Here is a 52900-nt window from a genome sequence, read left to right as displayed (position 1 = left end):
ACCACGACAGCGGCGAGTCCCAGGCACCACGACAGCGGCGAGTCCCAGGCACCACGACAGCGGCGAGTCCCAGGCACCACGACAGCGGCGAGTCCCAGGCACCACGACAGCGGCGAGTCCCGGGTGCCGCGACGGCCGCGGTCCGGCCCTCCCGCCGGAGGACCGGACCGTCCCCGCCCGGCCGGAACCGCTGTGGGCCGGGCGGGGAGTCGTGCTGCGGCCCGGTGGCCCCGGTCGCGCCCGGCGCGAGCCGGCGGGCCCCGGTGGGATCAGTGGGACCCGTCGGCGGAGGAGGACCCGTCGCCCGCGCCCGCCTGGTCGCCCGCGCCCTCGCCCGTGCCGCTCTGGTGGCCGCCCGCCGTGGCCGACGGGTCGGCGCCGCCGCCGATCTGGTCGCCGCCCGCCTGGTCACCGGCGCCCGAGCCGTCCCCGGCGCCCGCCTGCTCCCCGGCTCCAGCCTGGTCACCGGCACCGGCGCCGGCCTGGTCACCAGCTCCTGCCTGGTCGCCCGCGCCGGCCTGGTCGCCCGCGCCCGCCTGGTCCCCGGCTCCGGCACCCGCCTGGCCGCCCGCGCCGTTCCCGCCGTTCCCGAGGGTGGCGCCGGTGGCCTGCAGGGCCGCGGTGACCGGCTGGAAGAAGGTCTCGCCGCCGCTGGTGCAGTCCCCGCTGCCGCCGGAGGTGAGGCCGACCGCGCCGCCGTCCTGGGTGAACAGGGAGCCGCCGCTGTCGCCCGCCTCGGCGCAGACGTCGGTCTGGATGAGGCCGGTGACCGTGTCGACGCCGTTGGGGTCCGTCTCGCTCTGGAAGTTGACGGTGGCGTCGAGGCCGGTCACCTGGCCGTTGTGCAGCCCGGTGGTGGAGCCCATCCGGAACACGGCCTGGCCGACCGTCGCGTCCACCGCCTGGTTGATCTGCACGGTCTGGCCGTTGCCCGCGTTGACCTCGCTGGGCGCCTGGGTGTTCGGGTCGTCGTACTTGACGAGTGAGAAGTCGCCCTCGCCGGGGAAGGTGGCCTGGTCCACGGTGGCGATGGGCTGCCCGTTCTGGGAGTCCGACCACTGCTTGGCCGCCACCCCGCAGTGACCGGCCGTCAGGAAGGCGGGGCTGCCGTCGGAGGCGGTGACGTTGAAGCCGAGGGAGCAGCGCACGTTGCCGCCCTGCACCTGGGAGAAGATGGCGTCGCCGCCCGAGACGAAGGTCTTGAGGGAACCGGCGGACCTCTTCAGGGTGGCCATGCCGGAGCCGAGACCGCGCACGGTCGACTGGACCCGGTCCCACTTGGCGCCGGTGACAGTGGAGTCGGCGGTGACCACGACCTTGTTGGTGCGCGGGTCGACGGCCCAGGCGGTGCCCGGGACGGTGGCCTTGCTCTTCAGGGTCCGCGCGGCGGCCTGGAGTTCGGCGGTGCTGTTGTCGACCTGGCGCACGGCCGCGCCGGCCTTCTCCGCCTGGACGATCACGTTCTTGTCGCCGCTGACCACGTTGACGACGAGCTGCCGCTTGGCGCTGTCGTAGTAGGACCCGGCGACGGCGTCGCCGAGCGCCTTCTGCAGTTGGGCGGCGAGATCCGAGGCGTCCGCGGCCTTCAGGGTCCTGGCGGTGCCGGCGGCGCCCGACGCCTTGTCCTGGGACGCGTTGGCGTTGGGCAGCAGGAGGGCCGCCGCGCCGAGCGCAGCGACACCGCCCACCGCTATCGCGGCCTTGCGCTTGGGCATTCGCTTGTGACTCAAACTTCTCGACCTCCTGGGAGCGGGGGAATCTGCCGCGGTCGGGCAGTCGTTCGGGGCGCCTGGATGGCTACAGGTACGGGCGGGTCAGGCGGTGCGTTCAATTCCGGTTGCCGACTCCCGTGCCACCGAGGCGAATCGGCCGCGTCGCGCGTGTCCCGGCGCCGGGCCGGGAAGAATCGCCGACATGACGCTGACCACCGCCGAGGCCGACAAGATCCTCGCCACCTGTTTCGCCCCCTGGGTCCTCGAACTGGGCCTGGTGGTCGAGTCGCTGGCCGAGGACCGCGCGGTGCTGCGGCTGCCCTGGTCGGAGCGGCTGGCCCGGGAGGGCGGCGGGCTGTCGGGCCAGGCGCTGATGGCGGCGGCCGACACGGCCACGGTGATCGCGGTCTCGGCCGCCCGGGGCGGCTTCGTGCCGATGACGACCGTGCAGCAGTCGACGTCCTTCCAGCGCGCGGTGACCGGTTCCGACGTCCGGATCGAGGCGGTGCTCACCAAGCTGGGGCGGCGGACGGCGTTCGCCGACATCACCCTGCGCGACACGGAGTCGGGCGCACTGGCGGCCCGGGCGAGCACGGTCTACGCGCTCCTGGGCTGACGGTCCGCGCCTTCCCGGGCCGGCGCTCCGCGCGCCCCTGAACGGGCACGCTCGGCTACCGCTCGGTAACAGCCAGTTCCGCACACGTACCGGAATCCCTGCTTCAGGGAATCTGCACATCGACTGCCCAAGCGCGTCACCGCCGCCGTCGTATCTGCACATCCGCGCGCCCCCCGGCACTCCTTTGGCGCGGAGTGCCGGATTCGCCGGCCGGTGGGCAAGGGCGCGGCCGCGCCGATGCCGTGCGGCATGTGAAGGAGTGGCCGACACGGCGTGCGCAAACCTGCACCGTTGGACTCTTCGGTACTCCAAGTGCGCAGGTGAGAGGCATGTTTGATTGGAAGCCAGAAGCGCGGGCGTGCTTTGATCCATCGCACCGCGGGCATTCCCCCGGGCCTTCCGGAAACGGGGGCCCGGAGCCCGCGGTGGCGGCCGTCCGTCTGTCCCCAGAGGGGGCCGCTTCCCCCCTTATGAATATCCATACGAAGGGAAGTTCCACCATGAACTCCACCCCCCAGGTTGAGACCGTCGAGATCTCGGACGCCGAGCTGGACAACGTCTCCGGCGGTCTGTCCCTGAACGCCCTCAACACCGTGACCGGTGCCGTGAACGGCGTTGCCCCCGTCGCCGGCCTGGTGGACACCGCCGTCGGCACCGTCGAGGGTGTCACCGGCCTGAACACCGCCCCGATCACCGGCCTGGTCGCCGGTCTCTGATCGCACCCCGGTGTCACCGAGGTCCCGGAGCCGCCCCCCGGCTCCGGGACTCTCGGGTGCCCGCGTTCCTGTCGTGACGATGTCTCTCCTCGGGTGAGGGAAGTTCCGTGCAGTTCCGCCAACAGGCCCTCGCCAAGCTCCAGTCGCCGGAGGAGCTGGACCTCCCGGTGCGACTGGCCCGCCCCCAGGGCTGGCTCGCGCTCGGCGTCACCGTCGTCGTCATGGCGGCGGCCTCCGTGTGGGCGGTGACCGGATCGGTCGCCTCCACCGTCGCCGCACAGGCCGTCCTGACCCATGGGCAGGGCAGTTACCTGCTGCAGAGCCCCGTCGCCGGCCAGGTCACGGCCGTGCTCGCCGAGCAGGGCGAACGGCTGCCGGCCGGCGCGCCCGTGCTCAAGGTCCGCACCGGCCAGGGCGACACGGTGGTGCGCACCGTCGCCGCGGGCCGGATCACCGCGCTCGCCGCCACCATCGGGCAGATCGTCCAGACCGGCGCCAACGTGGCCTCCGTGGAGAAGATCGCCCACGCCTCGGACCCGCTGTACGCGACCGTGTACGTCCCCGCCGAGAACGCGGCCGCCATCCCCGCGCACGCCCCGGTCGACCTGACCGTGTCCTCCGTGCCCGCACAGCGGTACGGCGTGCTGCGCGGGCACGTAAAGTCGGTGGACCGCGCCGCGCAGTCCCCGCAGTCCATCGCCGCGTTCCTCGGCGACAGCCAGCTCGGCGAGCAGTTCACCCGCAAGGGCCGCCCGGTGGCGGTGCTGGTCTCGCTGGACAAGTCGGCGTCGGCGAAGAGCGGTTACCGCTGGTCGTCCGCCGAGGGGCCGCCGTACCGGCTCGACTCCATGACCCTCGCCTCCGGTTCGATCAAGCTGGCCGACCAGCGTCCCGTCGATTGGCTGCTCCCGTGACCACCGCCCAGGAATCCCGCGGCCGCAGACGCGCCGCCCCGGCCCGCAGGCCGGTGCCCAAGTCCCGCGGCGGCACGGTCCGTACGCCCACCGTGCTCCAGATGGAGGCCGTCGAGTGCGGCGCCGCCTCCCTCGCCATGGTGCTCGGCCACTACGGCCGGCACGTCCCGCTGGAGGAGCTGCGCATCGCCTGCGGCGTCTCCCGCGACGGCTCGCGCGCCAGCAACCTGCTGAAGGCCGCCCGCGGTTACGGGCTGACCGCCAAGGGCATGCAGATGGACCTGGCCGCGCTCGCCGAGGTGAAGGCGCCGGCCGTCCTCTTCTGGGAGTTCAACCACTACGTCGTCTACGACGGCATGGGCCGCCGCTTCGGCCGCCGCGGGGTGTACATCAACGACCCCGCCAAGGGCCGCCGGTTCGTGCCGATGGAGGAGTTCGACGGCAGCTTCACCGGTGTCGTGCTGGTGATGGAGCCGGGCGCGGACTTCACCCGGGGCGGCCGCCGGCCGGGCGTGCTCGGCGCGATGCCGGCCCGGCTGCGCGGCACCGCGGGCACCCTGCCGGCCGCCGTGCTGGCCAGCCTGCTGCTGGTGGCGGTCGGGGCGGCGGTGCCCGCGCTCAGCCGTACCTACATCGACATGTTCCTCATCGGCGGGCAGACCTCGCTGCTCGGCGTGCTGTTCGCCTCGATGGCCACCTGTGTCGCGCTCACCCTGGTGCTGACCTGGCTCCAGCAGGCGAACCTGCTGCACGGCCGGATCATCTCCTCCACCCTCTCCAGCGCCCGCTTCCTGCGCCATCTGCTGCGGCTGCCGGTCACCTTCTTCTCCCAGCGCTCCCCGGCCGACCTGGTGCAGCGCCTGCAGTCCAACGACCAGGTGGCCGAGACCCTGGCCCGCGACCTCGCGGCGGCGGGCGTGGACGCCATCGTGGTCGTGCTGTACGCCGTGCTGCTGTACACGTACGACCCGCAGCTGACGTTCGTCGGCATCGGCGTGGCCCTGCTGAACGTCGTCGCGATGCGGCTGGTGGTACGGCTGCGGGCGACCCGGACGGCGAAGCTGCGCGCGGACACCGCCCGGCTCACCAACACCTCGTACTCGGGGCTGCAGCTCATCGAGACGATGAAGGCGACCGGCGGCGAGGACGGCTACTTCCGCAAGTGGGCCGGCCAGCACGCCGCCACGCTGGAGGAGCAGCAGCGGCTCGGCGTGCCGAGCGCCTGGCTGGGCGTGGTCGCGCCGACGCTCGCCACGCTCAACAGCGCGCTGATCCTCTGGATCGGCGGGATGCGGGCCGTCGAGGGGCACATCTCGGTCGGTCTGCTGGTCGCCTTCCAGGCGCTGGTCACCCGGTTCACCGCGCCGCTGACCCGGCTCAACGGCGTCGCGGGCCGCATCCAGGACTTCGCCGCGGACGTGGCCCGGCTGAAGGACGTGGAGAACTTCCAGGCCGACCCGCTCTACGCGCGGCCCGGCTCGGGCGACTCCACCCGCCGGCTGCACGGGCACATCGAACTGGAGAACGTCACCTTCGGCTACAGCCCGCTGGACCAGCCGCTGCTGACCGGGTTCGACCTGACGGTGGGCCCCGGCCGGCAGGTGGCCCTGGTCGGCGGCTCGGGCAGCGGCAAGTCGACGGTGTCCCGGCTGATCTCGGGCCTGTACACGCCGTGGGACGGGGTGATCCGCATCGACGGCCGCCGGCTGGAGGACATCCCGCGCGGCGCGCTCGCCGCCTCGGTGTCCTTCGTCGACCAGGACGTGTTCCTGTTCGAGGGCTCGATCCGCGACAACGTGGCCCTGTGGGACCCGTCGATCCCCGACGAGGCGGTGATCGAGGCGCTCAGGGACGCCGCCCTGTACGACGTGGTGACGCGCCGGCCGGGCGGGATCCACAGCATGGTCGAGCAGGACGGCCGGAACTTCTCCGGCGGCCAGCGGCAGCGCCTGGAGATCGCCCGGGCGCTGGTGCGCCGGCCGAGCATCCTGGTGCTGGACGAGGTGACCAGCGCGCTGGACGCGGAGACCGAGCTGGTCGTGATGGACAACCTGCGCCGGCGCGGCTGCGCCTGCGTGGTGATCGCCCACCGGCTGAGCACGGTCCGCGACAGCGACGAGATCGTCGTGCTGGAGCACGGCACCGTCGTGGAACGCGGGCGGCACGAGGAGCTGGTGGCGCGCGGTGGCGCGTACGCCGCGCTGGTCAGGGAGCGGTGAGATGACGTCCGTGCACGAAGGCGACCTCGTCCTCGGCGCGCTCGGTTCGCTGGGCACGCGGGTCGACTGCGCCGGTTTCAGCCGCGTGGACCTCGAAGGGCCGCAGGTGCTGTGGCTGGTCGCGGCCGGCGGGCTCGACCTGTTCGCGGTGGACGCCGAGCAGCAGGGGCACTGGCACCATCTGGGCCGCCTGGAGGCGGGCGCGCTGCTGCTCGGCCCGGTCGCCGGGCCCCAGCACACGCTCGTGGCCCGCCCGGTGCGGGACTGCGTGCTGCACCGCGTCAACCTGCGCGAGCTGTACCAGCCCGCCCACACCCAGACCTGGTCGTACGACGAGTACGGCAACCCGCAGTACGTGCCGCCCACGACCAGCCCGCTGGAGTACGCCCTCGCCCTCGGCGTGGGCCGCGGTCTGTCCGTCCTCTTCCAGGCGCCGATGGCCGAGGAACGCGCCGCCGCGCCCGCCGACGACGACGTGTTCTGGATGCAGGTGCCGCCGGGCAGCGTGCAGTACGGCTCGCTGTACGGCGCCGAGGCCGCGGCCGATCTGCTGATGGACCCGGCGCTGTGGCAGAGCATGGTCGACCAGCAGTACCGGCTGCTGACCGCGCTCGACCGGTGGATCGAGCAGCTTGAGCGCACCCACGAGACGCGTACGGCGGCCGGCATCAAGGCCGGTGAGGCGGTCCGCGCCCAGGCCGACCAGACGCTGCTGGCCTCCATCGGCAGGCGCTCGGCCCGTCCGGCGACGGCCGCCGACGCCGACGCGAGCTACGCGGCCTGCAAGCTGGTCGCCGAGGCGGCCGGCATCGAGCTGGCCGCCCCCGCGCAGAGCGGCACCGAGAGCGAACGCCTCGACCCGGTCGAGCGGGTGGCGCTCGCCTCCCGGGTGCGGACCCGGGCGGTCCGGCTGGACGGGCGCTGGTGGCGGGAGAACGTGGGCCCGCTGGTGGGGCACCGGGCGCTGTCCGGGGCGCCGGTGGCGCTGCTGTGGCGGCGCGGCGGCTATGTGGCGGTGCATCCGGGCACCGGGCGCGAGACGCCGGTGGAGAAGGCGAACGCCGAGGAGTTCGAGCCGCGCGCGGTGATGTTCTACCGGCCGCTGCCCGAGCGGCGGCTCGGTCCGCTCGGGCTGCTGCGGTTCAGTCTGCGCGGCACGCGCGGCGACCTGGGCAATCTGGCGCTGGCCGGGCTGGTGACGGTGGTCATCGGCGCGCTGGTGCCGATCGCCACCGGCAAGGTGCTCGGCGAGTACGTGCCGAAGGCCCAGACGGGCCTGATCGTGCAGGTGTGCCTCGCGGTGATGGTGAGCGGGGTGGTGTCGGCCGCCTTCACACTGCTGGAGAACCTGACCATCCTGCGCATGGAGGGCCGCATCGAGTCGGCGCTGCAGCCGGCCGTGTGGGACCGGCTGCTGCGGCTGCCCACCCGGTTCTTCACCCAGCGCTCCACGGGTGAGCTGGCCAGTGCCGCCATGGGGATCAGCGCGATCCGCCGGCTGCTGGCCGGGACCGGCCCGGTGGTCGCGCAGTCGGTGACGGTCGGCGCGATGAACCTGGGGCTGCTGTTCTGGTACAGCCCGGCGATGGCCATGGCGGCGATCGGCATGCTCGTCGTCATCGCGGCGGTGTTCCTGGGGCTCGGCCTGTGGCAGGTCCGCTGGCAGCGGCGCCTGGTGGTGCTCGGCAACAAGCTGAACAACCAGGCCTTCCAGACCCTGCGCGGTCTGCCCAAGCTGCGGGTGGCGGCGGCGGAGAACTACGCGTACGCCGCGTGGGCGCGCCAGTTCGCGCACAGCCGGGAGCTCCAGCAGAAGGTGGGCCGGATCAAGAACCTCACCTCGGTGCTGGGCGCGGTCTACCTGCCGGTGTGCACGCTGCTCATGTTCATGCTGCTGGCCGGGCCGGCCAGGGGCGCGATGTCGGCGGCGGCGTTCCTCACCTTCAACACCTCGGTGACGATGGTGCTGACCTCGGTCACCCAGCTCACCGGCTCCTTCGTCTCGGCGGTGGCGGCGCTGCCGCTGTTCGAGGAGATCAGGCCGGTGCTGGACGCCACGCCCGAGGTGCGCACCGCGAGCACCCGGCCCGGCCCGCTGTCGGGCGCCGTCGAGGCCCGCCGGCTGTCGTTCCGGTACGCCGACGACGGGCCGCTCGTCCTCGACGACGTGTCCTTCGCCGTCCGTCCGGGCGAGTTCGTGGCGGTCGTCGGCCCGAGCGGCTGCGGCAAGTCCACGCTGCTGCGGCTGCTCATCGGCTTCGACCGGCCGGTCTCGGGCAGCGTGCTGTACGACGGGCAGGACCTGGCGGCCCTGGACCAGTCGGCGGTGCGCCGCCAATGCGGTGTGGTGCTCCAGCACGCGCAGCCGTTCACCGGTTCCATCCTGGACGTCATCTGCGGCACCGAGCCGTACACGCCGGAGGAGGCGATGGCCGCGGCCGAGCTGGCGGGCCTCGCGGAGGACATCAAGCGGATGCCGATGGGCCTGCACACGATCGTGGCCGGCAACGGCGCGATCTCCGGAGGCCAGCGGCAGCGGCTGATGATCGCCCAGGCGCTGATCCGGCGTCCGCGCATCCTGTTCTTCGACGAGGCGACCAGCGCCCTGGACAACGACACCCAGCGCACGGTCATCGACAGCACCCGCAAGCTGAACGCCACCCGGATCGTCATCGCGCATCGCCTCTCGACGGTGCTGGACGCGGACCGGGTGATCGTGATGGAGGACGGCCGGGTGATCCAGCAGGGGCCGCCCGCCGAGCTGCTCGCCGACACCGGGGGCCGGCTGCACGAACTGGTGCGCAGGCAAATGGCGTAGGCGAGGACCGGGCCGGGCCGGGCGGTCAGTCCAGGCCCGGCACCGGTGCGCCCGAGGGCGCTCCCGCCGCGACGTAGGCGTCGTAGAACTCCCGCCAGGCCGCGCCCGCTCCGGCGTGCGGTCCGTCGGGGTGCTCGCCGCGCGCCCTGGCGTCCAGGGCGGCCAGGCACACCTCCCAGCCCGCGGCGTTGCGGGCGGCGGCCTTGTCGTCGGCCAGCACGTCGGTGAGCGTCAGCCGGGTGCGCCGGACGTCCTCCGCCTCCAGGCCGAAGCGGAGTTCGTCGCCGCCCCACTCGAAGGAGAGGTGGCGGGGCGGGTCGGCGGCGAGCACCGTGCCGGTCGACTCCGGCATGTTCGGGTCGCCGCTGAACGTGATGGCGCCGCCGGGGCGCAGGTCCATCTCGGCGCGCGAGGGGAACCAGCCGGCCAGCTCGCCCGGGTCGGTCACCAGCCTCCAGACCCGGTCCTGGGGCAGGTCGTAGATCCGGGTGAAGCGGACGGCCGGGCGGCCGTCGTCCAGGGTCAGGAAGGTGCCGGTGAGGTCGGCGGGCATGGTGATCGGTCCTCCGCGGTGCGGGCCCCCCTCGGCGTGCCGAGGCTACCCGCCCACTCCCCCGCGCGTCCGCACGCCGGGCCCGTGGACGACGCCTCCGCCTTCCCGGACCCGTGCCGGGGCGCTTGAGACCGCGCCGACGGGTAACCCGTAGTGGATCAAGACCAGGCGACGGAAGGAGACGCCATGCCGGGCGGGAACGACCAGGGGAAGCGGCCCGATACGGCCCTGGGGGAAGTGCTGCACGAGGCCGAGGAGGCCGAGACGCACGGCGAGGACGAGCGGAACCGGGGCGAGGCGGCGGACGCCATCACCCCGAACACCGGAGCGCAGGAGCAGTCCGAGGGGGACTGAGCGCCCTCCCGCTATTCCGGCGGAGCACCCACCGGGTGCTCCGCCGGCGCGCGGGCGACCGCGTGCAGGTTCGCGGCCATGGCGCGGCCGGTCCGGTGCGACCACTCGCGGCCGCGTTCCTCGTCCAGGTAGTCGGGACCCGGCCCCGGGCCGAGGTGCCAGTACGTCCAGGCCTGGCCCGGGATCGTGTGGCCGATGTCGGCGAGGGCGCCGGAGATCTCGCTGATCACATGATGCGCCCCGTCCTCGTTGCCGGTGACGACCGCACCGGCGACCCGGTTGTAGGCGACCGGGCGGCCGTCGCCGTCGGTCTCGGACAGCATCGCGTCCATCCGCTCCAGCACCCGCTGGGCGACGGAGGACGGGCGCCCCAGCCAGGTCGGTGACGCGATCACCAGGATCTCGGCGTCCAGCAGCTTGCCGTGGACCTGGGGCCAGGCGTCGCCGTCGGTGACGGGCTCGCTGGTGACGCCGGGCTCGATCGGCAGGTCCACCGCCCGTACGAGGTCGACGCCCACGCCCTCCTTCTCCAGTCGCCCGGTGACCACCCCGGCGAGCGCCTCCGTGTCGGAGGCGTCGGGTGACCGCTTGAGAGTGCAGTTGATCACTAGTGCTTTCATCGCGGCCGGGTACCCGGCTGCCATGAACCACCACCTGCGAGGACCCGAGCTGCCCGCGCCGCGCGGGCCCCTGTCCGCAGCCGTCACCGCCTTCCTGCGCGACGCGGGCCCGCTGCCCGACGCCGCCGGCGCCGAGGCGGCCGATCCCTACGGCGACGATCTCCAGCTCGCCCTCTACCTGTGCTACGAGCTGCACTACCGCGGTTTCGCGGGCGTCCGCCCGGAGCTGGAGTGGGATCCCGGGCTGCTCGCGCTGCGGGGCGCGCTGGAGAACCGCTTCCTGTCCGCCCTGCGCGCCGACACGCCGGTGCACGACAGCCTCGACGAGGCCCTGGCCGCCCTCCTGGTGGAGCCGGCCGAGGGGACGGGCGTCTCGCACTTCCTGTGCGACGAGGGCGAGCTGTGGCATGTGCGGGAGTACGCCGCGCAGCGTTCCCTGTACCACCTGAAGGAGGCCGACCCGCACGCCTGGGTGCTGCCCCGCCTGTGGGGCCGCGCCAAGGCGGCGATGGCGGCGGTGGAGTTCGACGAGTTCGGCGGCGGCCGGACCGAGCGCGTGCACGCACGGCTCTTCGCCGATCTGATGACGGACCTGGGCCTGGACACCGCGTACGGCCGCCACCTGGACGCGGCCTGCGCCGAGATGCTCACCGTCGTCAACCTGATGTCGCTGTTCGGGCTGCACCGCCGGCTGCGCGGGGCGCTGGTGGGCCACTTCGCGGACGTGGAGATCACCTCCTCCCCCGGTTCCCGCCGGCTGGCCGAGGCGATGCGCCGCACCGGGGCCGGGCCGGCCGCCGAGTTCTTCTACGACGAGCACGTCGAGGCGGACGCGGTGCACGAGCAGGTCGTCCGCCACGACGTGATCGGCGGGCTGCTGGCGGAGGAACCCGAACTGGCGGCCGACATCGCCTTCGGGATCGACGCCACCGAGTTCGTGGAGGAGCGGCTGGCGCGGCGGCTGCTCGGCGAGTGGCGTGCGGGGCGGTCGTCGCTCCGCGTTCCCCTTGCCCGGGAAATGGCCCATACATCCTGATGAAGGGGGTACCCGGGCCGGCGTGACAGCATGGGTACTTCCGGGCGTGTACGCCCCTCAGGACGACACCGCCTTGCTGGCCGAGGCACTGGACGAAGAGGCGCCGGCACCGGGCGCGCGGGTTCTGGACGTGGGCACCGGAAGCGGGGCGCTGGCCCTGGCGGCCGCCCGGCACGGCGCCGACGTGACCGCGGTGGACGTCTCACGGCGGGCGGTGTGGACGGCGCGGCTGAACGCGTGGCTGACCGGCCAGCCGGTGCGGATCCGGCGCGGCAACCTCTTCGGCCCCGTCGCGGACGGATCGTACGACCTCATCCTGGCCAACCCGCCGTACGTGCCGGCGCCCGGCTCCGGGGGCGAGCCGCACGGCAGGTCGCGGGCCTGGGACGCGGGCCACGACGGGCGGCTGCTGCTGGACCGTATCTGCCGGGACGCACCCGGGCTGCTGCGGCCCGGCGGGGTGCTGCTGCTGGTCCACTCGGCGCTCAGCGGCCCGGAGCGGACCCTGGAACTGCTGCGCGCGGCGGATCTCAAGGCCGCCGTCGTCCGGCGCCGCTGGATCGAGTTCGGTCCGGTGCTGCGCTCCCGGGAGGACTGGCTGCGCCGGAGCGGTCTGCTCACGGCCGCCGACGACAAGGAGGAGCTGGTGGTGATCCGTGCCGAACGACCCTGCTGAACAGCCCCGCCGGATCCGGATGCAGCGGCGCGGGCCGCTCCTGATGGAGGGCCCGGTGGAGATCGAGCTGGACGACGGCACCACGGTCTCCTCCGACCGCTTCCGGGTGGCCCTGTGCACCTGCCGGCGCAGTCGCCGCTACCCCTGGTGCGACACGAGTCACCGGCGCAAGGCCTGACGTCCGGTCTTCAGTTGAAACCGGTTGTTTTTCGATACCGGTCGTTTTTCGCCGCTCCCCGGAGAGGCCCCCCACGGGCCTGTTCCGGGGAGCGGCTGTGTGCCCGGGAAATCCGGCGGGGGCCCCACTCCGCCCGTCGGTCCCGGTGCGAGATCGCACGTCCACGCTCCAGGGGCCGCACTCCCCAGTTGCGAGCCTGATCCGGCGGCGCGCGGACCTTGCGATCCCGGTCCTAGAACGCGAAGACGCTGCTGCTCATGGCGTCCCTCACGCAGGAGTTGCCGAAGGTGCGCTCGTACGAGACGCGCTTGCCCTGCCAGACACCCTGGACCGTGACCACGACCGGGTCGTAGAGCTTGGTGCACCGCACGTCGTCGCGGGCCTTCAGGGCCGACAGGTCGCCGCCGGCGGCGCGCAGTTCGGCACAGGCGTCGATCGCCGCCGGGTGGGTGCCGGACGCCGTCGGGGCGCAGTTCAGGGTGACGGCGCGCTCGGGGGTGGCCGCGGCCGCGGTCTCGCCGTGGCCGGTGGTCAGCACCAGCGCCGAGGGGGCGTAGAGCGACGACGGGGCGGCGCCCGGTGCAGCGAGGGCGGCCCCGGTCAGGGGTGCGCAGACGGCGGCCGTGAGGCCGAGGATCGCTGCCCAGCGCGCGGTGTTCCGCATTGTGTGCATCCTTCCGCTCGAATAGACGGGTGCCCTCCGGCCCGGTCGGCGCCGGAGCGGCGAGCGCCACTCTGCCGAGTCCCGCGCCGAAACACACATCCAACCCACGGCTTTCAGTAACATTGCGTGTTGAAGCAGTGGCGTGAAGTCACGGAAACTGAACGCGTCGACCCCATAACTGAGCGGTTCTTGATCGTAGGGGTCGATCGAATGGCCGAAAAACATCCACTTGTTAATCGGCCTGAAACATAACGCCCCAACCCCACGGCGAGCCCTTCACGACCCCTTCACGACTTCTCGCGTTCATGGAGCGTCCAGGGAGCCGGCGTGGTCCCGTCGCTGCGGACGCGTCCCGGTGGGGCCCCGCCGGCCTACCCGCGAGTATCGTCGGCACGCGCTGACGTGCGGCGTGGTGCGAGTGGTGGGAGGGACGGATGGCCAAGCACTGGGCAGACTTCCAGTACGAGATCTACCTGAACGGGATGACGGGTGCCGTGCCCCGGCTGCCCACCGATCTGACCCGGCTCGAGGAGCTCGCCGAACACCGGCTCGGACCGGGCCCGGTGGGCTACGTGGCGGGCAGCGCGGGTGACGGCGGCACCGCCCGCGCCAACCGGGCGGCCCTGGCCCGGCGCCGGATCGTGCCGCGCATGCTGCGCGACGTCCAGGAGCGGGACCTGACGACCGAGGTGCTGGGCCGCACCCTGCCGGCGCCGCTGGCCCTCGCCCCGGTGGGCGTGCTGTCGATCATGCACCCGGACGCCGAGACGGCCGCCGCCCGGGCCGCCGCAGCGCAGGGCGTGCCGTTCGTCCTGTCCTCGGCGTCCAGCACGCCGCTCGAGCGGGTGGCGGAGGCCATGGGGGACGCGGAGCGCTGGTTCCAGCTCTACTGGGGCAAGGACCGCGAGGTGACGCGCAGTTTCCTGGCCCGCGCCCGGGCCACCGGGTTCTCGGTGCTCGTCGTCACCCTGGACACCCCGCTGCTGGCCTGGCGCCCGCGCGACCTGGACCAGGCGTACCTGCCGTTCCTGCACGGGGTGGGCACCGCCAACTACTTCACCGACCCGGCCTTCCAGGCGGGCCTCGCCAAGCCCGTCCACGAGGATCCGAACGCCGCGGTGCTGCACTTCCTCGGCCTGTTCGGGGACGCCGGCCACACCTGGCCCGACCTCGCCTTCCTGCGCGAGCACTGGGACGGGCCGATCGTTCTCAAGGGCGTCCTGCACCCGCACGACGCCCGGCTCGCCGCGGACGCCGGGATGGACGGGGTGGTGGTCTCCAACCACGGCGGCCGGCAGGTGGCGGGTTCGATCGCGGCCGCCGACGCGCTGCCGGCGATCGCGGAGGCGGTGGGCGACCGGCTGAGCGTGCTGTTCGACAGCGGGGTGCGCACCGGCGACGACGTCTTCAAGGCGCTCGCCCTGGGCGCGCGGGCGGTGCTGCTCGGCCGGCCGTACGTGTACGGCCTCGGTCTCGACGGGCAGGCGGGCGTCGAGCACGTCGTCCGCTGCGTCCTGGCCGAACTGGATCTCACGCTCGCGCTGTCCGGCCACGCCACGCCCGCGACGGTCTCGCGGGACGACCTCGTCGAGGCGGCGCTCTGACCGGCCGGTGCCGCCGCCGACGGCGGCGGCACCGGCCGTAGTCGCTACGTCCCCGTCCCCGGCAGCACGGCCGGCCGGGCCGGGGCGCGCCCGGCGGACGGCGCCGCCCCGGACCCCGGGGAGCCGCCGCCGGCGACCGACAGGGAGCCCGGGCTCGCGGACGGGGCGTCGGTGCGCCAGCGCTGGGCGGCGGAGCCGTCGCGGACCTTGACGACGACGTCGGCGCCCGCCCCGTCGCCGGCCGGAGCGAGCGCGAGGGTCGGGTCCCAGCGGGGCGGCAACTCGCCCCGCACGGTGAGGTCGTAGCGCACGTCGTCGCCCCTCCGCTCCCCCGCCCCCGCGCACCGGCCGAGGATGACCACGCCCGCGTCGGCGTGCGAGTCCAGGCACAGACGGGGGTCGGCGGCGCTGCGCAGCAGCCCGTCGGCCTCGTACGTCCACTGCTGTGCCGGCGCGGCCGAGCAGGCGGCGAGCACCACGCTCGCGCCCGCCCGCGCCTCGCCCCGCACGTCCAGGCACAGACCGGTCGCGGCGTTGCGCAGCCGGGCGGGCCGGCCGGCCGTGGGGAGGCCCGCGGTGCCGGGCGAGCCGTCGGCCCCGGTCGGGGGCCGGACGCCGGCGCCCGGGGCCGCTTCGGAGGCGACCGGGTCGGTGTGGTCGCCGCCGTCGGGCCAGGCGCTGAGGGCGACGACGGTGGCGAGCAGCGCGGCGGAGGCGACCGCGACCCCCACGAGCAGCGTCCTGGCCGGCCATCCCGACGCGGGCGTCGGGACCGCGCCGAACGGCCCGGACGCCCTGCCGCGTCTGCGGCGTCCGCCGGACGTCCGTGGCGGCGCCCCTTCCAGCGGTCCGCGCCGCCCGCCGCCGCGCCCTCGTCCGGCGGGGCCCTGCGAGGCGCCCCGGGCGGGTCCGGACCGGCCGGGGCGCGACTCCAGATACCGCCGGGCGCCCCAGCCGAGCACCGCCTCGGCCAGCAGTACGCCGAGTCCGCCCTCGATGCGGCCCAGTTGCTCGGCGGCGTGCCGGCAGTAGCGGCAGCCGGTGAGGTGCTGCCGGACGTCCGGCAGCAGGGCGCCGCCGCGGCGGATCGGCGCGTCCAGAAGGCGGTTGTAGTGACGGCAGTCGGAACTCGGCGCGAGTTCCCGGTGGGCCCGCACGCAGCCTTCCCGGAATTTCTCCCGCGCCTGTTCGAGTGCCGCCGCCGCGCTGCCGGGATCCAGGCCGAGCAGGGCCGCGGGTATGTCCAAAGGCTCGGCCTCGACCTCGACGTGCCACAGCAACGCCTGTTCGAGTCGCGGAAGGCTCTGGAAAGAACGTTCGGAGAGGGCGCGGTTTTCCGGTATCAGGGTCTTCGCGTTGCGCATACCGCGGCCCCCGGCGGGTTTTCGCAGGGCCGGCAGTACGGCGGCTATCCGGTCCTCGGCGGACCAGTTCAGGACCGTGTCCCGGACGGCCACCAGCAGGCGGGGCCGGACGGCCTCGGCGGGCTCGCCGAGCGCGAGCCGGGCGAGCGTCCGGTGGAAGGCGGCGCCGGTGACCATGTGGGCGACCGGTCCCTGTGCGGCCAGGCAGACGACGGCGTAGTCGTGTGCGGCATGCCAGTGGCGGGCCATCAGCAGCGCGGTGGACCGGGCGGCCTCCGCGTCGGAACCGGCTCGCAGCGGGACGGCCAGGAACTCGTCGGACTCCCCGGGGTCGCCGCCCGGCGGCGGATAGGGAGGGTGAGGGGGGTGGGGGGTTGGCACTGAGCGGAATCCTTTGATGGGTGTGGTGCGTCGATTGCCGATCGCCGGATACGCGCGGGGAGCGGGAATTCACCGGTTCCGGACCGGCCCGTCCCAACTGCCTTGAGATTGCTGGCGATTACCCCCCGCACCGTGTTTCAACCCTTGCACAACCTCCACACACGGAACAAGGCATTCGCACGACATCGGCGGCCTTCGGGACGAAGCCGGACGGGCGCCGCGGAAACGGTTCTCCGCCGCCCCTTTCCCATTTCCTCGTGCCCCGTGTGAACACCGCGCACGCACCGGCCGGCCACGCACGCTCCCGGGGCGCGCGACCGGGTGGTGGACTGGCCCCGGCCCCTCGGAAGGCCGCGCGGCGGGACGGTCCCGGCTCGGCGAAGCCGAGAGCCGGAGGAAGCCCTCCCCCGCGCAACCGGCCGCCGGCCCCGTCCCACTGCCCACGGCCGGCGGCCCGTTCCGTGCGGGCGCCCCCGGCCGGCGGCCCCGGCGGCTTCCCCCGCCGGCCGGGACCGTCTCAGATCTGCCAGGAACGCAGCCGGTCGGCGGCGCCGTACACGTCCGTCTTGCCGGACATCAGGTCGCGGGCGAGGTCGACGAGGGCGCCGTAGGGCGCGTCGATGCCGGCGCCGCTGACGAACATGTAGGCCACCGCGGTCGCGCAGGCGAAGCGGGCGTTGGCCGACGGCAGCGGCTTGAGCACGGTGAGGGTGTGCAGCAGGGCGGCGGCCCGCCAGGCGGGGTCGGAGGCCACGCCGAGCCGGGGCGGGTCGACGCGGTGCCGGGCGACGGCGGCGACCAGCGCGGAGAAGTCGTCGACCGTGGGCTGGTCCGGCAGGACCTCCTCGTGCCGCTGCAGCAGCCAGGGGACGTCTATGTGGATGACGGGTGGCATCGCTCAGGCGGCCTCGCCGCTGGCCCGGCGTTCGTCGTCGGGGAACGCGGCCGCGAACTCCTCGGCGTGGGCGGTGAAGAAGCTCCGGAACGCCTCCGCGCCCTCCTGCAGCGCCCGGTGGCGGGCGATGTCGGCGGCGGCGGCCTCGCGCACCAGCGCCTTCATCGACGTACCGCGCTCCTTGGCGATCTGGCGCAGGTCCTCCAGTTCGCGGTCAGTGAACTCCACGTTGAGAGCTGGCATGCGCCAACGGTACCGCTCGGGTACTCACCCGTAAATATCGGCAGGTCACAGCTACTTCGTCCCGGTACCTGCCGAACTCCGGGGCCATGGCCGTTCTCCGCCGGTGACACGAGGCCCACGCACACGGTCCACACCCCCAAGCAGTCCGGTGGCCCCCACTCTCGCGCCGCCGCCCCCGGCAGGGCAACACGGCGCGCCCGCCGCCCGGCGCGCGGGAACGGGTCGGCGCACGCACGGCCCAGCCGCCGACACCATCGGACGCGCCGCCCGGGATCCCGCACATATCAGATCGAAACGTGTCTTATTTCATTTATGCACACACCTTCGCGGCGTACCCTGCTCCAAGCCCCGTTCGCTGCGGCCGGCGCGGGACTGCTGGCTGCCTGCACCGACTCCCGCCCCCGCCCCCGTTCCGGCCCAGCGGCCGCGGGGACCGTCCAGGGGGACTTCGTTCCGCCCGGGCCGAAGGGATATGTCGAGCCGTCGGGTCCCGAGGTGCGTGCCGCCGAGCGCAGACGCGGCTCCGGCCCGGTGCGCATGCTCAGGTTCACGGCCGCCGAGCACACCCTTGACCTCGGCGGCCGGCAGGTGCGCACCTGGGCGTACCACGAGCAACTGCCCGGCCCGCTGGTGCGCGTCACCGCAGGCGACGTCCTCAGCCTCACCCTCGCCAACCGGCTGCCGGACACCACCACCCTGCACTCGCACGGCGTGCGCATGCGCTGTGACATGGACGGCGTCCCGGGCCTGACCCAGAACGCCATCGCGCCCGGGACCGACTTCACCTACCGCTTCACGGTCTCGCACCCGGGCACGTTCCTGCTCCACTCCCACGTCGGCATGCAGCCCGACCGCGGCCTGTACGCGCCCTTCATCGTCGACGACCCCCGGGAACCCCTCGCCTACGACAAGGAGTGGGTCATCGTCCTGGACGACTGGCTCGACGGCGTCCAGGGCTCCACGCCCGACCAGGTGCTCCGTCAGCTCATGCCCAAGGGCATGAAGATGGAGGGCATGGCCATGGGCCCCGAGCCGGCCGCGACCCGTTCCGGCGGGACGGCGGCCCCGCACGCCGCGCACTCCCGGGCGTCCGGCGGGCCCAGCCGGGTGCTGCACCACGCGTACAGCGAGATGCTGCACGGGGACGCCGGCAGCGTCGACTACCCCCTCTACCTCGTCAACGGCCGCACCGCCGGCCACCCGTCGGTGTTCCGGTGCCGGCCCGGCGAGCGCGTGCGGCTGCGCATCATCAACGCCGGTTCCGAGACCGCCTTCCGGGTGGCGCTGGACGGGCACCCGATGACCGTCACGCACACCGACGGCTACCCGGTGCGGCACACCGAGACCGACGCACTGCTCGTCGGCATGGCCGAGCGCTACGACGTCCTCGTCACCGCCAAGGACGGCGCGTTCCCGTTCGTCGCCCTGGCCGAGGGCAAGAGGGGCCAGGCCCTCGCCGTCCTGCGCACCGACAAGGGCCGCAACGTGCCCCCTGCGGACGTCCGCCCGGACGGGCTCGACCGCAACCTGGTCCCGGCCCGGCGCCTGCGGCCGGACGACTCCGTCGCCCTGGACGACCGCGACCCCGACCGCGAGATGCGCATCAGGATCACCGGCACGATGGAGAAGTACGACTGGGGCTTCGACCACCGGCCGTACTCCGTCCGTCAGCGCCACCCGGTGCGCGCCGGCGAGCGGGTGCGGCTCACCCTCATCAACGCCACCGACATGTGGCACCCCATGCACCTGCACGGCCACACGTTCGCCGTCGCGGGACTCGACGGCGCGGGCGCGCGCAAGGACACGGCCATCGTGCTGCCGCACCGCAAGCTGGTCGTCGAGTTCGACGCGGACAACCCCGGGCTGTGGATGCTGCACTGCCACAATCAGTACCACTCGGAGAGCGGCATGATGACCATCCTCGGCTACCGCGCCTGACCCGGTGTCCGCGTCCCCGCCCCCGGTCCGCCGCGGACGGGGCCGGGCGTCCGGGCGGCCGGGAAGGCGCCCCGGCCCCGTCCGGCGGACCGACCCGGCCGCCGGGTTCGCCGTCCCCGCGGGAGGTGCGCCACGCACTACGCTGGAATGCGCGTGGTACCACCTGTTCACTGTGAGTGTGCGCTGGGAGCGGCGACGATGAGCCGGGTCTATCCGTTCGACGATGCGGCCACGGCCCGGGCCGTCATCGACGACGACGGAACACTGGTCGAGTGGAACGAGGGCGCGCGGCGCCTGCTCGGCCACCCGCCGGAGTCCGTCGTGGGCCGCCCCGCGGCCGCCCTGCTGGCCGGGGAGGGCATGCCGGCGGCGCCGTTCGGCACGCGCTGGACCGGGACGGTGGAACTGCGCCACCGGGACGGCCGTACCGTCCCCGTGTGGCTGCTCGCCCACCGCCGGCCGCCCGACGACGGCCACGGCGCCGACTGGCTGGTCGTCTCCCCGCTGACCGACGCCGGGCCGCACGCCCTGGACGACGACACCCTGGCCGGGGCGAGCCTCCTCCAGTCGCCCTGCGCGGTCGCGCTCTACGACGACCAGCTCCGCCTGCGGCGCATGAACGAGGCCATGGCCGGCTTCATCGGGCTGCCCGAGGAGCGCGTGAAGGGTCTGCGGATCACGGAGCTGGGCGGACAGGCCCCGGCGGAGGACGTGGAGCGCGGCATGCTCCAGGTGCTGTCCAGCGGCCTGCCGCTGGACATGGAGAACACCGGCGACATCGGCGGGGACGACCGGGTCACGGCCTGGCTCACCCGGATGGCCCCGATCACCGACGCCCGGGGCCGGGTGGTCGGCGTGTGCCTGGCCGCGCACGACGTCACCGACAACCACCTGGCCCGCCGGCGGCTGCAGGTGGTCAACGAGGCCGGCGCGCGGATCGGCACCACGCTGGACATCACGCGTACGGCCCAGGAGCTGGCGGACGTGTGCGTACCCGTGCTCGCCGACTTCGTGACCATCGACCTGCTGGACCCGCAGGAGTACGACGGCGAGCCCCCCGCGCGCGTCACGGCGCCCCTGCGGCTGCGCCGCACCGCCCACCAGTCCGTGCTCGGCGGTGCGCCGGAGGCGGTGGTCCGGCCGGGGCGGGCGGAGCTGTACCCGGACTTCTCCCCGCAGGCCGACGCGCTGACCGCGGGCCGCACGATCATCGCCTCCGAGGCCGCCGGTGACATGGCCAGGTGGCACAGCTGGCACACCGCCCGCGACCAGGTCGTCAGGAGGTTCGGCATCCACTCGACGATGTCGGTGCCGATCCGGGCGCGCGGCCTGACCCTCGGGGTCGCGGTCCTCACCCGGCACCGGCGGCCGGACTCCTTCACCGCCGACGACGTGCTGCTGGCCGAGGAGATCACCGCCCGGGCCGCCGTCTGCATCGACAACGCGCGGCGCTACTCCCGCGAGCGGGAGACCGCCCTCGCCCTGCAGCGCAGCCTGCTGCCCCGCACGATGCCCCGCACGGCCGCCCTGCAGGCCCGCTCGCGGTATCTGCCGGCGGCCCGGGCCGGGGTGGGCGGCGACTGGTTCGACGTCATCCCGCTGTCGGGGATGCGGGTCGCGATGGTCGTCGGTGACGTCGTCGGGCACGGTATCCAGGCCTCGGCCACCATGGGCCGGCTGCGCACCGCCGTCGGCACCCTCGCCGACCTCGACCTGGCCCCCGACGAACTGCTCACCCACCTCGACGACCTGGTGATCCGGCTGGCGGAGCAGTACAGCGGCGACGACAGCCCCGGCGAGGTGGGCGCCACCTGCCTCTACGCCGTGTACGACCCGGTGTCCAGGCGCTGCACGCTGGCCCGCGCGGGGCACCCGCAGCCGCTGGTGCTGCGGCCGGGCGGCGAGCCGCACGAGCTGGACCTGCCCTCCGGCCCCCCGCTCGGACTGGGCGGGCTGCCGTTCGAGTCCGCGGAGGTCGAGCTGCCCGAGGGCACCGTGCTCGCCCTGTACACCGACGGTCTGGTGAAGTCCCGCAAGCGGGATCTGGACGTCGGCAGGGGGCTGCTCGTGGAGGCGCTGAAGGCGTACGCGGGCTCCCTTGACGAGACCTGCGACCTGGTCCTGCAGACCCTGCTGCCGCCGGGCGAGGCCACCGACGACGTGGCCCTGCTGCTGGCCCGTACCCGGGGGCTGCCCGCCTCCCAGGTGTCGACCTGGGACATCCCCGCCGACCCGGCGCTGGTCGCGCCGATCCGCAAGCAGGTGCTGGATCAGCTCGACCTGTGGTCGCTGAGCGAGGTCGCGTTCACCGCGGAGCTGGTGGTGAGCGAACTGGTCACCAACGCCATCCGGTACGGCGCGCGGCCGATCAGGCTGCGGCTGATCCATGACGAGGCCACGCTGATCGTCGAGGTGTCCGATGCCAGCCACACCGCGCCGCACCTCAGGCGCGCCAAGACCTTCGACGAGGGCGGCCGCGGGCTGCTGCTGGTCGCCCAGCTCACCCAGCGGTGGGGCAGCAGGCACACGCCGGAGGGCAAGACCATCTGGGCGGAACTGGCGCTGACCGAGGTTCAGTAGACCCGCAGCCAGGGCCGTACCCGCTTGCGGGCCTCGTGCAGGCGGGACTTGAACGTGCCGAGCGGGATGCCGGCGCGCTCGGCGGCCTCCGCGTAGTCGAGCCGGCAGACGTCCCGGTACACCAGGGGCGCGACCAGGTGCGGGTGCTCGCGCTCCAGCCGGTCGAGGGCCTCCAGCAGGTCCACCCGGGAGCCGGCGATGACGCTGGTGGTGCGCGGGTCGACGTGTTCGGCGGGCTCGATGACGGCGGGCCGCTCGGCCGCCCGCCGCTTCAGCTCGCGGTACTTCTGCCGGCAGCAGTTGGCGACGACGGTGTGGAGCCAGGTGCTGAAGCGGCTGCGGCCCTCGAAGCCGGAGATGTGCCGGGCCACCTGGAGCAGCACGTCCTGCGCCGCCTCCTCGGCGTCCTCCCGGCAGGGCAGGAACCGTCCGCAGCGGCGCACCACCTCGGGCCGCAGCCCGGTCAGCAGCCGGTCCAGCGCCTCCCGGTCGCCGGCGGCGGCGCTCCGGGCAAGGTCTTCGGCCGTCGCCTCGTCCGGCACGTCGGGCCCCCTGGAAGTCGATCTCAGGGCAGGCATGATAGTCGTATGCACTCCTTGGAGCGGATCGGCCGCTACCGCCTCCAACGGCGCCTGGGCACCGGCGCCTTCGCCACGGTGTGGCTCGCCCACGACGACGAGCTCGACGCCCCGGTGGCGGTGAAGGTCCTCGCCGAGAACTGGGCGCACCGGCTCGACGTCCGCGAACGCTTCCTGTCCGAGGCGCGGCTGCTGCGCCGGGCCGGTTCCAGCCGGGTGGTGCAGGTCTACGACATGGGCGAACTCCCCGACGGCAGACCATACTTCGTCATGGAGTACGCCGACGGCGGCACGCTCGCCGATCTGCTGACGGCCGGTCCGCTGCCGGTGCCGCGGGCGCTCGCGCTGACCGCGCTGGCCGCGCGCGGCGCCGCCGCGCTGCACGAGGCCGGCATCGTGCACCGCGACATCAAGCCGACCAACGTGCTGCTGCACACCGCCCCGGACGGCGAACGAAGGGTGCTGCTGGCCGACCTGGGGCTGGCCAAGAGCCTGGCGCAGGCCTCGGTGCTCACCCTGGCGGCCGGCTCGGCGGGCTACCAGCCGCCGGAGCAGGCCGAGCCGGGCGCGGGCATCGACGCCCGCGCCGACGTGTACAGCCTGGGCGCGGTCGGCTACGAGCTGGTCACCGGCGCCGTGCCGGGACCGCCCGGGAAGGTCGTGCCGCCCGGCCGGCTGCGGCCGGACCTGGGCGCGGACGCCGAGCGGGCCCTGCTGCGCGCCCTCGAACCGGACCGGGAGCGGCGCTGGCCCGGGGCGCTGGCGTTCGCGGACGAGCTGGACCGGCTCGCGGCGCCCGCCCGCGGCGGGGTGGGCGGGCGACTCGACGGCGTCCGGCGGCGGCTCGGCGCCGGGACGCTGGTACTGGCCGCGGTGGTGGCCGCCGTGGCGGCCGCGGTCGCCGTGACACTGGCGCTGCACCGCTCCGGCTCCGGCGGCCGGACCGAGGTGCGGGACGCCACCGGCCGGATCTCGGTCGAGGTGCCGGCGGGCTGGGCCGGCGAGCTGCGCGACTCCGGCTGGGACCCGCGCGTCCTCGGGCTGCCTGCCGGGCACCAGCCGGGTCTGGTGGTCGCCGGCGACCTGTCCCGCTGGGCCGACCTGAGGGCGGGCGTCGACGGGGTGTTCGCCGGGCTCGGCGGGCACGGCGACGTCACCGCCCGGGTGAACGCCCTCACCCACCCGGGCTGTCACTACGACGGCTCCCGGAGCTTCGCGAGCGACCGGTGGCGTGGCCGCGTCCGGGCCTGGAGCGACTGCCCGGACGGCGGCTCGGTCACCGAGTCGGCCCTGGTGCCTGCGGGGGGCTCCGCGGGGCCCCAGGTGTACGTACAGGTCCGCCGGCGGGATGGCGCCGACGGCACCGACGGGGTACTCCGCTCACTGCGGGTCACCTGAACACGTTCCGCGCGCGGCGGTGCGGGGAAGGGATTTCCGGGCGAGGCGAACTTTTCCGGCGCCCCGCGCATCGGAGTGTGGTGACGGCGCACCCGGCGCCGGAGGCACGCGCCCGACGCGTGCCGTGAAGATCCAGGAGTGAGCGACATGGCGTACTCATCCCGGTCCCCGCGGCGCGGGGCCCTGCTCGCGGGCGCGGTCGCCGTGCTGGGCCTGCTGACCGCCTGCGGCAGCCAGGACGGCTCCGCGCCCCAGAAGGTGTCGGGCACGGCGGGTCCGGCCACCGAGGCCGGCGGCAGCCCGGCCACCACCGTCTCCTCCCCCGCCGCCTCCACCCCCGGCGGCACGGCCTCGTCCGCCGCCCCGAAGACGGGCACGGCGTCCGGCGGCGCCGGCAGCGGCACGAAGACCGGCACCGGCGCGGACAGCGGCGGGAAGACCGCCGCCACCAGCACCCGGTGCCACACCTCGGAGCTGCGGGCCGCCGTCGGCCGCAACAACCCGGGCGCCGGCCAGGAGAACTACCCCCTCGTGCTCACCAACAAGTCCGGCCGGACCTGCACCCTGCGCGGCTATCCGGGCGCGGCCTTCGTGAACGCCTCCGGCGCGCAGCTCGGCCCCGACCCCAAGCGCTCCTCCGGTTCCCCGGCGACCGTCACGCTCAAGCCCGGGCAGAGCGCCTGGGCCGGCCTGACCTTCTCCAACCCGGAGATCAGCGAGGCGAAGACGGCCAGGCCGGCCGGCCTGCTGATCACCCCGCCGGACGAGCGGGACCACCTGCAGGTGGCGTGGACGGCCGGGGAGGTCCCGGTCGGCGGTAACTCCTCCTCCGTGTTCCTGACCGTCTTCAGTCCCGGCACCGGCGCCTGACCGGCTTCCGCCGGCATGCCGGTTTCCGCCGTCCTGCCTTGACGGCGGAAACCGCCGTGCCGGTCCGGGACGGATTCCCGGGCGCGGCGGGCACCAGGTCGGCGTGGTGCGCGCGCCGGCGTTTGCTTTCATGGGCGGGCACCACCTGAGACCCGATCCGGAAGGACCCGCCCTGAACACCCCGCTCGCCGAGGCCCTGTCGGCCGTGCTGCTCGTCGCCGTGCTGGCCTGGGCCGTCGTACGTCCCTTCGGATGGCCGGAGGCCGCGCTGGCCGTGCCCGCCGCCGGTCTCGTGATCGCGACCGGCGCGATCCCGCTGGAGCACGCCCGGGCGGAGGCGGAGCGGCTCGGGCCCGTGGTCGGCTTCCTGGCGGCGGTGCTGGTGCTCGCCCACTTCTGCGACGTGGAGGGGCTGTTCCAGGCGTGCGGCGCGTGGATGGCGCGCTGGGCGGAGGGCCGGCCGGTGCGGCTGCTGACGGCGGTGTTCGCACTGGCGTCGGCGATCACGGCGGTGCTCAGCCTGGACGCCACCATCGTGCTGCTGACGCCGGTCGTCTTCGCCACCGCCGCACGCACCGGCGTACGGCCCAAACCGCATGTGTACGCGTGCACCCACCTGTCCAACACGGCGTCGCTGCTGCTGCCCGTGTCCAACCTGACGAACCTGCTCGCGTTCGCGGCGAGCGGGCTGAGCTTCACCCGGTTCGCGGCCCTGATGGCGCTGCCCTGGCTGGTGGCGATCGGCGCCGAGTACCTGGTGTTCCGGCGGTTCTTCGCCCGGGACCTGACGGCCGCGGCCCCGGTGCCCGGGGAGGCCGCCGAGGCGCCGCCGCTGCCGTTGTTCGCGCTGGTGACCGTGGGCTGCACGCTGGCGGGCTTCGTGGTGGCGTCGGCGTTCGGCGTGGACCCGGCGTGGGTGGCCGCGGCGGGCGCCCTGGTGCTGGCCGGGCGGGCGCTGCTGCGGCGCAGGGCGACGCCCCTGGCCGTGGTGCGGGCGGCGGCCCCGGCGTTCCTGGCGTTCGTGCTGGCGCTGGGCGTCGTGGTGCGCGCCGTCGTCGACAACGGGCTCGCGGACGTGCTCGGGCGGGTGCTGCCCGGCGGCACCGGGCTCGCCGCGCTGCTGGGGACCGCGGCGCTGGCCGCGGTGCTGGCCAACCTCATCAACAACCTGCCGGCCGTGCTGGTGCTGCTGCCGCTCGCCGCTCCGGCCGGTTCCGGCGCGGTGCTCGCGGTGCTGCTCGGGGTGAACATCGGCCCCAACCTGACGTACGCCGGGTCGCTGGCCACCCTGCTGTGGCGGCGGATCGTGCACCAGCACGAGCACGGCGTGGACCTCGGGGAGTTCACCCGGCTGGGTCTGATCGCCGTGCCCTGTTCGCTGGCGGTGTCCGTGGTGGCACTGTGGGGGGCGCTGCAGATTCTCTGAGGGATTGTGTGAGCCGAGGGAGGCCGGCCGGATGCGCGTGATCGCCTGGCTCGTCGAGGGCACCTGGCCCGCCTGTGTGGACGCCGTACGCACCCATGCCCCGCCGGACGCCGAGGTGGTGCTGCTGCACGTCTCCGGCCCGGACGTGCCCGGGGTGGCGCACGGCGCGTTCGCGGGGCTTCTGGGCCGCGGCCATCCCGAACGGGACCCGGGCGGGCTGCTGGAGACGCTGGAGGGCACTTCCACCGCCGGGATCCTGGACGCGGCGGCGGAGCGGCTGGGGCGGCCGAGCGTCCGCGCGGTACGGGCCGGGCGGGTCGAGCGGGAGGTGGTGGCCGCCGCGGAGGGCGCCGATCTGCTGGTGCTGGCGCGGGACGGCGACCGCTCGCGGCTCGGGCCCCGCAGTCTGGGCCCGGCCGTCCGGTTCGCCGTCGACCACGCGCCCTGCCCGGTGCTGCTGGTCTGGCCGGAGCCGGCCCCGGGGCTGGCGACGATCCCGCCCCCGCCGCCGCATCACCACCACTGAGCCGGCGGCGGATCAGTGGTGGTGGCGTCCGCCGCCTCCGCCGTATCCGCCGCCGCCCCAGGAGCAGTGATCGGGGTGGACCGAGCAGTAGTCGGGGCTGGGCGTGTCCGTCGGCGGTGAGGTGGACGGGTCCGCCGTCGGGGTGGGCGTGGGCGACGGGGACGGGGGCTCGGCGGCCCTGGGCGCGACGGTGGCCGACGGGGCCGGCGCGGGAGTGCTCCCGATGTCCCAGTTGACGATCTGCATCTCCAGGTCGGGGGTCGCGGTGTCGACGCTCCAGCGCTGGACCGAGGCCGCGGTCCGCGTCTTGAGCACGAGGGCGCCGGATCCGTCGGTGGCGGCCGGGACCAGTGCCAGGTCCTGGTCCGAGCGGGGCACGAGCGCGCCCTGGAGGGTGAAGTCGTAGCGGATGTCCTTGGCGGACTTCGCGGTGGCCGAGCAGGGGGCCAGCCGGACCGAGTAGCCGAGGTGGGAGTCCAGGCACAGGTCCGGCGCGGAGGCGTTGCGCAGCAGCCCGTCGGTCTCGTAGCGCCACTGCTGGGCGGGGCTGGCGGAGCAGGTGGCGAGTTCGGTCTCGGCGCCCTTGACGGCCCTGCCGCCGGCGACGTCCACGCAGAGGCCGGAGGCGAGGTTGCGCAGCCGGCCGCGCAGTGCCCCCTGGGTGGTCCCGCTCGAACCGGCCCAGGACGGGCCCGCGTCGGGGCTGCCCTTGCCCGGTGTCCGGGAGGGGGTGGCGCCGGGCGCGGGGGCCGGGTCGTCGCCCGGGCTCAGCACGGACCACAGGACGAGTGGCAGTACGACCAGACCGCTGACCGCGGCGGCGGCGAGGGCGAGGTCACGGCGGCGGGCGCGGCGGGCGGCCCGGTGCGCGGACCGGCGGGAGGGCCCGGGCCGGGGCGGGCCGGCCGGGTCGGCGGGCGCGGCCCGGCGGGATGCCTCGGCGGCGCGGGACGGGGCGGCGACGCGGGACGGCGTGGGGGCTCGGGACGGCGTGGGGGCGAAGGCCTCGCCTCCGGGCGGCGCGGCGGCCGGTGCGGGTGCGGGGGCGGCGGCCGCTTCGGGGAGGGTGGCGCGGGCCTCCAGGTAGGCGCGGGCGCCCCAGCCGAGGACGGCCTCGGCGAGGGCCAGGCCGAGCCCCGCGTTGAACTGGGCGAGCTGGTCGGCGGTCTGCCGGCAGTGCCGGCAGCCGTCGAGGTGCCGCCGCAGATCGGGGTCGACGTCGACGCCGCCGCGCCGGAAGGTGACGTCCAGCATGCGCAGGTATCGCCGGCACTCGGTCTCGGGCGCGAGTTCGCGGTGCGCCTGGAGGCATTCCTCGCGCAGGCGTTCGCGGGCGCGGCCGAGTTCGACGCGGGTCTCGTCCTCGTCCTGGCCCAGCAACGCGGCCGGTACAGCCAGGGGTTCGGCCTCGACCTCGATGTGCCACAGCACGGCGCGGGCGGACTGGGGGAGCCGCTGGAAGGCCCGGGAGAGCAGCCGCCGGCCGGGGGGCGGGAGCAGTCGGGCGGAGGCGCGTTCACCGGTGGCGGGGTTGGTGCGCAGGGCGGGGTGCAGCAGTTCCTGCCGGCCGTCGCCGTCCCATTCGGCGGCTATCCGGCGGACGGTGACCAGCAGATGGGGCCGCCAGGCGGCGGACGGGCCGGACTGCCTGATGGACTCGCCGAACAGCCGGGTGAAGGCGGCGGTGGTGAGCATGCCCGCGGCCCGGGGCCCGTCGGTGCACAGCCGGGCGTAGGCGAAGGCGGCTTCCCAGTGCCGGTCCAGGAGTTCACCGACCGGGTGCAGCGCGGGTGACGTTCCCGTCCACTTCCTCAGTTCGGCGCTCAGCCGCTCGTCCGGGACATCGAACCGGCGGCCGGTCGGCGCGGAATCCGACCTGCCTGCGTCGTTCACCGCTGCATTCCTCCAGACGCGACACGGAAATTAGTCCATACCAATCGGATGGACGGGATTCGGCATCTCGAACGCCGCCGTGGCAGCTCTTTTGAAGCGTGGGGGGCGTACGGAGCGGCCTGGCGCATACAGCGGAAAATGTAGATTTCTGCGCGCCGACAGCGCACACTTTTACACAGTCGGACACCGGGTAACAAGAGATCTCCCGGTTCCCGGCATGGGAATTCGGGCGGCCGCCCTTTTGACAAATTGTCAAGAAAGCCTTTACGCCGCATTACCGCCGTTCACCCCCGCCGGCCGGGCGGCCGGCGGGGGCTCAGCGCCGGTCCGCACGGCACGGGCGCGCCCCGCGCGGACCGATGCCGTGCGGTCAGTGGCCGCTGATCGCGCGCGGTGTGTAGGGCTGCTCGAGTTCCTCCATCTCCTTCTCGCTCAGCTCGAGTTCGACGGACGCCACCGCGTCCTCGATGTGCCCCGGCCGGGCGGCGCCGACGATCGGCGCGGCCACCGTGTCCCGGTGCAGCAGCCAGGCCAGCGCCACCTGGGCGCGCGGCACGCCCCGGTCCCCGGCGATCCGGGTCACCGCCTCGACGATGGAGCGGTCGCTCTCCAGGTACAGGCGGCTGCCGAAGGCGTCGCCCGCGCTGCGCTCGGTGACCGTGCCCCAGTCACGGGTGAGCCGGCCGCGAGCGAGCGGGCTCCACGGCAGCGTGCTCACGCGCTGGTCGGCGCAGAGCGGGAGCATCTCCCGCTCCTCCTCGCGGTAGAGCAGGTTGTAGTGGTTCTGCATGGACACGAACCGCGTCCAGCCGCCCAGGTCGGCGGCGTGCTGGGCCTTGGCGAACTCCCAGGCGTACATCGAACTCGCCCCGATGTACCGGGCCTTGCCCGCCTTGACCACGTCGTGCAGCGCCTCCATCGTCTCCTCGATCGGAGTGCTGTGGTCGTAGCGGTGGATCTGGTAGAGGTCCACGTAGTCGGTGCCGAGACGGCGCAGGCTGTGGTCGATCTCGGTCAGGATGGCCTTGCGGGACAGTCCGGCGCCGTTGGGGCCCGGCCGGGTCCGGCCGTGCACCTTGGTCGCCAGCACGATCTCGTCGCGGTCGGCGAAGTCGCGCAGCGCCTTGCCGACGATCTCCTCGCTGGTGCCGTCGGAGTAGACGTTGGCGGTGTCGAAGAAGTTGACGCCCGCCTCCAGCGCCTGCCGGATCAGCGGACGGGACGCCTCCTCGTCGAGCGTCCACTCGTGCGTTCCGCGGTCGGGCAGGCCGTAGGTCATGCAGCCCAGACAGATCCGCGACACGTCCAGGCCGGTCGAACCGAGCTTCACGTACTGCATCGTTGCTGCTCCTGCCTTCAGGGGCGATGGTCACTCAGGAGCGTACGTCCGGCTCCCGGACCCGACTTGACCACGGCCGCGGGCGGACGGTTGGATTTCCGGACGTGCCACGCCGGTCCGGAGCGGGGGCGGGACCGGGACACGACGGAGCGGACGTGCTGACGAAGGGAGCCTCCCGGAAGGGAGGCCGGGGGACGACGGCCGGCGCCGCCGTGCTCGCCGTGGCCCTCGCCGTGACCGCGCCGGCCGGCTGCGGCCCGGACGGCCCGGTCAGGACCGCGAAGCCCCAGACGTACCGCCTGCCGCCGCGGCACGCCGGCTTCGACTACCAGATCGGCGGCGCCTATCCCCCGGCCCGCGGGGTCCGCGTCGTCAGCCGCGACCGGTCCGACTCCCCCGTGCCCGGCCTGTACAACATCTGCTACGTCAACGCCTTCCAGGCCCAGCCGCAGGAACGTTCCGACTGGCCCGCCGACCTGCTGCTGCGCGACGGCGGCGGCAGGCTCGTCGTCGACGAGGACTGGGACGAGCCGCTGCTGGACATCGGCACCCCCGCCAAGCGGAGCCGGGTGGCGGCGCGGGTGAACCGGTGGATCGACGGCTGCGCGAAGAAGGGCTTCGACGCCGTGGAGCCCGACAACTACGACAGCTACACCCGCTCGAAGCACCTGCTCACCGCCGCCGACGCCATCGCGTTCACTCGCCTGCTCACCGGGCACGCGCACGCCCGCGAACTGGCCGTCGGGCAGAAGAACACCGCGGAACTGGCCGCCCGGCGCAAGGCGGCGGGACTGGACTTCGCGGTCACCGAGGAGTGCGGGCAGTACGACGAGTGCGAGGTGTACGCCAAGGCGTTCGACGACCTCGTGGTGGACATCGAGTACACCGACCGGGGCCTGCGCAAGGCCCTGGCCCGCTGGGGCGGCCGGCTGAGCATCGTCCGCCGCGACCTGGACGTCTCCACGCCGGACGCGCCGGATTACGTCCGCGAGGTGCGCTGAGGGGGCCGACCGGCCCTCCCGCCGTGCCGCCTGCCGGTGACCGGCCCGGCGTGGCGCGGTCCGACAGTCGTACCGTCAGCTCATCCTCGGCCCAGACGACCGGCAGCCGGCCGGTCCGGCCGCCCGGAGGACACCAGGTGCCGACACGTCCCACCATCCTGAAAAGCCTGGCGGGGGCGGCGCTGCTGCCCCTCGCCCTGGTGACCCCCGCCTGGGGGCAGCCCACCCCCGCGCGGTCCGCGCCGTCCGCGCCGTCCCGGGCGGGCGAGGAGCCGCCGTCCACCCTGTGCGCTCCCGCCGGTACCCTGCGCGGCGCCCACGGCCAGCTGGCCGTCGTCAGCGTCTGCCTGGGCAGCGGCACCCCGCAGCTCACGGTCTCCGCCCCGGCGAGCTGCCGGCGCGCCGGCGTCCGGGTGCGCTACACCTGCCGGACCGAGGGCACCTGGACGGCGCACCGCGCCGGCCGGACGCTCGCCACCGGGACGCTGCCGGACGCCCAGGAGTACCCGGGCCCCGGTACGTACGACGTCACCGCCGACGTGCGGGTGCGGTCGGCGCCCGCGGGTGTCGACCTGCGGGGCACCGTCGAGGCGACGCTCACCGTGACCGCGCCCAAGGCGAAGCCCACGCACGCCGTCACCGTCGACCGGACCACGCTGCGGCGCAACGCGACCACCACGCTGACCTACACGGTCCGCCGGGACGGCGACGAGGGCGACGGCAGCGCCCGGCTCGGGCTGATCGGCGAGGCCGCCACCGGTGTGCGCATCGCCACGGACGACGCCCGCTGCGTCAACCCGCTGGTCGGCCGGTACCCCTCGAACACCCGGCTGCGGCACTCCCTGGACTGCGCGCTGACCACGCTGCAGCCCGGCCACCCGGAGAAGGTGAAGGTCCGCGTCACCGTCGGACCCGACTGCTCCACCGTGGTCTCCAAGCTGGGCTACTGGGTGCCTCGGGGCCAGTCCCTGTACACCGGCGCGATGCTCGCCGGACCGGCGCTGACCTGCGTCTAGGGTCCGGCGCGAAGGCCCCGTCGTCCACCCGGAGCGGGCGGGCCGGGCGGGCCGGCCGGACCGGGCGGGCTCCCGCGGCAGGCCCCGGCCGGCTACCGGGGGGCCGGGGGCCGCTCCACCAGGTCCAGGGCGCTCTCCCAGGCGAACCCGGGCCGTCCGCCGTCCTCCCCGGGCGGGCCCGCGTACGGCTCGCCGAAGCGGACGCCCATCCCGCGCAGCCGGACCAGGCTCTCCCGGTACGCGGGGTGGGCGGCCAGCGCGTCCGCCACGCAGGGCAGGACGGCGATCGGCACGCCGAGCCCCGCCGCCTCGCAGAGCGTGCCGACGGCGAGCGTGTCGGCGAGCCCGGCCGCCCACTTGTTGACGGTGTTGAAGGTGGCGGGCGCCACCACCACGGCGTCCGGCGGCGGGAACGGGCGCGGATCGGCCGGGGAGCGCCAGGCCGACCGGATGGGACGGCCCGTCAGCTCCTCGACGGCCGCCGTGTCGAAGAAGCCGCCCATCGCGACCGGGGTCGCCATGACCCCGACCTCCCAGCCCCGGTCACGGGCCGCGGCGATCAGCCGGGGTACTCCGGCGGCGATCCCGGCCGCGCAGACGATGACGTAGAGGAAGGGCCTGCCGGCCTGTGAGGTCATCGCACGACCCTACTGAAAGCGCACGACCCGACCGAACCGGCGAGGGCGGCCGCCTGCCCGGGGCCGCCCCGGCTCCCTCAGCCCGCCGGTTCGGTCACCCTGATCGCGCTCACCGGGCAGGCGCGGGCCGCCTCCCGGACCATCGGGTCGCCCCCGCCGTCCTCCCGGCCGGGGAGCAGCGTGCTGTAGCCGTCGTCGTCCTGGGTGAACACGGCCGGCGCGGCCAGCGCGCACTGGCCGGCGCCGATGCAGCGGTCCTTGTCGATGTCGATGTGCATGACCAGAGCCTCTTACCAGGTCACGGGGAGTTCCAGCATCCCCTGGATCGTGTCGCCGGGTTTGAACGGGATCTCCTCGGGGGGCGCGGCCAGCCGGAGCCCGGGGAACCGCCGCAGGAGGGAGCCGAGGGCGATCTCCAGTTCGGCGCGGGCCAGGTTCTGCCCCAGGCACTGGTGGATGCCGAAGCCGAAGGCCACGTGGTGGCGGGTGGAGCGGTGGAAGTCCAGGGTGTCGGGATCGGCGAACACGGACGCGTCGCGGTTGATCACCGAGGTGGCGAAGAGGACGCCCTCACCGGCCCGGATCGTGGTGCCGGCGACCTCGATGTCCTCCAGGGCCAGTCGGATCAGCCCGTCCGCGATCGAGAGCATCCGCATCAGCTCCTCCACGGCGGCGGGCAGCAGCGCCGGGTCGGCGCGCAGTTCGGCCAGTCGGCCGGGGTGCCGCAGCAGGGTGTAGGTGCCGAGGGAGATCATGTTGGCGGTCGTCTCGTGGCCGGCCACCAGCAGGATGACGGCCAGCGCCACCACGTCCCGGCGGTCCAGCTCGCCGGTGCGCAGCCGCTGGTGGACGAGGTCGTCCAGGACGCCCTCGCCGCGCCCGGCCTGGCGCTCCTTGTCGTCGATCAGCCCGCCGAGGTACTCCTCGAGCCGCTCGCGGGCCCCTTGCGAGTCGGCGGCCGTGGGGCCGCGCAGCAGCTTGCGGGACTGCTCCTCGAAGAACTCGTGGTCGGCGTACGGCACGCCGAGCAGACCGCAGATGACCATGGAGGGCACGGGCAGGGCGAAGGCGGAGACCAGCTCGGCCGGCGGGCCCTTCTCGACCATGGCGTCCAGCAGCCCGTCCACGGTCCGCTGGATGGTCGGGCGCAGCCCGGCCGCGCGCTTGAGGGTGAACGACGGGATCATCATCCGCCGCTGGGTCTGGTGTTCGGGGTCGTCGACGCCGAGCAGCGCCACCCGGCGGTCCCGGACGGCCGCGAAACGGGCCGTGGGCACGGGGAAGCCGGGGCGGGTGCGGTCGGTGGACAGCCGGGGGTCGGCGAGCAGCGCGCGGGCGGCGGCGTGGCCGGTGACCATCCAGACCTCGCGGCCGTCGAAGAGGGTGACGCGGGACAGGCTCCGCCCGTCGCGCAGCGGTTCGTATCCGGTCGGCGGGTGGTAGGGGCAGGTGCGGTCCTGGGGGAAGGCGACGGGGTCGGCCGGGGTCCCCGGGCCGGTGATGTCCGTCAGTTCCGTCATGGGCAGACCTCGCAGACGATGAGACGCGTCGTGCCGATCTTCATTAGATGCCCGAGGCACCTATGAGGCGACGGCAAGTTCGGCCAGATCGGCGTACGTCGCGATGTGGCCGAAGACCGGGCCGGCCGGGGACGGGAACGCGCCGAAATTCGCTTGCCGGTGCGGGCGCGGCGGCCCCAGGATCGGCCCATGCCTCTTACAGACTCCCTCCTGCCGACGCCCGCTGCCACCGTCCTCGCGGTGCCGGGCCGACAGCAGCCCGGCCGTCCGGGAGGGCCCGATCCCGCGCGCCCATGACGGGCGCGCTGCTCGCGGGCTTGCTCGCGGGGTACGGGATCGCCGTGCCCGTGGGCGCGGTCGGGACCTACCTGGTCTCCCTCACCGCCCGCACCTCGCTGCGCACCGGCGCCTCGGCGGCGCTCGGCGTCGCCACGGCCGACGGACTGTACGCGCTGCTCGCCACGCTGGGCGGCGCCGCGCTCGCGGCCGGGCTGCGGCCGGTGCTGGACCCGCTGCGCTGGGCCTCGGCCCTGGTCCTCGCGGCACTCGCGGTACGCACCGCGCTGCTCGCCCTGCGGCAGTACCGCGCCCGGCGGCCGGCCACCCGCCCCGAGCGGCCGGTTCCCGGCGCGGCACGGGCGTATCTCGGCCTTCTCGGGATCACCCTGCTCAATCCCATGACGGTCGTCTACTTCGCGGCGCTGGTGCTCGGCAGCGGCGCCGCGCAGGCCGGACGGCCGCTGGAGCGGGTGGCGTTCGTGGCGGCGGCCTTCGCCGCGTCGGCGAGCTGGCAGCTCGTGCTGGCCGGCGGAGGCGCCCTGCTGGGCCGCTCGCTGACCGGTCACCGGGGCCGGCTGACGACGGCGCTGCTGTCCAGCGCCGTGATCCTGGTGCTGGCGGTACGGATGACCGCGTAGCCGGACCGGTTCACCCGCGCGGATGACGGGGCACGCGGTACGGATGATCCGGACGGCCGCAGGCGTTGTGGCCGTCCGGAGCACCAACCGCCGGACCGACGAAGGAGACGGATCCATGCCACTTGAGGGCGAGTACGAGCCCAGCCCGACGCAGTGGGTGCGCGAGCAGGTCGAGCTGTACGAGAGTTCCGGGGGCACCAAGGGCACCACGCTGCGGGACACCGGGCTGCCGGTCATCGTATTGACCACCCGGGGCGCGCGCAGCGGAAAGATCCGCAAGACGCCGCTGATGCGGGTCGAGCACGAGGGGCGGTACGCGGCGGTCGCCTCGCTGGGCGGCGCGCCCAAGCATCCGGTCTGGTACTTCAACGTGAAGTCGGATCCGCACGTCGAGCTGCAGGACGGGGCGGAGAAGCGGGACATGCGGGCCCGGGAGGTCACCGGCGCGGAGAAGGACGAGTGGTGGGAGCGTGCGGTGGCCGCGTTCCCGCCGTACGCCGACTACCAGAGCAAGACGTCCCGCGAGATCCCGGTGTTCGTGCTGGAGCCGGTCGACGGGGACTGACGGGGGCGCCCGCCGCCCTGAGCCGGGTTCCGGCCGGGGCGGCGGGCGCCGTCGGGAGATTCGCCGGACCGGCGGGCATGAACCCGTCCGGGGCCGGGCACCCGTGCGTCAGGCCCCGCCGCGCTCCCCCGTCGCGGCGGGGCCGCTTCGCGCCTCCCGCGCCGGCCGGTCGGTCACGTCGAGGTAGATGTGGTCGGCGGCCGGAACCGTGCTGGAGATCGACCGCTTGATGCGCACGGAGACCTCCTCCACCCGCTCGCTGTCCAGGCCCGGCACCAGGTCGATGCGGGCGGCCACCAGGGTGGAGTCGAGGCCCATCTTCATCGTGAGCAGCGACTCCACGCTGTCGATCTCCGGCTGGGCCTCCAGCAGCGAGCGGATCCTGCCGCTCAGCTCCGGGTCGGCGGCCTCGCCGATGAGCTGGTCCCGGGCGTCCCGGCCCAGCCGGTAGGCGACGTACACCAGCAGCGCGCCGATGGCGATGGACGCGGAGGCCTCCCAGACGACCTGGCCGGTCACCATGTGCAGGGCCATGCCGATGAGGGCGAGGGTCACACCGAGGACCGCCGTGCCGTCCTCGGCGACCACCGTGCGCAGCGCCGGGTCGCGCAGCGCGTCGCGGCCGCCGCCCTGCCGGCGCACCTGGTGCAGGGCCCGCATCAGCGAGGCGCCCTCGGCGACCAGCGCCACGCCGAGCACGATCAGACCGGCGACGTAGCCGCTGAACTTCTCCTCCGTGCCGCTGCGCAGCGCCTCGAAGCCCTGGAAGAAGGAGAAGCAGCCGCCCATCACGAAGATGCCGACCGCCGCCAGGAGGGACCAGAAGAACCGCTCCTTGCCGTAGCCGAAGGGGTGCCGCCGGTCGGCGGGACGGCTGCTGCGCCGCAACGCGGCCAGCAGGAAGACTTCGTTGAGGCTGTCGGCGACGGAGTGCGCCGCCTCCGACAGCAGCGCGGGCGAGCCCGCCAGCACCCCGCCGACGGCCTTGGCCACGGCGATCACCAGGTTCGCGGCCAGCGCGACCAGCACGGTGACCTTGGTGTGATGGTCACCGCCCGAATCGCCTTTGTGCCGGGTGCCCTTCTCACCGTTCGAGTCCTCGGCCGTCCGTGCGGCCGTCTGCTGCTCAGAGGATGTCCCACTCACCTGGTGCCGACTGCCCCCGCTCCGCCGGATCACACCGTGCCGAAGGGCGAAAAAGGGGAACGCGTGGTGGCGGGAACACAAGCCCGCGCACGACGAGGAGGAGAGATGGGCGGCGACGGCAACAGCGCCTACGGACACAAGACGTTCAGCCGGTCCAGAAGCCATTTCGACGACCGGATCACCGCCGACGGCCGGGACGGCTGGCCGGTGGCCGCCGGGCGTTACCGGCTGGTGGTGTCCCGCGCCTGTCCGTGGGCGAGCCGGGCCGTCGTCTCACGCCGGCTGCTGGGTCTGGAGGACGCCCTGCCGATGGCCGTCGCCGACCCGGTCCAGGACGACCGGAGCTGGCGGTTCACCCTGGACCCCGGCGGCCGTGACCCGGTGCTCGGCATCCGTTTCCTGAGCGAGGCGTACGACAAGCGGGAGACGGGTTATCCGGGCGGGGTGAGCGTGCCGGCGGTCGTGGACGTGCCCAGCGGCCGGCTCGTCACCAACGACTACCAGCAGCTCACCCTCGACCTGGCCACCGAGTGGACGGAGCTGCACCGCGAGGGCGCCCCGGACCTGTACCCGGCGGGCCGGCGCGACGAGATCGACACGGTGATGGCCGAGGTGTACGCGGACCTCAACAACGGGGTGTACCGCGCCGGGTTCGCCACCCACCAGGCGGAGTACGAGAAGGCCTGCACGGCGGTGTTCCGGCGGCTGGAGCTGCTCGCCGAACGGCTCGCCGGCCGGCGCTACCTGGTCGGCGACACGATCACCGAGGCGGACATCCGGCTGTTCACCACGCTGGTCCGGTTCGACCCGGTCTACCACGGCCACTTCAAGTGCAACCGCTGGAAGCTGACGGAGAACCCGGTGCTGTGGGCGTACGCCCGGGACCTGTTCCAGACGCCCGGCTTCGGCGACACGGTCGACTTCGACCACATCAAGCGGCACTACTACCAGGTGCACACCGGCATCAACCCCACCGGGATCGTGCCGCTCGGCCCGGACCTGGACGGCTGGCTGACCCCGCATCACCGCGAGGAGCTGGGAGGACGGCCGTTCGGGGACGGGACACCGCCGGGCCCGCCGCCCCCGGGCGAACGGGTGCCGGAGCGAGGACGCCCCGCATGAGGACCGTATGACGAGGAAGGAGTCCTCCATGGCGAAGACAAAGAAGAACAAGCTCCCACTCGTCTACCAGCCGGTCGGGTTCGTGCTGAGCTGGGCGGGCGGAACACTGGCGGGGATGGCCTTCCGCAAGGCGTGGATGGCCTTCCGGCACGAGGAGGACGCGCCCGACGCGCTGGACCCGGACCGCGGCTGGGGCGAGATCCTGCTCGCCGCCGCGGTCCAGGGCGCCATCTTCGCGGTGGTGCGCAGCGCCGTGGACCGCACCGGGGCGAAGGCCATCGAGCGGACCACGGGCGTCTGGCCGGCCAAGGAGAAGGGCGGCCGGGACTAGGACCTGCCGGCCGGATCGCTCCACCGGGCCGGGCCGGGCTCACGACGCCCGGCCCGGCCCGGTGGAGCGTCCGGGAACGTCATCCCTGCTTCGGGGCCGGCGACGGCACGAGGCGCAGGGTGAAGGAGTGGCCGGCCGGGTCGGCGAAGCCGCGTTCCTCGTACGTCCCCGCCGGGTCCCCCGCCTCGATCGGCCGGCCGCCGAGCCCCACCACCCGGCGCTCGCCCTCGTCCAGGTCGGCCACCAGGAACTCCAGGTGGGCCTGCAGGGAGTTCTCCGGACGCGGCCAGCTCGGCGGCGTCGCGTTGGCGTCCCGGCGGAAGGCGAGCCGGAGGCCGTCGCCGCCCCGGATCTCCACCAGGTTCGCGGACGCGTGCGTCTGTTCCCCGTCCAGGAACTGCTGGTAGAACTCGGCGAGTTTCTCCGGCTCGGCGCAGTCCAGAACCACTACGCCCGCGGTCACGAGGGGCATCTTTCCTCCTGGGGAATTCCGTCCTTCTCGGTCTCCCTGCGGATATCCCCGTCCCGCCGTTTCAGTCGGCGACCAGCCACGCTCCGTCACGCATCAGCTCCCGTCCCGCCAGCTCGTTCTCCTCGCGCCAGGCCTGGACCCGCCGCGGGAGCACGGTGAAGTACAGGTAGCGGGTGGCGAGTCGGCGCGGGTCGAAGCCGGTCTTCCCGGCGAAGACCTCGGCGTCCTCCTCCGGCAGGTCCTCGGGGGACAGGGCCCGGGCGGCGCCCTCGACGATGACGACGTCCCGGGTCGGCCCGATGCCCAGCCTGACCCGCCCGGTGGCCGCCAGGTTGCGCCCGGTGGGGCTCTCCGCCGGGGTGGCGATCAGCAGGGTGGCGCCGTCCCAGACGAAGGACAGCGGGACGAGGTAGGGGGCGCCGCCGTCCGCGCCCGCGGTGGCCACCCAGGCGTCCACGTCGTGCTCCAGCCGGTGGAGGGTGTCCTTCTTGCGCTGTTCGGCGGTGCGGGCGGGCGGCGGGGTCATGGTCGTGCCTCCTCGGCATCGGTTCTCGCTCGTAGGACGTGCGGACGGCGTCAAGTGTGACCGTCCGCCTTGCGTCCGCGCTCGAAAGGCGCTCCAGGCGTGTCCGGGCCGCCGGCCGCGAGGGGCCTTTGTCACCGGTGCGCAGAAGTGGCTTCCGCAACTGTCTCCAGGTGATGAGCCCGTACGAGTTACTCGCGGGTATCGTCACCGCCGTGCCGAAGAGAGCCGCCGTGGCGGGGGCCGACACGGGCGGCCCGTTCAAGGCGCTGCCCCCTGGACTGCCCGACCGCCTCCGACCGTACGCAGCCGAGATCACCGAGGAGGTCGTCCGCGCCATCGGCAGCCAGATAGCCGAGTACGCCCGCCCGATGGACGACACGTACATCCAGGGCGTGCACCGGGGCGTGGACCACGCGCTGCGCGGACTGCTGGAGCGGATGGCGCAGCCGGACACCGACTGGCAGCCGGTCAAGGAGACGTACGAGCGCATCGGCCGCGGGGAGGCCGAGGAGGGGCGCAGTCTCGACTCGTTCCAGTCGGCGCTGCGGCTCGGCGCCCGGGTGACCTGGCGCCGGGTCAACGCGCTGGTGGACGAGGGGCTGCTCCCCCGCGATGTGCTGGGCGCCTTCGGTGAGGCGCTGTTCCTGCACCTGGACGAGATGGCGGCCGCCGCGACCGCGGCCTACACCGAGGCCCGGCTGCACGCGGCCGGCGAACTCCAGCAGCGCCGGGCCCGGTTGGCGGACCTGCTGACCGCCGACCCGCCGGCACCGGAGGGCGCGATCGCCGATCTGGCGCACTCCGCGCGCTGGACGGTGCCCCGGGCGGTGGCGGTGGTGGCGGTGGACCCGGGCCCCGGTGCGGCTCCGATCGTGCCGCCGGAGTTTCTCGCCCGCTTCGATCTGCAGCCCGCGCTGCTGGTGGTGCCCGATCCGGAGGGCCCGGGCCGGGCGCGTGCGGTGGCCGGGGCGCTGCAGGGACTGCGCGCCGCGATGGGGCCGCCGGTGGCGCCGCACGAAGGCGCGAGGTCGCTGCGCTGGGCGACGGAGGCCCTCGGCCTCGTACGGCGCGGGGTGCTGGCGGGCCCCGGTCCGGCCGGGGGCGTGGTGCGCTGCCAGGACCACCTGCCCGCGCTGCTGCTCCTGCGCGACGACGCGCTGCTGGACGCGATGGCCGAGCGCCGGCTGCGCCCGCTGGCGCGGGTGCGCTTCCCCCAGCGGGAGCGGCTGGCGGAGACCCTGCTGGCGCTGCTGCGGTCCGGCCGGGGCGTCGCCGAGGTGGCCGCCCGCCTCGCGGTGCACCCTCAGACGGTCCGCTACCGGATGCGCCAGCTCGACGAACTCTTCGGCGACTCGCTCCACGACCCGGACGCCCGCTTCGAGATCCAACTCGCGCTGCGGGCACGGGAACTGCGCGGGGGCACGATGGCTCCCGAGTGACGTCGGGCACGGGCGCCCTCCCGGCCCGCCCGGACGCCGGCCCACGCCCGGCCGGCGCCGCGGGAGTCGTCCGTGTCAGGTCTGCGGTCGCGCCCGGTCCATCCCAGCCGCCGCATAGCCGGGCACGGAAGGCCAGCGGACCGTCAGTACCACCGACTCCTCCTCCGCGAACCACGAGTGATCGACTCCACGCCCCCACACGACGTAGTCACCCTGCTTCTCCAGGAGGACACTGCGGCCGGGCAGTTCGACGCGGAAGCGGCCACTGACGAGAACCAGGAGAGCGGTGCGCTCCTCGCCCCTCACCCACTGCGCTCGCGCGTCGGCACGGGGGTGGACGCCCCACTTGATCTCCACGGCCTCGCTGTGACGCGGATCCCCAACATCCTTGAAGTGCCCGAGGAGCCACCCCCGGTCCAGTGCCGCGTCCTCGCCCGCGTTGCCCACGTACACGCTGTCACTCACGGGGCGAACGCTAGCAACGGCTCTTCAGCCTCTTTCCTCGGACAGCCATCGGCCGCAATGACGCCCCCCCGAACGGGCCTTCCGAGGGTACGGCGGGTGGAGGCGAGCGCGTGGACTCGCCTCCGGTGCGGCGTGATCGAATGCGGGATGGCATCTTTCTGGACGGGCACCCGGGTACGTCTGCGCGGTATCGAGCCTGACGACTGGACGGCGTTCATGCGCTTCGCCGCCGATGAGGAACGGCTGGGGGACGTGCTGCGTCCGCCTCGTTCCGCCGAGGGCTGCCGTGCCTGGGCGAGGGAGCGGGCCGTTGCCGAGCCGCACGGCGACTGCTTCCAACTGATCGTCGAGGCGGCGGACTCGGGAGAGGCGGTCGGCACCGTCGGCACGCACCACGCCGACCCCGGTGCCGGCTGGTTCGAGTACGGCGTCACGATCGGTGCCGACCACCGTCACCAGGGCTATGCGTCAGAGGCCGTGGTGATGCTGCTGCGGTACATGTTCGCCGAGCGGCGCTATCACAAGTGCCAGGCACGGATCTTCGCGCACAACGAGGGGTCGCTGGCACTGCACCGTCGGCTTGGTTTCGTGGAGGAGGGCCGCCTCCGGGAGCAGGTGTTCCTCGCCGGCCGCCACCACGATCTCGTTCTGATGGGCATGCTCGCCGAGGAGTTCTCCCGGCTCCATCGGGTGAGCGGACCGTGAGTCCTCTCCTTCGGCCCTGGGCGGTCGGGTCCCCACGGCCGGCCCGCGAAGGAGCGGCCCCGGGATACAACCCTTCTCCCCCACCATGCGTCTCCCCTGTACCCCGCACCACAAGATCACCGGGAGCCGGCCCCGCCGGTCCCGCGCGCACGCAGGAGACGCATGTTCACGCCCAGGATGCCCCGCGCGCTGCGGCTCGCCCTCGCGACCGCCACCGCGGTGTCCCTCACCGGCGGAGGGCTGCTGGCCCTCTCGAGCCCCGCCGCGGCCGCGGCCGCGAAGTACGCCGACGACTTCAACGGCGACGGTTACCGGGACTACGCCCAGGCCTCCTTCGGCGGCTCCTTCACCGTCACCTACGGGACCGCCACCGGCCCCGGCACGGTGACCAAGACGTTCACCCAGAGCAGCACGGGCGTACCCGGGGCCGCCGGGGACGCCGGCGGCTACGGGGACGCGTTCGGTGCGGACCTCGCCGTCGCCGACCTCAACGCGGACGGCTACGGCGACCTCGCGGTCGCCGACTTCACCGAGAAGGTGAGCGACAAGGTCGACTCGGGTGCGGTCACCATCATGTGGGGCGCGGCCTCCGGCCTCGGCACGAAGGCCACCCGGCTCCCCGTCGCCGCCGTCAAGTACCGGGGCTTCGGCAAGGGCGTCGAGACCGGCGACTTCAACGGCGACGGCAAGCCCGACCTGGCGGTGATCGACTCCCTCGACACCGCGTACGTCTTCCGGGGCGGCTTCTCCAAGAGCGGGACGACCGGCACCGTCACCAAGCACCACCTGCCGCCCGGTTCCCCCGACATCCTGGAGCCCGCCGGGCTCGTCGCCGGGAGGGTCACCGACGACAAGGCCACCGACCTGTACGTCCTCGGGCAGGGCTACCGCAACGACAAGATGACCCTGGACGCCTGGTTCCTGCGCGGCGGCAGCACCGTCAAGCCCGCTTCCAAGGTCACCCCGATCGACAACTCCCACCCCGACTACAGCCCCAGAGGCGTCATCGCCGACTTCGACAAGAACGGCTACGGCGACCTGGCCGTCAGCGACACCAGCTACAACAACGGCGCCGGCTCGGTCGTCGTCGTCCGCGGCGGCGCCTCCGGGCCCACGACCAAGTACCGCCTGACACAGTCCACTTCGGGCGTCGCCACGGCCGCGACGAAGAACGACGGCTTCGGCGACACCCTCTCCGCCGGCGACACGAACCGCGACGGCTACCCCGACCTCGCGGTCAGCTCGGAGGAGGAGAAGGTCGGCACGGTCGCCTCGGCGGGCGGCGTGCACATCCTGTGCGGCGGCAGAGCGGGGCTGACCGGCGCGGGTTCGCAGTGGTTCACCCGCGCCACCGCCGGCGTCCCCGGCAGCCCGACCCAGTGGGAGCGGTTCGGCCTTTTCGTCCGCCTGCGCGACACCGACCGGGACGGCGACGCCGACCTCGTGATCGGCGACAACGACTACGAGCAGACCAGCCTCCTCCTGCGAGGCGGCTCCACGGGCATCACCACCACGGCGGTGACGAAGGTGGGCGTCTGGCCGACCTTCCCGCAGTGACAACCTGAGCGCGGGGCCGTCAGCGGCTTCGACGGCCCCGCGCGCCCCGCGCACGGCGTTGCCCGAGACAACCGGGTCGGTGCCGCGGATCCCGGCTGCCTGCCGAGCGGCCTGCTGGGACGGCTCCGGGTGCGCGTGACGCGGGGTCAGGAGGTACGCGGGGTCACCAGGCCGGACTCGTAGGCCAGGATCACGAGTCGTGCCCGGTCGCGGGCACGCAGCTTCGACATGGCCCGGTTGATGTGGGTCTTCGCGGTCAGGGGGCTGATCACCATGCTGTCGGCGATCTCGTCGTTGGACAGGCCCCGCGCGACCAGGACGACGGCCTCGCGTTCGCGGCCGGTCAGCTCTTCCAGCCCGGTGCCGGCACCGGCGCCGGGCGGCTGGGCGACCCACCGGGCGCGAACCGCGGCCGTCGGACCGTCACTTGCAGGCGATGCGGCTCTTCGTCTGCGGCCAGGCCTCCGTGCCGGTGGCGGTGCGGACGTAGGCGGTGTCCCGGGCGGGCGTCAGCCACAGCCGCAGTCCGCGATAGTGGTACCCGGTGTCACGGGCCGTCGCCGGCAGCGGGGCGTGCGCGCGGTACGGCGCCCGGAGGAGGCCGTCGCGGGCCAGCACGCCCTCGGGGTCACGGGCGTAGGTGCGGCCGTCCAGGTCGATGAAGCGGGCCGACTGCCAGTCGCAGTGCTCCGGTCCGGTCCAGCCGGTGAGCCTGCGCACCGGTACGCGCCCGCCGTCGCGGTCCGTCCACACCTCCACCCCCGCGGCCTCCGCGTAGCGGGCGGGGAGTTCGGCGGGGTCGCAGGAGGCGTAGGTCTCCGGGCCCCAGCCCGGGCGGCCGGGCTGGTCCTCGGCCACCACCACGGCCACCTTGGTGCGCCCGTGGACGTCGAAGGAGTACAGCACCCGGCCGGCCTCCGCGCGCTCCTCGCGGTAGCCGTGGCCGGGCAGCTCGGGTTCGAACAGGTCGAAGTAGAGCTTCAGCCCGTCCTCCGGCGTGTCACCGCCGTCGGCCCTGCTCCAGCCGTCGGGGCCGCCGCCGTCGTAGATCTCCCCGTCGCACTCCAGCGCCCGCCCGGCCGCCCCGGAGGCCTGCCGCAGCGCACGCGGACCGGACTCGTCCGTGTCCCGTGTGGCCACGTGCAGCGGTCCGTCGTACGGGGTGGCCGGGGGCGTGCCGCGGACCACCACCCGTACTCCGGTCCCGTCGTCGCATCCCACCGCCGCCACGGCCGCAAGCACCGCCACCGCCACGAGTCCCGCGCGCATGTCCCACCCCTGTTCCCGCCTGCCCGTTGTCCGCTCCTTGGACGGCCGAGGGGCGCGGAACGTTCAGCGGGCCTCAGCGGGCTTTCTGGAACGTCCGCCGGTAGGCCTGCGGGGAGACCCCGATGGAGGCGTGCAGGTGCTGGCGCAGGGAGGCGCCGGTGGCGAAGCCGACCTCGGCGGCGATCCGGTCCACCGGCAGGTCGCTGGACTCCAGCAGGTGCCGGGCGCGGCCGACGCGCTGCTGGATGAGCCAGCGGCCGGGGCTGATCCCGACCTCGTCGTGGAAGCGGCGGGCGAAGGTGCGCAGGCTCATCCGGGCGTGCTGGGCGAGTTCCGTCAGGGTGAGCGGCTCGGCCAGCCGCTCCAGGGCCCAGGCGCGGGTGGCGGCCGTGCCGGAGGTGCCGTTCTCGGGGACGGGCTGCTCGATGTACTGGGCCTGGCCGCCCTCGCGGAACGGGGGGACGACGCAGCAGCGGGCGACGAAGTTGGCCAGGGCGCTGCCGTGGTCGCTGCGCACCAGGTGCAGGCAGATGTCGACGCCGGCGGCGGCCCCGGCCGAGGTCAGGATCCGGCCGTCCTCGACGAACAGCACGTCCGGGTCCAGCTCGACCCGCGGGTACCTGCGGCGGAACAGGTCGGCGAGGTGCCAGTGGGTGGTGGCCCTGCGGCCGTCGAGGAGCCCCGCCTCGGCCAGCACGAAGGCCGCGGTGCATATGGAGACGATCCGCGCGTCGGGGCGGATCCGGGCGAGAGCGGCGGCGACGGCCTCCGGCAGCCCGGTGGGGAGGCGGGCGGGGGCGACGGAGGTGACCACGACCGTGTCCGCCGTCTCCAGCAGTTCCGGTCCGTGTTCGACGCCGATGGTGAAGTCCGCGCTGCTGCGCACCGGTTGGCCGTCGACGCTGCAGGTCAGCACCTCGTAGCGGCCGTCGGCGGCGCCGAGGATGCGGCTGGGGATGCCCAGTTCGAAGGGGTAGGCGCCGTCGAGGGCCAGGACCGCCACCCGTTCCGGGCTCGCTGTGCCACGCATGGCACGATCCTATCGGAGGTTGGCCATCGTGCCATTTCCCGGGCGGGCGCCGCCGGGCAGGCTGGGTGACCATGAGCGATGTGAACACGATGCGCGCCATCCGCCAGGACGTCCTCGGCGGTCCCGAGGTGCTGAAGGAGGTACGGGTCGAGCGGCCCGCGCCTCGGCCGAACGAGGTACTGGTCCGGGTGCGGGCCGCCGGGGTCAACCCGACCGACTGGAAGCACCGGGCGACCGGCGGCTTCCTGGGGGAACCGCCGTTCGTCCTCGGCTGGGACGTCTCCGGCGAGGTAGCGGAGACCGGGATCGGCGTGGCCGCCTTCCGGCCCGGTGACGAGGTCTTCGGCATGCTGCCGTACCCCTTCGGCCACGGCTCGCACGCCGAGTACGTCACCGTCCCGGCCCGCGCCCTGACCCACAAGCCGGCCTCGCTCGACCACGTCCAGGCGGGCGCGCTCCCGCTGGTGTCGCTGACCGCCCTGCAGGCCCTGACCGAGCACGCCGACGTGCGGCCCGGGCAGCGGGTGCTGATCCACGCCGCGGCCGGCGGGGTGGGACACGTGGCCGTCCAGATCGCCAAGGCGCGCGGCGCGTACGTGATCGGCACCGCGAGCGCGGGGAAGCACGACTTCCTGCGGGAGATCGGCGTCGACGAGGCGATCGACTACCGCTCCACCGACTTCGCCGAGGCGGTACGGGACGTCGACGTCGTCCTGGACACCCTCGGCGGGGACACGTCCGTACGGTCGCTGCGGGTGCTGCGGCCGGGCGGCGTCGTGGTGTCGATCCTGCCGGTCGGTTCGCGGGAGTTCCTCGAGGAGGCCGAGCGGCTCGGGGTGCGGGCGGTGCGGATGCTGGTGGACGCCGACCGGTCCGGGATGAACACGGTGGCGGAGCTGGCGGAGTCGGGCCGGCTGCGCGCCACCGTCGCGGGCGCCTTCCCGCTCGCCGAAGCGGCCAAGGCGCACGAGCTGGGCGACACCGGACGGACGACGGGCAAGCTGGTCCTGCTGGTGGACTGACCTGGGCGGGAGGGTGAGCGTGGGCCCGGCGACGGCGGGCCCGCGCTCCCGCGCCGCCGCCGCTTTGTCACCCAGGCCACACGGCGACACGCGTGAAACCCGAAGACATATGTCAATCGAACATGCTCAAATTCCTTCTATCGAGGGTAACTTGACGGTCGAGGGTCATGCTTTTCCGGGCGCGGGTGGGAGGTGGTGCCGTCGTGCGACAGGACACGCCACGCACCCGGCATCTGCGCGTGCGAGAGGACCGCGGGCACACCGTGCTGGAGTTCCGCGGTGAGATCGACATCGCGGCGGCGGCCGAGATCGTCCCCGCGCTGGACCGGGCGACCGGTCGGCCCGGGGCTCTGATCGTGATCGACCTGCGCGCCGTGGACTTCTTCGACTGCTCCGGCCTGCGCCTGCTGTACCGGGCGCGCGGCCGGGTGCTGGAGCGGGGCGGCCGGCTGCACCTGGTGTGCACCCATCCGCTGACCCTCCGGGTGCTGCGGGTCACCGGCCTGTCCCGGCTGCTGCCGCCGCAGCCGACTCTGGACGCCGCCCTGAAGCGGTCCGAGGCCGCGTCCGGCTCCCTGTGAGCCGCAGGCGCCCCGCGGCTCCTCGCCGTCAGGCGCCCCGCGGCTCCTCGAACAGGGCGCTGACGGACTCGCCGTTGTGGATGCGGCGCACGGCCTCGGCGAGGGCCGGGGCGATCGACAGGACGCGGAGCTTGTCGGTGTGCTCGTCCGCCGGGATCGGCACGGTGTTGGTGCAGACGATCTCCAGCACGTCCGGCTGCTCGCTCAGCCGCTTGAGGGCGCCGGACGCGAACAGCCCGTGCGTGCACGCCACCCGGATCGAGCGCGGCCTCATCTCGCGCAGTTTCTGCAGCAGTTCGAGCACGGTGCTGCCCTTGGCGATCTCGTCGTCCAGGACGATGACGTCCCGGTCGGTGACCTCGCCGATGACGGAGCTGATGCTCACCCGGTCGTCCGCGAACCGCTGCTTGGCGCCCGCAGCCACCTGGGCGTCGATCAGCCGGGCGAAGGCGGCGGCCTCCTTGGCGTTGCCGAGGTCCGGGGAGACGACGGTGGTGCGCGTCAGGTCGTACCGCGCGAAGTGCGCGGCCAGTTCGCGCAGGGCGTGCAGATGGTCCACCGGCACCGAGAAGAAGCCGTGCACCTGGGGCGCGTGCAGGGTCATGGCGAGCACCCTGCTCGCGCCCGCGGCCGTCAGCAGGTCGGCGACCAGCCGGCCGCCGAGGGAGATGCGGGGCGCGTCCTTCTTGTCGGAGCGGGCGTAGGAGTAGTGCGGCATGACGACGGTGATCCTGGCGGCGGAGGCGCCCCGGGCGGCGTCGCACATCATCAGCAGTTCGACCAGGTGCTCCTGCACCGGCCGGACCAGCGGCTGGATCAGGAAGACGTCCCGCTCCCGGCAGTTGGCCTGGAGCTGCACCTCCAGGCAGTCGTTGGCGAACCGGCTGACCCGGGTCGGGCTGAGCGGCACGCCGAGGTGGGCGCAGACCTCCACGGCCAGCTCGGGATGGGCACTGCCACTGAAGACGGCGATGTCTCGCACGATCCGCTCCTCGCTGATCAGCACGGGCTGCGCCGTCATGCTACTGGCGGCGCTTCCCGGCCCCCGGCAGCGGTGTGCCGGGCGCGCCCGTCCCGGCCGTCGTCCGGCGCCCGGCCCCCGGGGCCGTCGTCCACTCAATGGCGCGGTCTGCTCCCGCGTTTGACGGGCATCAGTGTCAGCAGGAAGGAGGGTCGCCATGACGACTGAAGCCAGACGCCTGCCCCGCCGCATGCCCGGCTGGGCCAAGGTGGTGACCGCGTTCGTGCTGGTGCTGGTGGTGCTGTTCGCGGGCATCCGGCTGGCCGTGCTCCCGGGCATCAAGGACCTGTTCGGCACCGAGACGCACGACCGGAGCGGCCCCGCGCTCCTGAAGTCCATCCAGGACATGAGCCGTTACGACGCCGCCTCCGGCAACTTCCAGGTGGTCGTCGACCTGGAGAAGGACGCGAAGTTCCTGCCCGACGCGATCCGCGGCACCCGCACGCTGTACGTCGGCGCGGGCACCGTGGACGCCTATGTGGACCTCGGCGCGGTCGGGGACAAGGACGTGTCGGTGAACGGCGACCGGACGACGGCCACGCTCCGGTTGCCGCACGCGCGGCTCGGCAGGCCCGCCCTGGACCCGGACCGCTCCTACGCCGTGTCCAAGCAGCGCGGTCTGCTCGACCGGCTCGGCGACCTGTTCTCGGACAACCCCAACGGCGAGCAGGCGGTGCAGAAGCTCGCCGTGCGGCACATCGGCGACGCCGCGAAGGACAGCGGGCTGACCGGGCGGGCCGAGTCCAACACCACCGACATGCTGCAGGGGCTGCTGCACTCCCTCGGGTTCAAGGAGGTGCACGTGTCCTACGGGGCCTGAGCGTCAGCCGCCCAGGACGCCCGGCAGCGCCAGCGCCCCGAGCGCGGTGGCGCCCACCAGCAGCCAGGCCACGTAGTCGCCGACGTGGCCCGACTGCAGCCGGCGCAGGGGCAGGGCCCGGTCCGGGGCGCCCACCCGACCCGGCCGGGTCACGGCGGACGTGGCGAGGGCCACCGCGAGCAGCGCCGAGAGCAGGCCCAGCAGGACGCCGGCGAGCGTCCAGTGCGCGGAGGCGTGGGCGCCGCCCGAGCCGGCCTCGTTGACGGACCGGGCCACCACATCGCCGAAGCCCGGGGCGACCCCGGCGGCGAACGCGGCGGCGAGCAGCACGGCGGGCACCGCCGTCATGCTGTCCGGGACGCGCCGCAGGATGCCGGTCGTCTCCGGCCGCTCGTCGGAGCCGCTGGTCTCGTACTCCGCGTCCCGCGGGCGCGGGCCGAGGCCGAGGAACACCCGGGAGGTGACGCGCAGCACGGCCGCGCCGGTGACCGCGGAAGCACCCACGAACACCACGGTGAGCGGCCCGCCCACGGCCTCCTCGGCGATCGCCTTGCCGAGCGCCGTGCCGAACGGCGGCAGACCGGCGAGGGCGAGGCCGCCGACGGCGAACATCACCGCGAAGCCGCGCAGTTCCCGCGCCCTGCCGTGCAGAGCGTGCTCGTCGACGCTGCCGTACCGGTCGAGCAGGGCGCCGGAGCAGGCGAACAGCGCGGCCTTCACGGCGGCGTGGCCCAGGATGTACAGCGCGATCCCGTCGTCGCCCTCGGGGCTGAGCACGCCGAGGCCGATCAGGAACAGCCCGGTGTGCGCGACCGTCGAGTAGGCCAGGAGGCGCTTGATGTGCCGCTGGTACCAGCACATGGCGGAGCCGATGACGGCGGTGAGCGTGCCGAGCGTGACCAGGGCGCTGGTCAGTGCCGGGGCGGGAATGCCGCCGGGGCCGGCGAAGACCGTGCCGTACACCCGCCAGACGCCGTAGGAGCCGAGCTCGACCATGACGCCGGAGAGCAGCATGCAGACCGGGGTCGGCGCGACCGCGTGCGCGTCCGGGAGCCAGAAGTGGAACGGTACGGCCGCCGCCTTCACCAGCAGCCCGGTCATCACCAGTACGAAGGAGGCGAGGACCAGGGCGTCCGGCGGTCCGTGCGCGTCGAGCCCCCGGCCGATCCTCGTCATGGACAGCTCACCGGTGCGGGCGTACAGCAGCCCGATGCCCATCAGCAGGGCGTAGGCCCCCAGCGAGTTGACCACGCCGAAGGTCAGCGCGCCCTGCACCGCCTTCGCCTCGTCGATCCGGTAGCCGGTCAGCGCGTACGCGACCACGCTCATCAGCTCGAAGAACACGAAGGCGTTGAACAGGTCGCCCGCGATCGCGAACCCGCACATCGCGCCCTGGAAGGCCAGCATCAGCGCGGGGAAGGAGCCGGAGTGGCCGCGCGGCGGCTCGTCGAAGTACCGCCAGGAGTACGCGAGCGCCGCCAGGGTGAGCAGCGAGGCGAGGGTGGCCATGCCGAGGGCGGGCCCGTCGCCCACCAGCACGATGCCGACGCTGCCGGCGCCGGTGGGACGCCACCCGCCGGCCCACTCGACCAGCGGGGGTGAGGAGTGCGGCAGCAGGACCAGGGCGAGCGCGGCGGTGCCGCCGGAGACCGCGCAGCCGGTGATCTCGGCGGCGCGCCGGGGCAGGAAGCGGCCCATGGCCACCAGCAGCGCGGCGCCGAGCAGCGGCACCGCGACGAGCAGCGGGAGCAGGTGGTGCATCAGCCGCGCAGCTCCCTGAGTTCGTCGGGGTCGACGGTGCCGTGCCGCTTGGCGATCTGCAGGACGAGGGCGAGCAGCATGGCGGTGACGGTGGCGCCGACGACGATGTCGGTGAGGGTGAGGGCCTGCACGACCGGGTCGACGACCGGCCGCGAGCCGGGCTTCAGGTCGGAGAAGACGGGCGCTGTGGCGCCGTCGCGGTAGCCCACCGCCAGCAGCAGGACGTACGTGGCCGACTGGCACACGGCCAGGCAGCCGACCGCGTGGATCAGATTGCGGCTGGTGGCCAGGCCGTAGGCGCCGGCCAGGAAGATGTAGGCGGCGACCAGGTAGGGCAGCACGTGCATCACGGCGCTCTCAACTCCCCTGTCCCTCCTCGATCTCGACGGCCTGGTCCAGGAAGCCGGCGAGCAGTACGACCACCGCGCAGGCCACCTCCACTCCGATGGCCGCGTTCAGCAACGGGACGATGCCGCCGGACGCCAGCGTGTTGAACGTCCCGTACGGCAGCAGCGTGTTGGCCAGGAAGGCGGTGCCCGCGACGACGCCGGCGAGGCCGAGCACCAGGTAGGCGCAGACCGCGAGGGCGTCGGAGGCCTCGAAGAGGCCGAGGGGGCGGACCCGTTCCAGGGCGCGGTAGTCGGCGCCGAGGTACAGCAGGTGCAGCGCGGTCGCGGCGACGACCCCGCCCTGGAAGCCGCCGCCGGGGCTGAGCTGGCCGTGTGCGACGACGTAGATGCCGGTGACCAGGGCGACGGGCAGCACGACCAGCGCGTAGCGGCGGACCGGCCGGGCCGGCTCGGCGGGCTCCGGCTGCGCCCGGTGCTCGTCGCGGGCCTGCCGCAGGAGCACCACGCAGCCGAGGACGGCGGCGAACAGGATGCTCATCTCGCCGAGCGTGTCGTAGGCCCGCTGGTCGAAGTTGACGGAGGCGACGGTGTTCGCGGTGTGCCGGGCGAGGGAGGCCCGGACGGCCCGGTCGCCGTAGGGGTGGCTCGCGCCGCCGAAGGAGGGCAGGTCAAGGGCGGCGGCGACCAGCAGGGCGGCCAGCCCGGCCCCGCCCGCGGCGAGCAGCCACAGCCGCAGCCGGCGGCTCACCGGGACTCGTCCTCGGTCCGGCCGCGCCGGCGGACCTTGCGCACGGACAGCATGACGAGCAGCGGGGTGACGGCGGAGCCCACGGCCAGCTGCGACAGGCCGACGTCCGGGGCCTGGAGCACGGTGAACAGCACGGCCAGCGTGACGCCCAGCAGGGACAGCACCAGGGCCTGCCGCGCCGGATCGCGCACCGCCACCGCGGCGGTGGCGGTGGCCGCCACCAGCAGCAGCGCCACGACGATCACCGCGTCGGCCATGCAGCACCTCCCCCGCGACCGCCGCGCGCCGTGTCAGTCACCGCGCACCTCCTCGAACCCGCTCGACAGCGCACGGGAGGCGATGAGGTTCCCGCCGACCAGCAGGACGCCGGTCACCAGCAGCTTCACCATGGCCCGGCCCGGCCCGGCGGCCACGCACACGGCCACCACGACCACCGCGCCGAGCGTGGCCGCGGCCCAGGTCAGGCCCCAGGCGGCGGGCCGTTCACCCGCCAGGTCGGCGGCGAGCAGACGGGCGAAGACGAGGGTGCCGACCGGGCCCAGGAGGGCCATCAGCAGTGCGAGGTCGACGTAGGCGGGGCGGTCGTAGCCCTGGGCGAGCAGCAGCAGCGCCGGGCAGGCCACGGAGGTGGTCAGGTTCTGCGCCACCACCCGGCGGGGCAGCGGGCCGGAGGCCACCCCCCACAGCACGGCCGCCCCTCCCCCGGCCAGCAGGACGGTCGCCGCCAGGATCCAGCCGTTCACCGCCAGGTCACCGCCCGCCGTCCG

54 protein-coding genes and 1 pseudogene (1 of these 55 cut by a window edge) are annotated in these 52900 nt (G+C 74.0%); 28 read left to right on the top strand and 27 right to left on the bottom strand.

Features of this window, described 5'->3' with window-relative positions; all coding sequences use genetic code 11:
• Nucleotides 1-269: 269 nt before the first annotated feature.
• Nucleotides 270-1715, bottom strand: a complete 1446-nt coding sequence (locus ACFYU0_RS17170) for a S1 family peptidase (RefSeq protein ID WP_389301940.1) — start codon at nt 1713-1715, stop codon at nt 270-272.
• Between the two features lie 199 nt (nt 1716-1914).
• On the opposite strand from ACFYU0_RS17170, the gene ACFYU0_RS17165 reads away from it, so the two are divergent.
• The 5 genes from ACFYU0_RS17165 to ACFYU0_RS17145 all read left to right on the top strand — a co-directional run bounded on the left by ACFYU0_RS17165 (nt 1915) and on the right by ACFYU0_RS17145 (nt 8995).
• Nucleotides 1915-2328, top strand: coding sequence for a PaaI family thioesterase (locus ACFYU0_RS17165; RefSeq protein WP_351672587.1), 414 nt, complete (start codon nt 1915-1917; stop codon nt 2326-2328).
• Between the two features lie 500 nt (nt 2329-2828).
• The gene (locus ACFYU0_RS17160) at nt 2829-3044 is read left to right on the top strand and encodes a type A2 lantipeptide (RefSeq protein ID WP_351672585.1); all 216 of its coding nucleotides are present in this window, start codon (nt 2829-2831) and stop codon (nt 3042-3044) included.
• Between the two features lie 107 nt (nt 3045-3151).
• Complete coding sequence (locus ACFYU0_RS17155) at nt 3152-3958, top strand: HlyD family efflux transporter periplasmic adaptor subunit (RefSeq protein ID WP_351672583.1); 807 nt, start codon at nt 3152-3154, stop codon at nt 3956-3958.
• Complete coding sequence (locus tag ACFYU0_RS17150) at nt 3955-6177, top strand: NHLP family bacteriocin export ABC transporter peptidase/permease/ATPase subunit (protein WP_389301793.1); 2223 nt, start codon at nt 3955-3957, stop codon at nt 6175-6177. Before ACFYU0_RS17155 ends, ACFYU0_RS17150 begins: the two co-directional genes overlap by 4 nt.
• Nucleotide 6178: 1 nt before the next feature.
• The gene (locus tag ACFYU0_RS17145; RefSeq protein WP_389301790.1) at nt 6179-8995 is read left to right on the top strand and encodes an NHLP bacteriocin export ABC transporter permease/ATPase subunit; all 2817 of its coding nucleotides are present in this window, start codon (nt 6179-6181) and stop codon (nt 8993-8995) included.
• Nucleotides 8996-9020: 25 nt separating this feature from the next.
• Here the strand turns inward: ACFYU0_RS17145 and ACFYU0_RS17140 are convergent, their stop codons facing one another.
• Entirely contained in the window at nt 9021-9548 is a 528-nt protein-coding gene (locus tag ACFYU0_RS17140) for an SRPBCC family protein (RefSeq protein WP_389301788.1), read from the bottom strand.
• Between the two features lie 186 nt (nt 9549-9734).
• On the opposite strand from ACFYU0_RS17140, the gene ACFYU0_RS17135 reads away from it, so the two are divergent.
• Entirely contained in the window at nt 9735-9902 is a 168-nt protein-coding gene (locus tag ACFYU0_RS17135) for a hypothetical protein (protein WP_351672575.1), read from the top strand.
• A gap of 11 nt (nt 9903-9913) precedes the next feature.
• Here the strand turns inward: ACFYU0_RS17135 and ACFYU0_RS17130 are convergent, their stop codons facing one another.
• The gene (locus ACFYU0_RS17130) at nt 9914-10522 is read right to left on the bottom strand and encodes a flavodoxin family protein (RefSeq protein WP_389301938.1); all 609 of its coding nucleotides are present in this window, start codon (nt 10520-10522) and stop codon (nt 9914-9916) included.
• A 22-nt stretch (nt 10523-10544) separates the two neighbouring features.
• On the opposite strand from ACFYU0_RS17130, the gene ACFYU0_RS17125 reads away from it, so the two are divergent.
• The 3 genes from ACFYU0_RS17125 to ACFYU0_RS17115 are packed head-to-tail and all read left to right on the top strand — an operon-like array spanning nt 10545 to nt 12412.
• Nucleotides 10545-11558 (top strand): iron-containing redox enzyme family protein, encoded by a 1014-nt coding sequence (locus ACFYU0_RS17125; RefSeq protein ID WP_351672573.1) that lies wholly within the window; start codon nt 10545-10547, stop codon nt 11556-11558.
• Nucleotides 11559-11580: 22 nt separating this feature from the next.
• Complete coding sequence (locus ACFYU0_RS17120) at nt 11581-12234, top strand: HemK2/MTQ2 family protein methyltransferase (protein WP_351672571.1); 654 nt, start codon at nt 11581-11583, stop codon at nt 12232-12234.
• A complete protein-coding gene (locus ACFYU0_RS17115; RefSeq protein ID WP_351672569.1) occupies nt 12215-12412 on the top strand; it encodes a CDGSH iron-sulfur domain-containing protein in 198 nt (65 codons plus the stop codon). The genes ACFYU0_RS17120 and ACFYU0_RS17115 overlap by 20 nt, the downstream gene beginning before the upstream one ends.
• A gap of 232 nt (nt 12413-12644) precedes the next feature.
• Here the strand turns inward: ACFYU0_RS17115 and ACFYU0_RS17110 are convergent, their stop codons facing one another.
• On the bottom strand, nt 12645-13076 hold the full coding sequence (locus tag ACFYU0_RS17110) for a protease inhibitor (RefSeq protein ID WP_351672567.1): 432 nt from the start codon (nt 13074-13076) through the stop codon (nt 12645-12647).
• Between the two features lie 434 nt (nt 13077-13510).
• Between ACFYU0_RS17110 and ACFYU0_RS17105 the strand changes: the two genes are divergently transcribed.
• A complete protein-coding gene (locus ACFYU0_RS17105) occupies nt 13511-14680 on the top strand; it encodes a lactate 2-monooxygenase (RefSeq protein WP_389301782.1) in 1170 nt (389 codons plus the stop codon).
• A gap of 44 nt (nt 14681-14724) precedes the next feature.
• On the opposite strand, the gene ACFYU0_RS17100 is transcribed toward ACFYU0_RS17105, so the two are convergent.
• The 3 genes from ACFYU0_RS17100 to ACFYU0_RS17090 form a co-directional block, all read right to left on the bottom strand.
• Nucleotides 14725-16425 (bottom strand): RICIN domain-containing protein, encoded by a 1701-nt coding sequence (locus tag ACFYU0_RS17100; RefSeq protein ID WP_389301780.1) that lies wholly within the window; start codon nt 16423-16425, stop codon nt 14725-14727.
• A gap of 517 nt (nt 16426-16942) precedes the next feature.
• Nucleotides 16943-17320 carry a toxin Doc gene (locus ACFYU0_RS17095; protein WP_389301777.1) on the bottom strand — a complete coding sequence of 126 codons (378 nt, stop codon included), beginning with the start codon at nt 17318-17320 and terminating at the stop codon, nt 16943-16945.
• A gap of 3 nt (nt 17321-17323) precedes the next feature.
• Nucleotides 17324-17563 (bottom strand): hypothetical protein, encoded by a 240-nt coding sequence (locus ACFYU0_RS17090; RefSeq protein ID WP_389301774.1) that lies wholly within the window; start codon nt 17561-17563, stop codon nt 17324-17326.
• 312 nt (nt 17564-17875) lie between these two features.
• Between ACFYU0_RS17090 and ACFYU0_RS17085 the strand changes: the two genes are divergently transcribed.
• Both ACFYU0_RS17085 and ACFYU0_RS17080 read left to right on the top strand, forming a co-directional pair.
• Complete coding sequence (locus ACFYU0_RS17085; RefSeq protein ID WP_351671400.1) at nt 17876-19501, top strand: multicopper oxidase family protein; 1626 nt, start codon at nt 17876-17878, stop codon at nt 19499-19501.
• 198 nt (nt 19502-19699) lie between these two features.
• Nucleotides 19700-22081, top strand: coding sequence for a SpoIIE family protein phosphatase (locus ACFYU0_RS17080; protein WP_389301772.1), 2382 nt, complete (start codon nt 19700-19702; stop codon nt 22079-22081).
• Here the strand turns inward: ACFYU0_RS17080 and ACFYU0_RS17075 are convergent.
• The gene (locus ACFYU0_RS17075) at nt 22075-22659 is read right to left on the bottom strand and encodes an RNA polymerase sigma factor (protein ID WP_351671394.1); all 585 of its coding nucleotides are present in this window, start codon (nt 22657-22659) and stop codon (nt 22075-22077) included. The two genes, ACFYU0_RS17080 and ACFYU0_RS17075, sit on opposite strands and share 7 nt — an antisense overlap.
• Nucleotides 22660-22668: 9 nt before the next feature.
• On the opposite strand from ACFYU0_RS17075, the gene ACFYU0_RS17070 reads away from it, so the two are divergent.
• From ACFYU0_RS17070 to ACFYU0_RS17055, 4 genes are all read left to right on the top strand, one after another.
• Nucleotides 22669-24057, top strand: coding sequence for a serine/threonine-protein kinase (locus ACFYU0_RS17070; RefSeq protein WP_389301768.1), 1389 nt, complete (start codon nt 22669-22671; stop codon nt 24055-24057).
• A 147-nt stretch (nt 24058-24204) separates the two neighbouring features.
• Entirely contained in the window at nt 24205-24927 is a 723-nt protein-coding gene (locus tag ACFYU0_RS17065) for a DUF4232 domain-containing protein (protein WP_389301767.1), read from the top strand.
• Between the two features lie 130 nt (nt 24928-25057).
• Nucleotides 25058-26353, top strand: a complete 1296-nt coding sequence (locus ACFYU0_RS17060) for an arsenic transporter (protein WP_389301765.1) — start codon at nt 25058-25060, stop codon at nt 26351-26353.
• A gap of 31 nt (nt 26354-26384) precedes the next feature.
• Complete coding sequence (locus ACFYU0_RS17055; RefSeq protein ID WP_351671385.1) at nt 26385-26879, top strand: universal stress protein; 495 nt, start codon at nt 26385-26387, stop codon at nt 26877-26879.
• A 12-nt stretch (nt 26880-26891) separates the two neighbouring features.
• Here ACFYU0_RS17055 and ACFYU0_RS17050 read toward each other — a convergent pair whose 3' ends face one another.
• Both ACFYU0_RS17050 and ACFYU0_RS17045 read right to left on the bottom strand, forming a co-directional pair.
• Nucleotides 26892-28772: a ricin-type beta-trefoil lectin domain protein gene (locus ACFYU0_RS17050; protein ID WP_389301762.1), complete on the bottom strand. Its 1881-nt coding sequence runs from the start codon at nt 28770-28772 to the stop codon at nt 26892-26894.
• A gap of 370 nt (nt 28773-29142) precedes the next feature.
• Nucleotides 29143-30111, bottom strand: a complete 969-nt coding sequence (locus ACFYU0_RS17045) for an aldo/keto reductase (RefSeq protein WP_389301759.1) — start codon at nt 30109-30111, stop codon at nt 29143-29145.
• Between the two features lie 158 nt (nt 30112-30269).
• Here ACFYU0_RS17045 and ACFYU0_RS17040 point away from each other — a divergent pair, with 158 nt between their 5' ends.
• Nucleotides 30270-31112: an endo alpha-1,4 polygalactosaminidase gene (locus ACFYU0_RS17040; protein ID WP_389301935.1), complete on the top strand. Its 843-nt coding sequence runs from the start codon at nt 30270-30272 to the stop codon at nt 31110-31112.
• A gap of 137 nt (nt 31113-31249) precedes the next feature.
• Complete coding sequence (locus tag ACFYU0_RS17035; RefSeq protein ID WP_389301757.1) at nt 31250-32128, top strand: hypothetical protein; 879 nt, start codon at nt 31250-31252, stop codon at nt 32126-32128.
• A gap of 92 nt (nt 32129-32220) precedes the next feature.
• Here the strand turns inward: ACFYU0_RS17035 and ACFYU0_RS17030 are convergent, their stop codons facing one another.
• The 3 genes from ACFYU0_RS17030 to ACFYU0_RS17020 form a co-directional block, all read right to left on the bottom strand.
• The gene (locus ACFYU0_RS17030; protein WP_389301754.1) at nt 32221-32766 is read right to left on the bottom strand and encodes a flavoprotein; all 546 of its coding nucleotides are present in this window, start codon (nt 32764-32766) and stop codon (nt 32221-32223) included.
• 77 nt (nt 32767-32843) lie between these two features.
• Nucleotides 32844-33044 (bottom strand): ferredoxin, encoded by a 201-nt coding sequence (locus tag ACFYU0_RS17025; protein ID WP_351671370.1) that lies wholly within the window; start codon nt 33042-33044, stop codon nt 32844-32846.
• A gap of 12 nt (nt 33045-33056) precedes the next feature.
• Nucleotides 33057-34286 carry a cytochrome P450 gene (locus ACFYU0_RS17020; RefSeq protein WP_389301750.1) on the bottom strand — a complete coding sequence of 410 codons (1230 nt, stop codon included), beginning with the start codon at nt 34284-34286 and terminating at the stop codon, nt 33057-33059.
• Between the two features lie 293 nt (nt 34287-34579).
• On the opposite strand from ACFYU0_RS17020, the gene ACFYU0_RS17015 reads away from it, so the two are divergent.
• On the top strand, nt 34580-35203 hold the full coding sequence (locus ACFYU0_RS17015; protein WP_389301748.1) for a LysE family transporter: 624 nt from the start codon (nt 34580-34582) through the stop codon (nt 35201-35203).
• Nucleotides 35204-35318: 115 nt separating this feature from the next.
• Nucleotides 35319-35768 (top strand): nitroreductase family deazaflavin-dependent oxidoreductase, encoded by a 450-nt coding sequence (locus ACFYU0_RS17010; RefSeq protein ID WP_389301745.1) that lies wholly within the window; start codon nt 35319-35321, stop codon nt 35766-35768.
• 108 nt (nt 35769-35876) lie between these two features.
• On the opposite strand, the gene ACFYU0_RS17005 is transcribed toward ACFYU0_RS17010, so the two are convergent.
• On the bottom strand, nt 35877-36914 hold the full coding sequence (locus tag ACFYU0_RS17005) for a cation diffusion facilitator family transporter (RefSeq protein WP_351671359.1): 1038 nt from the start codon (nt 36912-36914) through the stop codon (nt 35877-35879).
• 105 nt (nt 36915-37019) lie between these two features.
• Between ACFYU0_RS17005 and ACFYU0_RS17000 the strand changes: the two genes are divergently transcribed.
• Both ACFYU0_RS17000 and ACFYU0_RS16995 read left to right on the top strand, forming a co-directional pair.
• On the top strand, nt 37020-38036 hold the full coding sequence (locus ACFYU0_RS17000) for a glutathione S-transferase C-terminal domain-containing protein (RefSeq protein ID WP_351671356.1): 1017 nt from the start codon (nt 37020-37022) through the stop codon (nt 38034-38036).
• A gap of 28 nt (nt 38037-38064) precedes the next feature.
• Nucleotides 38065-38367: a DUF4235 domain-containing protein gene (locus tag ACFYU0_RS16995; RefSeq protein ID WP_351671353.1), complete on the top strand. Its 303-nt coding sequence runs from the start codon at nt 38065-38067 to the stop codon at nt 38365-38367.
• Nucleotides 38368-38446: 79 nt separating this feature from the next.
• On the opposite strand, the gene ACFYU0_RS16990 is transcribed toward ACFYU0_RS16995, so the two are convergent.
• Together ACFYU0_RS16990 and ACFYU0_RS16985 are read right to left on the bottom strand one after the other, a co-directional pair.
• On the bottom strand, nt 38447-38839 hold the full coding sequence (locus ACFYU0_RS16990) for a VOC family protein (RefSeq protein ID WP_351671350.1): 393 nt from the start codon (nt 38837-38839) through the stop codon (nt 38447-38449).
• Between the two features lie 61 nt (nt 38840-38900).
• Nucleotides 38901-39365, bottom strand: a complete 465-nt coding sequence (locus ACFYU0_RS16985; protein WP_389301740.1) for a pyridoxamine 5'-phosphate oxidase family protein — start codon at nt 39363-39365, stop codon at nt 38901-38903.
• 212 nt (nt 39366-39577) lie between these two features.
• Between ACFYU0_RS16985 and ACFYU0_RS16980 the strand changes: the two genes are divergently transcribed.
• Nucleotides 39578-40804: a helix-turn-helix domain-containing protein gene (locus ACFYU0_RS16980; protein ID WP_389301737.1), complete on the top strand. Its 1227-nt coding sequence runs from the start codon at nt 39578-39580 to the stop codon at nt 40802-40804.
• Between the two features lie 75 nt (nt 40805-40879).
• On the opposite strand, the gene ACFYU0_RS16975 is transcribed toward ACFYU0_RS16980, so the two are convergent.
• Nucleotides 40880-41269, bottom strand: coding sequence for a signal peptidase I (locus ACFYU0_RS16975; protein ID WP_389301735.1), 390 nt, complete (start codon nt 41267-41269; stop codon nt 40880-40882).
• A 147-nt stretch (nt 41270-41416) separates the two neighbouring features.
• Here ACFYU0_RS16975 and ACFYU0_RS16970 point away from each other — a divergent pair, with 147 nt between their 5' ends.
• Together ACFYU0_RS16970 and ACFYU0_RS16965 are read left to right on the top strand one after the other, a co-directional pair.
• Complete coding sequence (locus tag ACFYU0_RS16970; RefSeq protein ID WP_389301732.1) at nt 41417-41974, top strand: GNAT family N-acetyltransferase; 558 nt, start codon at nt 41417-41419, stop codon at nt 41972-41974.
• A gap of 162 nt (nt 41975-42136) precedes the next feature.
• Complete coding sequence (locus ACFYU0_RS16965) at nt 42137-43531, top strand: FG-GAP repeat domain-containing protein (protein ID WP_389301730.1); 1395 nt, start codon at nt 42137-42139, stop codon at nt 43529-43531.
• A gap of 146 nt (nt 43532-43677) precedes the next feature.
• Here ACFYU0_RS16965 and ACFYU0_RS16960 read toward each other — a convergent pair.
• The 3 genes and pseudogenes from ACFYU0_RS16960 to ACFYU0_RS16950 form a co-directional block, all read right to left on the bottom strand.
• Nucleotides 43678-43929 (bottom strand): annotated as a pseudogene (locus ACFYU0_RS16960) (response regulator transcription factor); the annotation flags it as partial.
• Between the two features lie 25 nt (nt 43930-43954).
• Nucleotides 43955-44800, bottom strand: coding sequence for a hypothetical protein (locus ACFYU0_RS16955; protein ID WP_351671335.1), 846 nt, complete (start codon nt 44798-44800; stop codon nt 43955-43957).
• Nucleotides 44801-44873: 73 nt separating this feature from the next.
• Nucleotides 44874-45830: a GlxA family transcriptional regulator gene (locus ACFYU0_RS16950; protein WP_389301726.1), complete on the bottom strand. Its 957-nt coding sequence runs from the start codon at nt 45828-45830 to the stop codon at nt 44874-44876.
• 71 nt (nt 45831-45901) lie between these two features.
• Here ACFYU0_RS16950 and ACFYU0_RS16945 point away from each other — a divergent pair, with 71 nt between their 5' ends.
• Nucleotides 45902-46852: an NADP-dependent oxidoreductase gene (locus ACFYU0_RS16945; protein ID WP_389301723.1), complete on the top strand. Its 951-nt coding sequence runs from the start codon at nt 45902-45904 to the stop codon at nt 46850-46852.
• A gap of 167 nt (nt 46853-47019) precedes the next feature.
• A complete protein-coding gene (locus ACFYU0_RS16940) occupies nt 47020-47433 on the top strand; it encodes an anti-sigma factor antagonist (protein ID WP_351671327.1) in 414 nt (137 codons plus the stop codon).
• A 28-nt stretch (nt 47434-47461) separates the two neighbouring features.
• On the opposite strand, the gene ACFYU0_RS16935 is transcribed toward ACFYU0_RS16940, so the two are convergent.
• Nucleotides 47462-48415, bottom strand: coding sequence for a ribose-phosphate pyrophosphokinase (locus tag ACFYU0_RS16935; RefSeq protein WP_351671420.1), 954 nt, complete (start codon nt 48413-48415; stop codon nt 47462-47464).
• 196 nt (nt 48416-48611) lie between these two features.
• Here ACFYU0_RS16935 and ACFYU0_RS16930 point away from each other — a divergent pair, with 196 nt between their 5' ends.
• Nucleotides 48612-49274, top strand: coding sequence for a DUF4230 domain-containing protein (locus ACFYU0_RS16930; protein ID WP_351671324.1), 663 nt, complete (start codon nt 48612-48614; stop codon nt 49272-49274).
• Between the two features lie 3 nt (nt 49275-49277).
• Here ACFYU0_RS16930 and ACFYU0_RS16925 read toward each other — a convergent pair whose 3' ends face one another.
• The 6 genes in view from ACFYU0_RS16925 to ACFYU0_RS16900 are tightly spaced (at most 33 nt apart) and all read right to left on the bottom strand, a layout consistent with a single transcriptional unit that may run on beyond the window.
• Nucleotides 49278-51035, bottom strand: a complete 1758-nt coding sequence (locus ACFYU0_RS16925; RefSeq protein WP_389301721.1) for a complex I subunit 5 family protein — start codon at nt 51033-51035, stop codon at nt 49278-49280.
• The gene (locus ACFYU0_RS16920; protein ID WP_351671417.1) at nt 51035-51382 is read right to left on the bottom strand and encodes a sodium:proton antiporter; all 348 of its coding nucleotides are present in this window, start codon (nt 51380-51382) and stop codon (nt 51035-51037) included. The genes ACFYU0_RS16925 and ACFYU0_RS16920 overlap by 1 nt, the downstream gene beginning before the upstream one ends.
• Nucleotides 51383-51392: 10 nt before the next feature.
• Nucleotides 51393-52133 carry an MnhB domain-containing protein gene (locus ACFYU0_RS16915; protein ID WP_389301718.1) on the bottom strand — a complete coding sequence of 247 codons (741 nt, stop codon included), beginning with the start codon at nt 52131-52133 and terminating at the stop codon, nt 51393-51395.
• A complete protein-coding gene (locus tag ACFYU0_RS16910; RefSeq protein WP_351671315.1) occupies nt 52130-52390 on the bottom strand; it encodes a hydrogenase subunit MbhD domain-containing protein in 261 nt (86 codons plus the stop codon). The genes ACFYU0_RS16915 and ACFYU0_RS16910 overlap by 4 nt, the downstream gene beginning before the upstream one ends.
• Nucleotides 52391-52423: 33 nt before the next feature.
• A complete protein-coding gene (locus tag ACFYU0_RS16905; protein ID WP_389301715.1) occupies nt 52424-52876 on the bottom strand; it encodes a monovalent cation/H+ antiporter complex subunit F in 453 nt (150 codons plus the stop codon).
• Nucleotides 52873-52900, bottom strand: the 3' portion of a protein-coding gene (locus ACFYU0_RS16900) for a hypothetical protein (protein ID WP_351671309.1). Its footprint extends 179 nt past the window's final position; the window shows 28 of its 207 coding nt (coding positions 180-207); its start codon lies beyond the right edge, outside the window — the gene reads right to left on this strand; the stop codon is at nt 52873-52875. The genes ACFYU0_RS16905 and ACFYU0_RS16900 overlap by 4 nt, the downstream gene beginning before the upstream one ends.

It is taken from the genome of Streptomyces sp. NPDC003720 (assembly GCF_042875075.1).
In the GTDB taxonomy this organism is placed as follows: domain Bacteria; phylum Actinomycetota; class Actinomycetes; order Streptomycetales; family Streptomycetaceae; genus Streptomyces.
Note: the sequence above shows the minus strand (reverse complement) of the source record. Positions and strands in the feature narration are given on the sequence as shown.

Excerpts from the sequence above, each read along its gene's own strand:
- ACFYU0_RS17170 (WP_389301940.1), bottom strand. The coding sequence starts at position 1,715 with ATGCCCAAGCGCAAGGCCGCGATAGCGGTGGGCGGTGTCGCTGCGCTC.
- ACFYU0_RS17165 (WP_351672587.1), top strand. The coding sequence starts at position 1,915 with ATGACGCTGACCACCGCCGAGGCCGACAAGATCCTCGCCACCTGTTTC.
- ACFYU0_RS17160 (WP_351672585.1), top strand. The coding sequence starts at position 2,829 with ATGAACTCCACCCCCCAGGTTGAGACCGTCGAGATCTCGGACGCCGAG.
- ACFYU0_RS17145 (WP_389301790.1), top strand. The coding sequence starts at position 6,179 with ATGACGTCCGTGCACGAAGGCGACCTCGTCCTCGGCGCGCTCGGTTCG.
- ACFYU0_RS17140 (WP_389301788.1), bottom strand. The coding sequence starts at position 9,548 with ATGCCCGCCGACCTCACCGGCACCTTCCTGACCCTGGACGACGGCCGC.
- ACFYU0_RS17135 (WP_351672575.1), top strand. The coding sequence starts at position 9,735 with ATGCCGGGCGGGAACGACCAGGGGAAGCGGCCCGATACGGCCCTGGGG.
- ACFYU0_RS17130 (WP_389301938.1), bottom strand. The coding sequence starts at position 10,522 with ATGAAAGCACTAGTGATCAACTGCACTCTCAAGCGGTCACCCGACGCC.
- ACFYU0_RS17125 (WP_351672573.1), top strand. The coding sequence starts at position 10,545 with ATGAACCACCACCTGCGAGGACCCGAGCTGCCCGCGCCGCGCGGGCCC.
- ACFYU0_RS17110 (WP_351672567.1), bottom strand. The coding sequence starts at position 13,076 with ATGCGGAACACCGCGCGCTGGGCAGCGATCCTCGGCCTCACGGCCGCC.
- ACFYU0_RS17105 (WP_389301782.1), top strand. The coding sequence starts at position 13,511 with ATGGCCAAGCACTGGGCAGACTTCCAGTACGAGATCTACCTGAACGGG.
- ACFYU0_RS17095 (WP_389301777.1), bottom strand. The coding sequence starts at position 17,320 with ATGCCACCCGTCATCCACATAGACGTCCCCTGGCTGCTGCAGCGGCAC.
- ACFYU0_RS17090 (WP_389301774.1), bottom strand. The coding sequence starts at position 17,563 with ATGCCAGCTCTCAACGTGGAGTTCACTGACCGCGAACTGGAGGACCTG.
- ACFYU0_RS17085 (WP_351671400.1), top strand. The coding sequence starts at position 17,876 with ATGCACACACCTTCGCGGCGTACCCTGCTCCAAGCCCCGTTCGCTGCG.
- ACFYU0_RS17080 (WP_389301772.1), top strand. The coding sequence starts at position 19,700 with ATGAGCCGGGTCTATCCGTTCGACGATGCGGCCACGGCCCGGGCCGTC.
- ACFYU0_RS17075 (WP_351671394.1), bottom strand. The coding sequence starts at position 22,659 with ATGCCTGCCCTGAGATCGACTTCCAGGGGGCCCGACGTGCCGGACGAG.
- ACFYU0_RS17070 (WP_389301768.1), top strand. The coding sequence starts at position 22,669 with ATGCACTCCTTGGAGCGGATCGGCCGCTACCGCCTCCAACGGCGCCTG.
- ACFYU0_RS17065 (WP_389301767.1), top strand. The coding sequence starts at position 24,205 with ATGGCGTACTCATCCCGGTCCCCGCGGCGCGGGGCCCTGCTCGCGGGC.
- ACFYU0_RS17060 (WP_389301765.1), top strand. The coding sequence starts at position 25,058 with ATGGGCGGGCACCACCTGAGACCCGATCCGGAAGGACCCGCCCTGAAC.
- ACFYU0_RS17055 (WP_351671385.1), top strand. The coding sequence starts at position 26,385 with ATGCGCGTGATCGCCTGGCTCGTCGAGGGCACCTGGCCCGCCTGTGTG.
- ACFYU0_RS17045 (WP_389301759.1), bottom strand. The coding sequence starts at position 30,111 with ATGCAGTACGTGAAGCTCGGTTCGACCGGCCTGGACGTGTCGCGGATC.
- ACFYU0_RS17030 (WP_389301754.1), bottom strand. The coding sequence starts at position 32,766 with ATGACCTCACAGGCCGGCAGGCCCTTCCTCTACGTCATCGTCTGCGCG.
- ACFYU0_RS17025 (WP_351671370.1), bottom strand. The coding sequence starts at position 33,044 with ATGCACATCGACATCGACAAGGACCGCTGCATCGGCGCCGGCCAGTGC.
- ACFYU0_RS17020 (WP_389301750.1), bottom strand. The coding sequence starts at position 34,286 with ATGACGGAACTGACGGACATCACCGGCCCGGGGACCCCGGCCGACCCC.
- ACFYU0_RS17015 (WP_389301748.1), top strand. The coding sequence starts at position 34,580 with ATGACGGGCGCGCTGCTCGCGGGCTTGCTCGCGGGGTACGGGATCGCC.
- ACFYU0_RS17010 (WP_389301745.1), top strand. The coding sequence starts at position 35,319 with ATGCCACTTGAGGGCGAGTACGAGCCCAGCCCGACGCAGTGGGTGCGC.
- ACFYU0_RS17000 (WP_351671356.1), top strand. The coding sequence starts at position 37,020 with ATGGGCGGCGACGGCAACAGCGCCTACGGACACAAGACGTTCAGCCGG.
- ACFYU0_RS16995 (WP_351671353.1), top strand. The coding sequence starts at position 38,065 with ATGGCGAAGACAAAGAAGAACAAGCTCCCACTCGTCTACCAGCCGGTC.
- ACFYU0_RS16990 (WP_351671350.1), bottom strand. The coding sequence starts at position 38,839 with ATGCCCCTCGTGACCGCGGGCGTAGTGGTTCTGGACTGCGCCGAGCCG.
- ACFYU0_RS16985 (WP_389301740.1), bottom strand. The coding sequence starts at position 39,365 with ATGACCCCGCCGCCCGCCCGCACCGCCGAACAGCGCAAGAAGGACACC.
- ACFYU0_RS16970 (WP_389301732.1), top strand. The coding sequence starts at position 41,417 with ATGGCATCTTTCTGGACGGGCACCCGGGTACGTCTGCGCGGTATCGAG.
- ACFYU0_RS16965 (WP_389301730.1), top strand. The coding sequence starts at position 42,137 with ATGTTCACGCCCAGGATGCCCCGCGCGCTGCGGCTCGCCCTCGCGACC.
- ACFYU0_RS16955 (WP_351671335.1), bottom strand. The coding sequence starts at position 44,800 with ATGCGCGCGGGACTCGTGGCGGTGGCGGTGCTTGCGGCCGTGGCGGCG.
- ACFYU0_RS16950 (WP_389301726.1), bottom strand. The coding sequence starts at position 45,830 with ATGCGTGGCACAGCGAGCCCGGAACGGGTGGCGGTCCTGGCCCTCGAC.
- ACFYU0_RS16945 (WP_389301723.1), top strand. The coding sequence starts at position 45,902 with ATGAGCGATGTGAACACGATGCGCGCCATCCGCCAGGACGTCCTCGGC.
- ACFYU0_RS16940 (WP_351671327.1), top strand. The coding sequence starts at position 47,020 with ATGCTTTTCCGGGCGCGGGTGGGAGGTGGTGCCGTCGTGCGACAGGAC.
- ACFYU0_RS16930 (WP_351671324.1), top strand. The coding sequence starts at position 48,612 with ATGACGACTGAAGCCAGACGCCTGCCCCGCCGCATGCCCGGCTGGGCC.
- ACFYU0_RS16925 (WP_389301721.1), bottom strand. The coding sequence starts at position 51,035 with ATGCACCACCTGCTCCCGCTGCTCGTCGCGGTGCCGCTGCTCGGCGCC.
- ACFYU0_RS16920 (WP_351671417.1), bottom strand. The coding sequence starts at position 51,382 with ATGCACGTGCTGCCCTACCTGGTCGCCGCCTACATCTTCCTGGCCGGC.
- ACFYU0_RS16910 (WP_351671315.1), bottom strand. The coding sequence starts at position 52,390 with ATGGCCGACGCGGTGATCGTCGTGGCGCTGCTGCTGGTGGCGGCCACC.